At 60.2% G+C, this 56,225-nt stretch carries 56 protein-coding genes (2 of these 56 cut by a window edge); 31 read left to right on the plus strand and 25 right to left on the minus strand.

Translation table 11 applies throughout. The annotated features are described in order from the left end of the window. The 17 genes from JFT85_RS15330 to JFT85_RS15410 all read left to right on the plus strand — a co-directional run. Positions 1–959 carry the 3' portion of an NAD(P)(+) transhydrogenase (Re/Si-specific) subunit beta gene (locus JFT85_RS15330; protein WP_053253700.1) on the plus strand. Its footprint begins 478 nt before the window's first position, so the window shows 959 of its 1,437 coding nt (coding positions 479–1,437); its start codon lies off the left edge, out of view; the stop codon is at positions 957–959. Between the two features lie 179 nt (positions 960–1,138). After that, positions 1,139–2,632, plus strand: a complete 1,494-nt coding sequence (locus tag JFT85_RS15335; RefSeq protein WP_053253699.1) for an acetyl-CoA hydrolase/transferase family protein — start codon at positions 1,139–1,141, stop codon at positions 2,630–2,632. A gap of 318 nt (positions 2,633–2,950) precedes the next feature. Continuing rightward, entirely contained in the window at positions 2,951–3,166 is a 216-nt protein-coding gene (locus JFT85_RS15340) for a DUF1127 domain-containing protein (RefSeq protein ID WP_003214752.1), read from the plus strand. 305 nt (positions 3,167–3,471) lie between these two features. Next, a complete protein-coding gene (locus JFT85_RS15345; RefSeq protein WP_232005436.1) occupies positions 3,472–3,615 on the plus strand; it encodes a DUF1127 domain-containing protein in 144 nt (47 codons plus the stop codon). Between the two features lie 159 nt (positions 3,616–3,774). After that, the gene (locus JFT85_RS15350; protein WP_053253698.1) at positions 3,775–4,095 is read left to right on the plus strand and encodes a DUF2388 domain-containing protein; all 321 of its coding nucleotides are present in this window, start codon (positions 3,775–3,777) and stop codon (positions 4,093–4,095) included. Positions 4,096–4,201: 106 nt separating this feature from the next. After that, positions 4,202–4,510, plus strand: a complete 309-nt coding sequence (locus tag JFT85_RS15355) for a DUF2388 domain-containing protein (RefSeq protein ID WP_053253697.1) — start codon at positions 4,202–4,204, stop codon at positions 4,508–4,510. A gap of 40 nt (positions 4,511–4,550) precedes the next feature. Next, positions 4,551–4,871 carry a DUF2388 domain-containing protein gene (locus tag JFT85_RS15360; protein ID WP_053253696.1) on the plus strand — a complete coding sequence of 107 codons (321 nt, stop codon included), beginning with the start codon at positions 4,551–4,553 and terminating at the stop codon, positions 4,869–4,871. After that, positions 4,868–6,829 (plus strand): DUF7844 domain-containing protein, encoded by a 1,962-nt coding sequence (locus JFT85_RS15365; RefSeq protein ID WP_069551813.1) that lies wholly within the window; start codon positions 4,868–4,870, stop codon positions 6,827–6,829. Before JFT85_RS15360 ends, JFT85_RS15365 begins: the two co-directional genes overlap by 4 nt. A 254-nt stretch (positions 6,830–7,083) precedes the next feature. After that, on the plus strand, positions 7,084–8,391 hold the full coding sequence (locus JFT85_RS15370; protein WP_053253694.1) for a CitMHS family transporter: 1,308 nt from the start codon (positions 7,084–7,086) through the stop codon (positions 8,389–8,391). A 65-nt stretch (positions 8,392–8,456) separates the two neighbouring features. Then, positions 8,457–9,224, plus strand: coding sequence for a TerC family protein (locus JFT85_RS15375; protein ID WP_053253693.1), 768 nt, complete (start codon positions 8,457–8,459; stop codon positions 9,222–9,224). A 211-nt stretch (positions 9,225–9,435) separates the two neighbouring features. Continuing rightward, on the plus strand, positions 9,436–11,094 hold the full coding sequence (locus JFT85_RS15380) for a Na/Pi cotransporter family protein (RefSeq protein ID WP_201230083.1): 1,659 nt from the start codon (positions 9,436–9,438) through the stop codon (positions 11,092–11,094). A gap of 169 nt (positions 11,095–11,263) precedes the next feature. Next, on the plus strand, positions 11,264–12,646 hold the full coding sequence (locus JFT85_RS15385) for a M16 family metallopeptidase (RefSeq protein WP_053253691.1): 1,383 nt from the start codon (positions 11,264–11,266) through the stop codon (positions 12,644–12,646). A 70-nt stretch (positions 12,647–12,716) separates the two neighbouring features. Continuing rightward, entirely contained in the window at positions 12,717–13,748 is a 1,032-nt protein-coding gene (locus JFT85_RS15390) for a DUF5924 family protein (RefSeq protein WP_053253690.1), read from the plus strand. A gap of 54 nt (positions 13,749–13,802) precedes the next feature. After that, on the plus strand, positions 13,803–14,951 hold the full coding sequence (locus JFT85_RS15395) for an ABC transporter permease (protein WP_053253689.1): 1,149 nt from the start codon (positions 13,803–13,805) through the stop codon (positions 14,949–14,951). After that, complete coding sequence (locus JFT85_RS15400) at positions 14,948–15,751, plus strand: ABC transporter ATP-binding protein (protein WP_053253688.1); 804 nt, start codon at positions 14,948–14,950, stop codon at positions 15,749–15,751. Before JFT85_RS15395 ends, JFT85_RS15400 begins: the two co-directional genes overlap by 4 nt. 1 nt (position 15,752) lies before the next feature. Continuing rightward, positions 15,753–16,691 carry an MlaD family protein gene (locus JFT85_RS15405; RefSeq protein ID WP_053253687.1) on the plus strand — a complete coding sequence of 313 codons (939 nt, stop codon included), beginning with the start codon at positions 15,753–15,755 and terminating at the stop codon, positions 16,689–16,691. Continuing rightward, complete coding sequence (locus tag JFT85_RS15410; protein ID WP_201230085.1) at positions 16,688–17,299, plus strand: ABC-type transport auxiliary lipoprotein family protein; 612 nt, start codon at positions 16,688–16,690, stop codon at positions 17,297–17,299. The genes JFT85_RS15405 and JFT85_RS15410 overlap by 4 nt, the downstream gene beginning before the upstream one ends. Positions 17,300–17,391: 92 nt before the next feature. Here the strand turns inward: JFT85_RS15410 and JFT85_RS15415 are convergent, their stop codons facing one another. The 5 genes from JFT85_RS15415 to JFT85_RS15435 all read right to left on the minus strand — a co-directional run bounded on the left by JFT85_RS15415 (position 17,392) and on the right by JFT85_RS15435 (position 21,779). Next, positions 17,392–18,621 carry a nucleoside recognition domain-containing protein gene (locus JFT85_RS15415; RefSeq protein ID WP_053253685.1) on the minus strand — a complete coding sequence of 410 codons (1,230 nt, stop codon included), beginning with the start codon at positions 18,619–18,621 and terminating at the stop codon, positions 17,392–17,394. Between the two features lie 96 nt (positions 18,622–18,717). After that, positions 18,718–20,049: a glutamate/aspartate:proton symporter GltP gene (gltP, locus tag JFT85_RS15420; RefSeq protein WP_053253684.1), complete on the minus strand. Its 1,332-nt coding sequence runs from the start codon at positions 20,047–20,049 to the stop codon at positions 18,718–18,720. Positions 20,050–20,779: 730 nt separating this feature from the next. After that, entirely contained in the window at positions 20,780–21,247 is a 468-nt protein-coding gene (locus JFT85_RS15425) for an inhibitor of vertebrate lysozyme family protein (RefSeq protein ID WP_201230087.1), read from the minus strand. Between the two features lie 2 nt (positions 21,248–21,249). Further along, positions 21,250–21,414 carry a DUF1328 domain-containing protein gene (locus JFT85_RS15430; RefSeq protein WP_003170804.1) on the minus strand — a complete coding sequence of 55 codons (165 nt, stop codon included), beginning with the start codon at positions 21,412–21,414 and terminating at the stop codon, positions 21,250–21,252. A 77-nt stretch (positions 21,415–21,491) separates the two neighbouring features. Continuing rightward, positions 21,492–21,779: a hypothetical protein gene (locus tag JFT85_RS15435; RefSeq protein ID WP_201230089.1), complete on the minus strand. Its 288-nt coding sequence runs from the start codon at positions 21,777–21,779 to the stop codon at positions 21,492–21,494. 390 nt (positions 21,780–22,169) lie between these two features. Here JFT85_RS15435 and algB point away from each other — a divergent pair, with 390 nt between their 5' ends. Further along, positions 22,170–23,516: a sigma-54-dependent response regulator transcription factor AlgB gene (gene algB, locus JFT85_RS15440; protein WP_053253681.1), complete on the plus strand. Its 1,347-nt coding sequence runs from the start codon at positions 22,170–22,172 to the stop codon at positions 23,514–23,516. 10 nt (positions 23,517–23,526) lie between these two features. Next, the gene (locus JFT85_RS15445) at positions 23,527–25,314 is read left to right on the plus strand and encodes an ATP-binding protein (protein WP_073638251.1); all 1,788 of its coding nucleotides are present in this window, start codon (positions 23,527–23,529) and stop codon (positions 25,312–25,314) included. 173 nt (positions 25,315–25,487) lie between these two features. Here the strand turns inward: JFT85_RS15445 and JFT85_RS15450 are convergent, their stop codons facing one another. The 6 genes from JFT85_RS15450 to JFT85_RS15475 form a co-directional block, all read right to left on the minus strand. Continuing rightward, positions 25,488–26,264, minus strand: a complete 777-nt coding sequence (locus JFT85_RS15450; RefSeq protein ID WP_053253679.1) for an N-acetylmuramoyl-L-alanine amidase — start codon at positions 26,262–26,264, stop codon at positions 25,488–25,490. 98 nt (positions 26,265–26,362) lie between these two features. Continuing rightward, positions 26,363–28,429 carry a GGDEF domain-containing protein gene (locus tag JFT85_RS15455; RefSeq protein WP_169876348.1) on the minus strand — a complete coding sequence of 689 codons (2,067 nt, stop codon included), beginning with the start codon at positions 28,427–28,429 and terminating at the stop codon, positions 26,363–26,365. Further along, a complete protein-coding gene (locus JFT85_RS15460) occupies positions 28,426–29,304 on the minus strand; it encodes an endonuclease/exonuclease/phosphatase family protein (RefSeq protein WP_053253677.1) in 879 nt (292 codons plus the stop codon). The genes JFT85_RS15455 and JFT85_RS15460 overlap by 4 nt, the downstream gene beginning before the upstream one ends. A gap of 10 nt (positions 29,305–29,314) precedes the next feature. After that, positions 29,315–29,950 (minus strand): thiol:disulfide interchange protein DsbA/DsbL, encoded by a 636-nt coding sequence (locus JFT85_RS15465; protein ID WP_053253676.1) that lies wholly within the window; start codon positions 29,948–29,950, stop codon positions 29,315–29,317. A gap of 169 nt (positions 29,951–30,119) precedes the next feature. Further along, positions 30,120–30,725 carry a c-type cytochrome gene (locus JFT85_RS15470; protein ID WP_069551807.1) on the minus strand — a complete coding sequence of 202 codons (606 nt, stop codon included), beginning with the start codon at positions 30,723–30,725 and terminating at the stop codon, positions 30,120–30,122. A 33-nt stretch (positions 30,726–30,758) separates the two neighbouring features. Further along, the gene (locus JFT85_RS15475; RefSeq protein WP_053253674.1) at positions 30,759–31,061 is read right to left on the minus strand and encodes a c-type cytochrome; all 303 of its coding nucleotides are present in this window, start codon (positions 31,059–31,061) and stop codon (positions 30,759–30,761) included. A 192-nt stretch (positions 31,062–31,253) separates the two neighbouring features. On the opposite strand from JFT85_RS15475, the gene yihA reads away from it, so the two are divergent. Continuing rightward, the gene (gene yihA / locus JFT85_RS15480; RefSeq protein WP_053253673.1) at positions 31,254–31,895 is read left to right on the plus strand and encodes a ribosome biogenesis GTP-binding protein YihA/YsxC; all 642 of its coding nucleotides are present in this window, start codon (positions 31,254–31,256) and stop codon (positions 31,893–31,895) included. A 269-nt stretch (positions 31,896–32,164) separates the two neighbouring features. On the opposite strand, the gene polA is transcribed toward yihA, so the two are convergent. Then, on the minus strand, positions 32,165–34,960 hold the full coding sequence (polA, locus tag JFT85_RS15485; RefSeq protein ID WP_053253672.1) for a DNA polymerase I: 2,796 nt from the start codon (positions 34,958–34,960) through the stop codon (positions 32,165–32,167). 74 nt (positions 34,961–35,034) lie between these two features. Between polA and JFT85_RS15490 the strand changes: the two genes are divergently transcribed. Both JFT85_RS15490 and JFT85_RS15495 read left to right on the plus strand, forming a co-directional pair. Continuing rightward, positions 35,035–35,325, plus strand: a complete 291-nt coding sequence (locus tag JFT85_RS15490) for a DUF2782 domain-containing protein (RefSeq protein WP_053253671.1) — start codon at positions 35,035–35,037, stop codon at positions 35,323–35,325. 56 nt (positions 35,326–35,381) lie between these two features. Continuing rightward, the gene (locus tag JFT85_RS15495; RefSeq protein WP_053253670.1) at positions 35,382–36,335 is read left to right on the plus strand and encodes a homoserine kinase; all 954 of its coding nucleotides are present in this window, start codon (positions 35,382–35,384) and stop codon (positions 36,333–36,335) included. 108 nt (positions 36,336–36,443) lie between these two features. Here the strand turns inward: JFT85_RS15495 and JFT85_RS15500 are convergent, their stop codons facing one another. Then, on the minus strand, positions 36,444–37,373 hold the full coding sequence (locus JFT85_RS15500; RefSeq protein ID WP_053253669.1) for a zinc ABC transporter substrate-binding protein ZnuA: 930 nt from the start codon (positions 37,371–37,373) through the stop codon (positions 36,444–36,446). Between the two features lie 58 nt (positions 37,374–37,431). On the opposite strand from JFT85_RS15500, the gene zur reads away from it, so the two are divergent. Genes zur through JFT85_RS15520 form a run of 4 tightly spaced genes read left to right on the plus strand, consistent with a single transcriptional unit; the run spans position 37,432 to position 40,237 of the window. Next, positions 37,432–37,914 (plus strand): zinc uptake transcriptional repressor Zur, encoded by a 483-nt coding sequence (zur, locus tag JFT85_RS15505; RefSeq protein WP_053253668.1) that lies wholly within the window; start codon positions 37,432–37,434, stop codon positions 37,912–37,914. Further along, positions 37,914–38,699, plus strand: a complete 786-nt coding sequence (gene znuC, locus JFT85_RS15510; RefSeq protein ID WP_069551805.1) for a zinc ABC transporter ATP-binding protein ZnuC — start codon at positions 37,914–37,916, stop codon at positions 38,697–38,699. Before zur ends, znuC begins: the two co-directional genes overlap by 1 nt. Beyond that, complete coding sequence (gene znuB, locus JFT85_RS15515) at positions 38,692–39,480, plus strand: zinc ABC transporter permease subunit ZnuB (protein ID WP_017139100.1); 789 nt, start codon at positions 38,692–38,694, stop codon at positions 39,478–39,480. Before znuC ends, znuB begins: the two co-directional genes overlap by 8 nt. 37 nt (positions 39,481–39,517) lie before the next feature. Beyond that, complete coding sequence (locus JFT85_RS15520; RefSeq protein WP_069551804.1) at positions 39,518–40,237, plus strand: PA5502 family lipoprotein; 720 nt, start codon at positions 39,518–39,520, stop codon at positions 40,235–40,237. Positions 40,238–40,332: 95 nt separating this feature from the next. Here the strand turns inward: JFT85_RS15520 and katE are convergent, their stop codons facing one another. Then, positions 40,333–42,495, minus strand: coding sequence for a catalase HPII (gene katE, locus JFT85_RS15525; protein ID WP_255311522.1), 2,163 nt, complete (start codon positions 42,493–42,495; stop codon positions 40,333–40,335). Positions 42,496–42,741: 246 nt separating this feature from the next. On the opposite strand from katE, the gene JFT85_RS15530 reads away from it, so the two are divergent. The 3 genes from JFT85_RS15530 to JFT85_RS15540 are packed head-to-tail and all read left to right on the plus strand — an operon-like array spanning position 42,742 to position 45,249. Beyond that, positions 42,742–43,749 carry a methionine ABC transporter ATP-binding protein gene (locus JFT85_RS15530; protein WP_053253664.1) on the plus strand — a complete coding sequence of 336 codons (1,008 nt, stop codon included), beginning with the start codon at positions 42,742–42,744 and terminating at the stop codon, positions 43,747–43,749. Continuing rightward, positions 43,749–44,423: a methionine ABC transporter permease gene (locus JFT85_RS15535; RefSeq protein ID WP_053253663.1), complete on the plus strand. Its 675-nt coding sequence runs from the start codon at positions 43,749–43,751 to the stop codon at positions 44,421–44,423. The genes JFT85_RS15530 and JFT85_RS15535 overlap by 1 nt, the downstream gene beginning before the upstream one ends. Before the next feature lie 52 nt (positions 44,424–44,475). Continuing rightward, positions 44,476–45,249: a MetQ/NlpA family ABC transporter substrate-binding protein gene (locus JFT85_RS15540; RefSeq protein ID WP_053253662.1), complete on the plus strand. Its 774-nt coding sequence runs from the start codon at positions 44,476–44,478 to the stop codon at positions 45,247–45,249. 149 nt (positions 45,250–45,398) lie between these two features. Here JFT85_RS15540 and JFT85_RS15545 read toward each other — a convergent pair whose 3' ends face one another. The 6 genes from JFT85_RS15545 to JFT85_RS15570 all read right to left on the minus strand — a co-directional run bounded on the left by JFT85_RS15545 (position 45,399) and on the right by JFT85_RS15570 (position 50,292). Further along, positions 45,399–45,755, minus strand: coding sequence for a BRO-N domain-containing protein (locus tag JFT85_RS15545; protein ID WP_201230091.1), 357 nt, complete (start codon positions 45,753–45,755; stop codon positions 45,399–45,401). A 613-nt stretch (positions 45,756–46,368) separates the two neighbouring features. Further along, positions 46,369–47,004, minus strand: coding sequence for an SCO family protein (locus tag JFT85_RS15550; protein WP_053253660.1), 636 nt, complete (start codon positions 47,002–47,004; stop codon positions 46,369–46,371). Next, positions 47,001–47,900 (minus strand): heme o synthase, encoded by a 900-nt coding sequence (cyoE, locus tag JFT85_RS15555; RefSeq protein WP_053253659.1) that lies wholly within the window; start codon positions 47,898–47,900, stop codon positions 47,001–47,003. The genes JFT85_RS15550 and cyoE overlap by 4 nt, the downstream gene beginning before the upstream one ends. Next, positions 47,888–48,967: a COX15/CtaA family protein gene (locus tag JFT85_RS15560; protein ID WP_169876341.1), complete on the minus strand. Its 1,080-nt coding sequence runs from the start codon at positions 48,965–48,967 to the stop codon at positions 47,888–47,890. The genes cyoE and JFT85_RS15560 overlap by 13 nt, the downstream gene beginning before the upstream one ends. A 10-nt stretch (positions 48,968–48,977) precedes the next feature. Next, the gene (locus tag JFT85_RS15565) at positions 48,978–49,562 is read right to left on the minus strand and encodes a hypothetical protein (protein ID WP_053253706.1); all 585 of its coding nucleotides are present in this window, start codon (positions 49,560–49,562) and stop codon (positions 48,978–48,980) included. Next, positions 49,528–50,292 carry an SURF1 family protein gene (locus JFT85_RS15570; RefSeq protein ID WP_053253657.1) on the minus strand — a complete coding sequence of 255 codons (765 nt, stop codon included), beginning with the start codon at positions 50,290–50,292 and terminating at the stop codon, positions 49,528–49,530. Before JFT85_RS15570 ends, JFT85_RS15565 begins: the two co-directional genes overlap by 35 nt. Before the next feature lie 28 nt (positions 50,293–50,320). On the opposite strand from JFT85_RS15570, the gene JFT85_RS15575 reads away from it, so the two are divergent. Next, entirely contained in the window at positions 50,321–50,524 is a 204-nt protein-coding gene (locus tag JFT85_RS15575; protein ID WP_016969525.1) for a twin transmembrane helix small protein, read from the plus strand. Positions 50,525–50,530: 6 nt separating this feature from the next. On the opposite strand, the gene JFT85_RS15580 is transcribed toward JFT85_RS15575, so the two are convergent. The 4 genes from JFT85_RS15580 to coxB form a co-directional block, all read right to left on the minus strand. Next, positions 50,531–51,418, minus strand: coding sequence for a cytochrome c oxidase subunit 3 (locus JFT85_RS15580; RefSeq protein WP_201230093.1), 888 nt, complete (start codon positions 51,416–51,418; stop codon positions 50,531–50,533). Between the two features lie 35 nt (positions 51,419–51,453). Beyond that, positions 51,454–52,005, minus strand: coding sequence for a cytochrome c oxidase assembly protein (locus JFT85_RS15585; protein ID WP_069551799.1), 552 nt, complete (start codon positions 52,003–52,005; stop codon positions 51,454–51,456). Positions 52,006–52,152: 147 nt separating this feature from the next. After that, the gene (gene ctaD, locus JFT85_RS15590; protein WP_053253655.1) at positions 52,153–53,736 is read right to left on the minus strand and encodes a cytochrome c oxidase subunit I; all 1,584 of its coding nucleotides are present in this window, start codon (positions 53,734–53,736) and stop codon (positions 52,153–52,155) included. 58 nt (positions 53,737–53,794) lie between these two features. Then, positions 53,795–54,922 (minus strand): cytochrome c oxidase subunit II, encoded by a 1,128-nt coding sequence (coxB, locus tag JFT85_RS15595; protein ID WP_053253654.1) that lies wholly within the window; start codon positions 54,920–54,922, stop codon positions 53,795–53,797. Between the two features lie 369 nt (positions 54,923–55,291). Between coxB and JFT85_RS15600 the strand changes: the two genes are divergently transcribed. Further along, entirely contained in the window at positions 55,292–55,939 is a 648-nt protein-coding gene (locus JFT85_RS15600; protein WP_053253653.1) for a hypothetical protein, read from the plus strand. Between the two features lie 67 nt (positions 55,940–56,006). Here the strand turns inward: JFT85_RS15600 and JFT85_RS15605 are convergent, their stop codons facing one another. After that, a protein-coding gene (locus JFT85_RS15605; protein WP_053253652.1) for a SulP family inorganic anion transporter crosses the window boundary here: on the minus strand, positions 56,007–56,225 show its 3' portion. Its footprint extends 1,323 nt past the window's final position; the window shows 219 of its 1,542 coding nt (coding positions 1,324–1,542); its start codon lies off the right edge, out of view; its stop codon occupies positions 56,007–56,009.

A 56,225-nucleotide genomic window follows, 5' to 3' on the forward strand; every position in this document is an offset into this window, starting at 1 on the left:
GCAAGTACAAGTTCCGTCTGTTCCAGGGCGCACCGGTACAGTTCGGCGGCCAGCACAAGCTGAACCTGGTACTTGGCCTGGCCACGCTCGGTCTCGGCCTGGCGTTCATGTTCACCGGCAACCTCAGTGCCTTCGCATTGATGCTGGCCCTGGCGTTCGTGCTCGGCGTGCTGATCATCATCCCGATCGGCGGCGCCGACATGCCGGTTGTCGTCTCGATGCTTAACAGCTACTCCGGTTGGGCAGCAGCAGGCATCGGTTTCTCGCTGAACAACTCGATGCTGATCATCGCCGGCTCGCTGGTAGGCTCCAGCGGCGCGATCCTGTCGTACATCATGTGCAAGGCGATGAACCGCTCCTTCTTTAATGTACTGCTCGGTGGTTTCGGCAACACGGTGGATGCCGGCGCAGCGGCAGGTTCGAAAGAAGCGCGCCCGGTAAAATCCGGCTCCGCGGACGACGCCACCTTCCTGCTGACCAACGCCGACACCGTGATCATCGTTCCAGGCTATGGCCTGGCGGTCGCCCGCGCGCAGCATGCGCTCAAAGAGCTGACCGAAAAGCTGACTCATCGCGGCGTCACCGTGAAGTATGCGATCCACCCGGTAGCGGGCCGTATGCCTGGGCACATGAACGTACTGCTGGCCGAGGCCGAAGTGCCTTACGACCAGGTATTCGAGATGGAAGACATCAACTCCGAGTTCGGCCAAGCCGACGTGGTGCTGGTGCTGGGTGCGAACGACGTGGTCAACCCGGCCGCCAAGAACGATCCAAACTCACCGATCGCCGGTATGCCGATCCTGGAAGCGTTCAAGGCCAAGACCATCATCGTCAACAAACGCTCGATGGCCAGCGGCTATGCCGGCCTGGACAACGAGTTGTTCTACCTGGACAAAACCATGATGGTCTTCGGTGATGCCAAGAAGGTCATCGAAGACATGGTCAAAGCTGTCGAATAACACTGCGCCAGCGCAATACCCGAAACCCTGGCCTCCAGTAGGCTGGGGTTTTTTATTATCGGATGAAACCCGACCAAAGGCTCTAAATCGCTGCCCGGCATTCGACCATGGTAGCGGGCCGAATTTTTTTGAAATCACTACACTGCCCACCTTGCTTCCGTAGCCTGAGATAACAATTCATGTACCGTGATCGTATCCGCTTGCCTTCGCTGTTGAACAAGGTCATGAGCGCGGCAGACGCCGCCGCACTGATCGAGGACGGCATGACCGTCGGCATGAGCGGCTTCACCCGCGCCGGTGAAGCCAAGGCCGTTCCCCACGCCCTGGCCGAACGCGCCAAGACATCCCCGCTGAAAATCACCCTGATGACGGGCGCCAGCCTGGGCAATGACCTGGACAAGCAACTGACCGAAGCCGGTGTGCTGTCCCGACGCATGCCCTTTCAGGTCGACAGCACCCTGCGCAAAGCGATCAACGCAGGCGAGGTGATGTTTATCGACCAACATCTGTCGGAAACCGTCGAGCAACTGCGCAACAACCAGCTCAAGCTGCCGGACATCGCCGTCATCGAAGCCGTCGCGATCACCGAACAAGGGCATATCGTGCCCACCACCTCCGTGGGCAACTCAGCCAGCTTCGCGATTTTCGCCAAGCAGGTGATTGTTGAGATCAACCTTGCGCACAATCCGAACCTGGAAGGGCTGCACGACATCTATATCCCGACCTATCGGCCGACACGCACGCCAATTCCGCTGGTTAAGGTCGACGACCGCATCGGCAGCACCGCGATCCCGATCCCGCCCGAGAAGATTGTGGCCATCGTCATCACCAACAAGGCAGACTCCGCCTCTACAGTGACGCCGCCGGACGCTGACACCCAAGGTATCGCCAACCATCTGATCAACTTCCTCAAGCAGGAAGTGGACGCCGGGCGCATGACCAACAAGCTCGGCCCGCTGCAGGCCGGCATCGGCAATATCGCCAACGCGGTGATGTGCGGCTTGATCGAATCGCCGTTCGAAGACCTGACCATGTACTCGGAAGTGTTGCAGGACTCAACGTTCGACCTGATCGATGCGGGCAAGCTGAGCTTCGCCTCGGGCAGCTCGATCACCTTGTCGGAGCGACGCAACGCCGATGTGTTCGGCAACCTGGAACACTACAAGGACAAGTTGGTACTGCGCCCACAGGAAATCTCCAATCACCCCGAAGTGGTTCGGCGCCTGGGCATTATCGGCATCAACACCGCGCTGGAATTCGACATCTACGGCAACGTCAACTCCACCCACGTCTGCGGCACACGGATGATGAACGGCATTGGCGGCTCCGGAGACTTCGCACGCAACGCGCACCTGGCGATCTTCGTCACCAAGTCGATAGCCAAAGGCGGTGCGATTTCCAGCGTGGTGCCGATGGTCAGCCACGTGGACCACACCGAACATGACGTCGACATATTGGTGACCGAGATCGGCCTTGCCGACCTGCGCGGCCTGGCACCGCGTGAGCGGGCCCGGGTGATCATCGACAACTGCGTGCACCCGGCATACCGCGATGCGCTGAACACTTACTTCAATGCCGCCTGCGCGATCGGCGGGCATACACCGCATATCCTGCGTGAAGCACTGAGTTGGCACATTAACCTGGAAGAAACCGGGCATATGCTCAAGGCTTGATTGATACAGATCCAGCCTGATGCCATCACCGTTTCACCCGCTCGGGAATCTCAGCAGTACTTTTTACAAAAACTGTACTGCTGTACCGGTCATTTCCTACTGAATTCTCCTACGCCCCTCGCCTAAAATGCCTATTTCGCACTGTTTCAGTGCGGACAGGTACAGTTGCCACATTTATGTACCGTACAGCCGCTATAAACAGTTAACTGGCCCCTCACAATACAGGTGAACTGTATCTAGAGAGTCTTGCGTCGGAGGAGGATCATTGGCATCAGTTAAACCACTACCTAATCCCGCCACAAGCGGAAGGATGTCATCATGGAACGTACACTCAGTTCCGATCTGTTCTTCGAAGAAAAAGCTGTAAACACCCAGGCTTCCCTGCCTTTGCGCGTTCTCGCCAACCTGATGTTGTGGCAGCGCCGCATCTCCAGCCGCCACCAACTGGCTCGTCTGGATTCGCGTCTGCTGGCTGACGCCGGTATCAGCGAAGCTCAACGCTACGAAGAGCTGAGCAAGCCGTTCTGGCGCTAATTGGCGCCCGCTGGCCCTGACCCACCGGGTCCACCGCCAGCACTCTGATTTGTCAAAGCAAAGCCCGCCCCGGGTAACTGGAGGCGGGCTTTGCTGTTTCTGGCGTTCAACTTTTTCTAACGTTAAACAGATGCACTTCATGAGTACCAGTACAGTTTAAAAATAACTACAGTTAAGCGGTACAATTTAACTTCGGTGTATCTGTATCGGTGAACTCGCGCCAGCCAACATGGTGTCCCAAGACCTCATGAAAGGCTCCAGCCATGAAGACAGACACGTCATCTTATAAGCCGTTGATAGTGCGTATGGCCCGTGCGCTAGGCAGATGGGGGCGAAAGGCCCACGAGCGGCGCCAACTGGCACAACTTGACCCTCGCGAGCTGTCCGACGCTGGAATCAGTTGGGGAGACCGAACCGCCGAGCTGTCCAAGCCGTTCTGGCGTGACTGAACAGTGAAGAAGCTTCCCGAACGGATAAGCGGCAGCTTAAGATTCCATCACCACGTGGCGAACCTTGTAGAACGGGCGTCTGATCCTCGACAGCAACACTGTCCGTTTCACAGTGGCCGCTTTGCGCCGCTTTATTTGATCATCTACAGGAGTCATTCCATGTCCCGTCTTCGCCTGCTGAGTGCTGCCGCCCTGTTGGCCGTAGCTGCCAACGCCCACGCGAGCAGCCTTATCGTGACCACTGATTCGATCGTCGGCGCACTGAAAGCGACGTCCGATGCCAGCTCCGATGCCACCTCTTCCCTGCGCGACAACAAGGTCGTGCAAGCGGCCCGCGACGACGCCGCCAGCTTTGTCGCCAGTGAAGGCGCCATTCGTGGTGTGAAGCTGGAAAGCGCCCTGGCCCAGATCCGCCAGCAGGCTCCGCAGTTGAACACCGCAACGGACGCGCAGTTGGCACAGGCCATCCTGGCCATCTGACGCCAAGTCGACCCACGAGAGCGCCAGCTACCAGCAAATGTGTCAGCGCTGGCCCTCGCCCGGGCGTTGCGCTAGCCTTGGCGCTCGCTTTCAGTTGTCGAGTCCCATGGCTTTTTCATACCGCCTGTTGATCGTTCCCGTGTTGTTTTGCGCCTGCTGGTCACCCTTGGCGTCGGCCTTTGACGTGTCCACTCAGAGCACCGTCATCAGTGCGTATGCCACCAGCAAGGTGACGTCAGCGCCTTTTGACAGAAAATTGATACTGGCCGCCCAGGATGACGCTGCCGCATTTATCGCCACTGACGGCCAATGGCGGGGAGCTCGCCTGGAATCCGCGCTGGATTATCTGCGCCGGACCCAGCCAAAACTTCATGCCAGCGACCTTGAACTGGCGCAAGCAATTCTCGTCCAATAATCATCTTTGTATTTCCATCTTTGTATTTTGGAGTCATCCCATGCGTAGCCCGCTGATCGCCGCCGCTCTCGGCCTGCTGTTGTTGGCCGATGTTGCCCACGCGCAAACCCTCAAGGCCACCAGTAACATCGTCGTGCGTGCCTCGGCCCGCACCATTGATTTCACCTCGGACACCACCACCTCCATCCGCGACTCCAAAATCGTGCGCGAAGCCCACGATGACGCCGCCAGCTTCGTCGCCACCAATGGCGAGATCCGTGGCGCGCAGTTGGAAGCCGCCTTCAACACCCTGCGAACCCGTGTACCGGAAGCTCGCGACGCCAGTGACCAGACCCTCGCCGAAGCTATCCTCGCTCTGTGAGGCGGCTAGTCGCCTGGCTACTGGCCGGGACTGTGCTGCTCTGTGCCAGCGCAGCCCAGGCCAGCCTGCAACTGCGGCTCAAGACCGAAGGTTTGAGCCCGGCCGAACAGCAGGCCAGCCAGGCATTGCTCGATGAGGCGATGCGCGCTTTGCCGCCACGCTTTATCGAGCAGCTGGACCGGCGGATTGATGTCGGCTGGACCGACAAGATGCCTGAAAACGCGTACGGCCAAGCCTCTCTGGTGTCCGAACTGGACCTTAACCAAAACCTGCTTGCCAGCCTGACCGACGGCAGCGCGGCCACGCAGAAGACCCACCGCCCCCACGGCACCGTACGCCGCGAAATGCTCGCCACCGTCCTGCATGAACTGACCCACATTTATGACCGTGCGCGCCTGTGGACCAAAGACGAGCGCCGGCTGATCCAGCGCTGCAGCCGCCAGAACAACATCACCGGCCTGATCGGCCTTCCCGATCAATGCCGAGGCCAGAATGACCGCCGCTTTACCTTAAGTGACGACCCGCGCCTGCTGGACCTTGCCGGCTGGCCGCAATACGTGGGGCGTCGCGGCGAACGGGAGCAGCACAACCATCAGGTTGCCCGCAGCCCGGACATCTACGAAACCACCAGCCCGCTGGAGTTCGTGGCCGTCAACATGGAGTACTTTCTCCTCGACCCAAGCTACGCCTGCCGTCGCCCCGCGCTGTTTCGCTATTACAAGGAACACTTCGGCTGGGCGCCGCCAAAGCAAGACACCTGCGCCACCACCTACGCGTTCCTGAACGCGGGTAACGATTTCGCCAAGACGCCACTGGGTCAGATCGATCCGGAGCGGGTGTATGAAATCGATTACCTGCTGGCCGAAGCCAACCAAAACCTGGTCAGCCGCTGGGGCCACAGTATGTTGCGCCTGGTGATATGTGCGCCTGGTCGCCCACGTGGCCCGGATTGCCGGCTGGACCTGGACCAGCACCTGGTGCTGTCCTACCGCGCATTTGTCGGTGACGTACAGCTGTCGAGCTGGGATGGCCTGGTGGGCAAGTACCCTTCACGGCTGTTCGTGCTACCGCTGGCCCAAGTGATCGACGAATACACCAAGACCGAGTTGCGTGGCCTGGCGTCCGTACCGCTCAAGCTCACACGTCAGGAAATCAACGACACCGTCGAGCACGCCGCCGAAATGCACTGGAGCTATGACGGCAACTACTTCTTCATTTCCAATAACTGCGCAGTGGAAAGCCTGAAACTGTTACGCAGTGGCAGCGCCAACCCGCAATTGACCGGCCTGGACAACATCACCCCCAATGGTCTGCTGGAAGTGCTCAGCGCCCGTGGCCTGGCCGACACCCGTGTGCTCAATGACAAACGCGAGGCGTTGCGCCTGGGTTATCACTTCGACTCGTTCCGCGAGCGCTACCAGGCAATGTTCGACGTGCTGCGTAAACATCTGCCGATCAAACAGACCCAGGTGGAAGACTGGCTGGCTCTCAGCGCCGACGAACGCCGTCAGTGGTTCAGCCAGGCCGACCTGCGCACCAGCGCTGCACTGTTGTTGCTGGAGCAGGCAAGCTATCGCAGGCAACTGATGCTGGCCCAGGACGAAGTCAAACAACGCTACCTCGGTGCACGCGAACTGAAAAACGGCGGCATGGAAAAAGCCAACAATACGTTGCAACAGATCCTCGCCAACAGCGGCTTCCTCAGTCGCCCCGCAGAACTGCTGGGCACCAGCGGCTACGGCCTGCCACAACCTTCGGAAGCCAAACGTCTGGAATCGGAAAGCGCCGAACGCCAGAAGCAACTGCAATCCTTGACCGGCGACCTGGATAAAGAGGTGCGGATGCTGCTGGAGCCGTCCCGCGCTGCCGAGATCGCCGCCTGCGAGGCCAACCTCAAACAGGTAGGTGAACATCTGCGCGCCCTGCACAAAGCCGCAGGTGGTTTGGAACTGCCTTAACCCACCTTAAAGAAAAGTCCTACAAACCTCTGATCGTCTGAGTGCTCAGCGAAAGCTGGCTGAAAGCTTCCCCGTCTAGGATCGCCCCACTGCCGGCAACAGACCGGCTGTTAACAACAACAATGGTGATTCCTGATGTCTGTCCGTACCCGCCTGTTCGCTCCAACTCCCACCGTACGCTACGTGCCTTTCGTACTGCGCTAACCCCCAACCGGTTCGCCATTCCCTAGCCGCGCTACGCCTGGAGTATTCCTATGCTGACTTTCCTTGGCTTTGCCATGGTCATCACGTTCATGTTCCTGATCATGACCAAGCGCCTCTCTGCGCTGATTGCTTTGATCATTGTGCCGATCCTGTTCGCCCTGTTTGGTGGCTTTGCACCGGAAATCGGCCCGATGATGCTGGCGGGTATCACCAAGCTTGCGCCGACCGGCGTGATGCTGATGTTCGCCATCCTCTACTTTGCGCTGATGATCGACTCCGGCCTGTTCGACCCGGCCGTGCGCAAGATCCTCAAGATGGTCAAGGGCGACCCGCTGAAAGTGTCGGTCGGCACCGCGGTGCTGGCCCTGGTCGTCTCCCTTGACGGTGACGGTGCCACCACCTACATGATCTGCGTGGCTGCCATGCTGCCGCTGTACCAGCGTATCGGTATGAGCCCACGCATCATGGCCGGCCTGATCATCCTCGCCGGCGGCGTGATGAACATGACGCCTTGGGGTGGCCCGACTGCCCGTGCCGCCAGTGCACTGCATGTGGACCCGTCAGATATTTTCGTTCCGATGATCCCGGCCATGGCCGCCGGTGTAGTGGCGATCCTGGTGATTGCCTACATGTACGGCAAGCGCGAACGTGCCCGCCTGGGTGAGCTGCACCTGCAAGGCGATGAAATCGACCACAGCGAGATCAGCGTGTCGCAATTCCCGGACGCCCGCCGTCCAAAGCTGATCTGGTTCAACGGCGCCCTGACCTTCGCCCTGATGTGCACCCTGATCGCCGGCCTGTTGCCGCTGCCAGTGCTGTTCATGGTGGCGTTCAGTATCGCGATGATCGTCAACTACCCGTGCCTGCAACAGCAGAAAGACCGCGTCGCCGCCCACGCCGGCAGCGTGCTGGCAGTCGTCGGGCTCATCTTCGCCGCGGGCATCTTCACCGGCATTCTGTCCGGTACCGGCATGGTTGATGCCATGTCCAAGAGCTTGCTGGCGGTTATCCCGGAAGCGCTGGGCCCGTACCTCGCAGTGATCACCGCGCTGGTAAGCATGCCGTTTACGTTCTTCATGTCCAACGACGCGTTCTACTACGGCGTACTGCCAGTACTCGCCGAAGCGGCCAGCCATTACGGCATCACCGCCGTTGAAATGGCCCGCGCCTCGATCGTTGGCCAACCCGTGCACTTGCTCAGCCCGCTGGTACCTTCGACCTACCTGTTGGTGGCCCTGGCCGGCATCGAATTTGGCGACCACCAACGCTTTACCCTCAAGTGGGCAGTACTGGTGTGCCTGTGCATAATGTTCGCGGCTCTGCTGATGGGGATTTTTCCGCTATTCAGCACTCTATAATCTTACCGACCTAACCGCGCGGCGCTGCAGCTTGCGCGGTTTCACACTAGCTCAAAGGAATACACATGGAATGGCTGACCAATCCGGAAATCTGGATTGCCTTCTTCACCCTGACGGCCCTCGAGATCGTCCTGGGCATCGATAACATCATCATGATTTCGATCCTGGTCAGCCGCATGCCCAAGCATATGCAGGCGCGCACCCGGATCTTCGGCCTGGCCCTGGCCATGGTGACGCGAATCCTGTTGCTGCTGTCGATTACGTGGGTCATGCAATTGACCGCCGACCTGTTCGTGGTCTTCGGCCAAGGCATTTCCGGGCGCGACCTGATTCTGTTCTTCGGCGGCCTGTTCCTGCTGTGGAAAAGCTCCCAGGAGATGTATCACGCACTGGAAGGTGAAGACGAAACCCACGATGAGCCGAAGGGCGCCGGTGGCAAGTTCATCTACACCATCATCCAGATCGCGATCATCGACATCGTGTTTTCCCTGGACTCGGTCATCACCGCGGTGGGCATGGTTTCCCATGTACCCGTCATGGTCGCCGCGATCATCGTCGCCGTACTGGTGATGATGCTGGCTGCCGGCACCATCAGCGAATTCATCGACAAGCACCCGTCGCTGAAAATGCTCGCGCTGTCGTTCCTGCTCGTAGTGGGTACCGTGCTCATCGCCGAATCCTTCGGCGTACACGTGCCAAAAGGCTACGTCTACTTCGCCATGGCGTTCTCGCTGGCGGTGGAAGCGGTCAACATCAAGATGCGCACCTCGATTGCGAAGAAGAAGAAACAACAGGACCCGGTGAAACTGCGCAAGGACATTCCGGGTCAATAAACCCGAGCCAGACAAAAAGGGGCTTCTATAAGCCCCCTTTTTTTCATCCGCAAAAAGCTGATTTCATGACAGTTTTGTTTCAATACCTTCTTTAGCTATGCGATGCTGGCGCAGAGCGCATCCGCCAACTACAGCTTAAGTACAAGACGTAGAACGGCACGCGGCAACTTTCCTTCGCCCCAATTGGGCGCACCTACACGGGGGGCCGAGCATGCTGACCTTGCTCAATCTGCTTTCCGCCGTGACCCTGCTTATCTGGGGCACGCACATTGTCCGTACCGGCATCTTGCGGGTTTACGGTTCCAACTTGCGCCAAGTCATCGGGCAGAACATGTCCAAGCGCTGGCTGGCTTTCGTCGCCGGTATTCTGGTGACGGCCATGGTGCAGAGCAGCAACGCCACGGCAATGCTGGTGACCTCGTTTGTCGGCCAGGGCCTGATGGGCCTCACGCCCGCGCTTGCGACCATGCTTGGCGCCGACGTCGGTACGGCATTGATGGCGCGGGTGCTGACCTTCGACTTGTCCTGGCTGTCACCGCTGCTGATCTTTCTGGGGGTGATTTTCTTCCTGTCGCGCAAACAGACGCGAGCGGGCCAGATGGGACGGGTCGGGATCGGCCTGGGCCTGATCATTCTCGCCCTGCAACTGATCGTCGAAGCCGCCGGGCCGATTACCCATGCCCAAGGCGTCAAAGTCATCTTCGCCTCGCTGACTGGCGACATCTTGCTGGACGCCTTGGTCGGCGCGTTGTTCGCAATGATTTCCTACTCCAGCCTGGCCGCCGTATTGCTGACGGCAACGTTGGCCGGCGCCGGAGTGATCGGCCTGCACGTGGCCATCGGCCTGGTGATCGGCGCCAACATCGGCAGTGGCGTGCTGGCCTTCCTCAGCACCAGCATGCAAAACGCCGCCGGTCGCCAGGTCGCGCTGGGCAGCCTGCTGTACAAACTGATCGGCCTGCTGCTGATCATCCCCGTACTCGACCCGCTCGTGCGCTGGATGGACGGTCTGGACTTCAGCGCCCAAGGCATGGTCATCACCTTCCATGTGCTCTACAACACCATCCGCTGCCTGATCCTGCTGCCGAGCATCAGCCCGATGGCACGCCTGTGCGCCTGGTTACTGCCGGAACAAGCAGAGGTCAACGGCAAAGCCAAGCCGCGCCACCTGGACTTGGCCTCACTTGCCACGCCAAGCCTTGCGTTGGCCAACGCCGCCCGCGAAACCCTGCGTTTGGGCGACCTGATCGACAACATGCTCACCGCCATGCTCGAAGTGCTGCGCGGCAAGCAAACGGCTATTACCCAGGAAATGCGCAGCCTCAGCGATGACGTCGAGGCACTCTACAGCGCGATCAAGCTCTACCTCGCGCAAATGCCCCGCGAAGACCTCAGTGAACAAGACAGCCGCCGTTGGGCCGAGATCATCGAGCTATCAATCAACCTGAAACTGGCTGGCGACCTGATCGAGCGCATGCTGCGCAAGGTCCAGCAGCAGAAAACGTCACAGCGTCGCCAGTTTTCTGAAGTGGGCCTGGAAGAACTGGCCGGCCTGCATACACAGTTGATTGCCAACCTGCGCCTGGGCCTGTCGGTGTTCCTCAGCGCCGACCCCGAAAGCGCCCGCCAATTGCTGCGCGAGAAGCGCCGCTTTCGCGCCCAGGAACGCCGCCTGGCGCATGCTCACGTCAGCCGTCTGCAACGCAAAATCGTACAGAGCCTGGAGACCAGCTCCTTGCATCTGGAGCTGATTGCCGACATGAAACGTCTCAACTCACTGTTCTGCAGCAGCGCCTATGTGGTGCTCGAAACCTCCGATACCGGCGCACTCTCCGCTGAAGATATTGCTGACATCACCCATTCGCCCTGAACGTACGGGCGACTGCACAGTCAGTAAAAAATGGACTTAAAACCAAACCGGCAATGTGGGAGCGGGCTTACTCGCGAAAAAAGCCGTGTGTCAGTCTACGATTCAGCCGACTGAACCACCGCCTTCACGAGCAAGCCCGCTCCCACAGTCATTCGCCAGGAAGCTTGTTATGCGTCGCCTGTTATTCGCCTGCCTGCTGTGGGGCTCTGCACACGCCTTTGCCTTTGATCGTCTGCAAGTCGAGGGTTACACCCTGCCCAACGGCCTGCAATTACTGCTCAAACCGGGCACCGAGCGCGGGCACGTGGCTATCCGCCTGGTCGTAGGCGTAGGCCTGGATGACTTCCGTTGTGAAGAAAAGGAGTTGCCGCACCTGCTCGAACACCTGTTGTTCAGCGGCATCGACGGCGGCGGTGAAGGCGACCTGGAAGACCGCATGCAAGCCCTCGGCGGTGAGTGGAACGCCTACACCAGCAACGCCGACACGACCTTTGTGATCGAAGCGCCCGCGCAGAACCAACGCAAGGTACTCGACTTGCTGCTGGCAATCGTCACCCGCACTGAACTGACCGATGCCAACATCAACGCAGCCAAGCAGGTGGTCGAACGCGAAGATGGCGGCCACTACTCACACCTGCAACGCCTGCTCGACCGCCAGGACCTTGGCCACACCGCCAGCAACCAACTGGCCGTCGAACTGGGGCTCAAATGCGCCGAACGTGCGCAAGTCGACCACCTGACCCGCGATCAATTGGAGTCCCTGCGCAAGCATTGGTACGCGCCCAACAACATGACCCTGATTATCGTCGGCGACCTCGACAAACTGCTGCCGGCCTACCTGGAGCGCACCTATGGCCAACTCGACCCGGTCGAGCCGAGCGAGCATTTGCCGCTACCGGAAATCCAACATGCCGCCGCCAGCTACCGTGATCTCGTCCACGGCTGGGTCGGTGACAGCGCCAAGCTGCACTGGCTGTTCCCGGAACCGGTACTCGACGACCAACATGATGAAACCTACGACTTGCTCAAGGACTACCTGGACTGGGCGCTCTACCGTCAACTGCGCCTCAAGCACGGTTTGTCCTACGGCCCATGGAGCGAGCGTGAAGTGCTCGGCGGCGTTGGTTTCCTGAGCCTGAATGCCGACCTTGAGCGAGACAAGCTGCCTGAAGCCGAACAGGTGCTGCAAAACCTCAAGGCGCACCTGCTTAAAGACGGCCTCGACCCGGCGACATTCGCCCGCCTGCAGCAAGCTGCCATCGCCCGCCAAGCCTGGGCAGTGCAAGGCAACAGCGCCCTGGCCGACTATTACTGGAGTGCCTCCGGCGACTACAACGACGGCCATTTCAGTGACCCGGCGAAGCGGATCAAGGCCGTGACCCTGGCACAGACCAACCAGGCCATGCGCCAGGTGTTCGACCAACCGGGCTATTGGCGCGTGGAAAAACCGCTGCTCAGCTATGACACCCTGGCCTGGATCGGCGTCGGTGCGCTTGGGCTGATTGCCAGCGGGTTGATCGGCGTTCGTCTTTATCGCAAACGGATCGCGTAATGAAGCACCGAGCCCAGGACTAAGACGTTATTCTGTCGGGGTTTTTTCCTACATACACTGTGAACTGCCCATGCCAAACCTGCCGCCCCTCATCCAGCGCATCCTCGTACTGATCAAGCGCTACCCAGGGGTGATCGCACTCGGCGGTTTTATCTCGGGTGTGTCCAGCTTCATTCTGGTGGATCGCCAGCAAGGCATGGCCAGCTGGATCGCCGTGATTATGCTGGTGAGCTGGCTGTGGCTGATGCTGGAAAACAGCTTTACCCAGCTGTTCGCCAAAGTCTTCAAGCGGGAAATCCCGGAACCGCTGCTGCGCTATGCCACCCAGATGATCCACCAGGAAAGTCTGTTTTTTGTATTACCGTTTTTTTTCATCACAACCACCTGGAACAGTGGCCAATCGATTTTCACTGGCCTGCTCGGTGCGGCGGCGCTTGTGTCGATTACCGACCCGCTGTACTACAAATGGCTGGCTCCCAAGCGCTCATTGTTCCTGGCGCTGCACACCCTGACCCTGTTCGCAGCGCTGCTCACCGCGCTGCCGATTATCCTGCACCTGACCACCGCCGAAAGTTACAAGCTCGCGCTGGGCGTCGCCATGGCATTATCGATCCCGAGCCTGGCCACAAGCCTGCCGCTGCGCAGTATCAAAGGCTGGGCGATGCTGCTGGGAGTCACCGCCGCCATTGGTTGCGCCGGCTGGTTCCTGCGCAGCTGGGTACCGCCGGCCACGTTGTGGATGACCGAAGTCGCGATCAGCACCCAGTTGCAAGACCGCACGCCAGGCGACGACCTCAAGGAAGTCAGCGCCGCCCAACTGCGCAGCGGCGGGCTGTACGCCTATACCGCGATCAACGCCCCGCGCGGGCTGGATGAGCGGATTTACCATGTGTGGAAATTCAACGGCCAAGAGGTCGACCGCATCGCCCTGGATATCCACGGTGGGCGCAAGGAAGGCTACCGCGCCTGGACCCACAAACAGAATTTCCCGGCCGATGCGGTTGGGCGCTGGCAGGTGCGGGTGCTGACGGAAGACGGGCAGGTCATCGGCGTACTGCGCTTCAAAGTCACTGACACAGCACAAACGGACACGCCAAAGTAGGCCGGATCGTGCTATTACGTAGGGATTGTGGATAGCCAAACAAGCTCGGAGCTTATGACCACTCGTACGACGGCCGGCGCAGCCCACCTCGATTCGTCTACCGTTCCCCCGTTACTCAGGATTACAGGGGACTGGACGCTTGCCCACTATGCAAACCTGAAGAAGCTGTCGGACAAACTCGATGGCCAATACGACGCCGGTGCCCGCATTGACCTCAATGGCCTCGGCGCCCTGGACACTGCCGGCGCGTCGCTGTTGGTCGAGTTGCTGGGCCCCGACCGCATCGAGCAATCTGCCGAGCAAACCGACTGCAGCCTGTCCGCCCCCGACCGCGCGTTGCTCAAGACCGTCTACCGCTCCCTGAATGACTTTTGTGTGCCGGACAAGGCCCCCGAGGAAACCGCCGGCATCCAGGTGCTGACACGCATCGGCCGTGCGGTTGACACCGTCTGGCAGGACAGTAATCAGCTGCTGGGCTTTATCGGGGTGATCCTCGAAACCTTCGCCCGCAGCATTTTCCGCCCCAAGCGCTGGCGTATCACGCCCATGGTCGCGCATATCGAACAAACCGGCCTCGACGCCGCGCCCATCGTGGCACTGCTGACGTTTCTGGTTGGCGCGGTCGTCGCGTTTCTCGGCGCCACGGTGCTCAAGAGTTTCGGCGCGACCATTTTCACCGTGGACTTGGTGGCGTTCTCTTTCCTGCGTGAATTTGGTGTATTGCTCACCGCCATCCTGATCGCCGGGCGCACCGCCAGCGCCTTTACAGCGCAAATCGGCTCAATGAAAGCCAACGAAGAAATCGACGCCATCCGTACCCTGGGCCTGGACCCGATGGAGTTGCTGGTTCTGCCGCGCGTAATGGCGCTGCTGGTGTCGCTGCCGATGCTGACCTTCCTGGCAATGCTCTCGGGGATTATCGGCGGCGGCGTGGTGTGCGCCGTCACGCTGGATATTTCGCCGGCAATGTTTCTCTCGCTGTTGCAATCGGACATCGGCGTACAGCATTTCCTGGTCGGCATGGTGAAAGCCCCCTTCTTCGCCTTCCTGATCGCGGCGATCGGCTGCCTCGAAGGCTTCAAAGTCAGCGGCAGTGCCGAGTCGGTCGGCGCCCACACCACCTCCAGCGTGGTGCAATCGATCTTTGTGGTCATTGTGCTGGATGCGGTCGCCGCGCTGTTCTTCATGGAGATGGGCTGGTGAGTCGTCTACGCCGTGCGCCCTCCGAGGCGGTGATCGAAGTGCGCGGCCTGTGCAACCGCTTTGGCAGCCAGAGCGTGCACGAGAACCTCGATCTGGATTTGTATAAAGGCGAGATCCTCGCAGTGGTCGGCGGCTCCGGCAGCGGCAAGTCCGTGCTGTTGCGCAGCATCGTCGGCTTGCGCCGCCCCAGCGAAGGCGACGTGCGGGTGTTCGGCAAGAACCTGCCGAGCCTGCCGGAACATGAACGCTCGCTGGTGGAACGGCGCTTTGGCGTGCTGTTTCAGAAGGGCGCGCTGTTTTCTTCACTGACTGTGACCGAAAACGTCGCCCTGCCATTGATTGAGCACGCGGGCCTCAGCCGTGCCGACGCCGAGCACCTGGCCGCGGTCAAACTGGCGTTGGCCGGGCTGCCTCTTTCGGCTGCCGACAAGTACCCGGCGTCACTCTCCGGCGGCATGATCAAGCGCGCGGCATTGGCACGCGCCTTGGCGTTGGACCCGGACATCCTGTTCCTCGATGAACCCACCGCCGGCCTCGATCCGATTGGCGCGGCGCAGTTCGACCAACTGATCCTGACCCTGCGTGATGCGCTGGGCCTGAGCGTGTTCCTGGTCACCCACGACCTCGACACGCTGTACACCATCACCGACCGCGTCGCCGTGCTGGCGCAGAAGAAAGTGCTGGTGGCCGGCGCCATCGATGTTGTCTCGGAAACGGACGACGCGTGGATTCACGAGTATTTCCACGGCCCCCGAGGCCGCGCGGCATTGACTGCCGCTCAATCGTTCAACGAGGTATGACATGGAAACCCGAGCCCATCATGTGATGATCGGTCTGTTCAGCGTGATCGTAGTGGTTGGCGCCATGCTGTTCGGCCTGTGGCTGGCCAAGTCCAGCGTGGACAGCGCCTTCCAGGAATACGAGGTGGTGTTCAACGAGGCGGTCAGCGGCCTGTCCCAGGGCAGCTCGGTGCAATACAGCGGGATCAAGGTAGGCGATGTCACCAGCCTGCGCCTGGACCCGAAAGACCCGCGCCGTGTGCTCGCACGTATCCGCCTGGCCGGGCAAACGCCGATCAAGGAAGACACCCAGGCCAAACTGGCACTGACCGGTATTACCGGCACTTCGATCATCCAGCTCAGCGGCGGTACCCCGCAAAGTCCTGAACTCAAGGGCAAGGACGGCAACCTGCCGGAAATCATCGCGTCACCATCGCCGATCGCACGCCTGCTCAATAACAGCAACGACCTGATGACCAGCATCAACCTGCTGCTGCACAACGCCAACCACATGTTCTCCCGGGAGAACGTCGAGCGCCTGAGCAATACGCTGGACAACCTGCAGCAGACCACCGGCGCCATCGCCGAACAGCGCGGCGATATCAAGGTGGTGATGCAGCAGCTGATGCAAGTCAGCAAACAGGCGACTGCGGCACTGGAGCAAACCACTGTGCTGATGCGCAATGCCAACGGCCTGCTCAACGAGCAAGGCAAACAGGCCTTCGGCAGCGCCGAACAGGCAATGAAATCCCTGGAGCAAAGCACCGCGACCATCAACACCTTGCTGACCAACAACAAGGACTCGGTGAACAGCGGCATGCAGGGCCTCAACGAATTGGCGCCCGCCGTGCGCGAACTGCGCGAAACCTTGGGTTCGCTGCGCGCCATCTCCCGCCGCCTCGAAGCCAACCCCAGTGGTTACCTGCTGGGCAGCGACAAGAACAAGGAGTTCACGCCATGAAGCGTGCTTACCAAATGATCGCCCCTCTGGCCCTGGCCCTGATCAGCGCGTGCTCGATCTTGCCCAAGCCGGACCCGTCGGATGTCTACCGCCTGGCTTCAGCACACACCAGCACCCAAGGCACGCCGGTCAGTTGGTCACTGCGTGTGTCAAAGCCCCAGAGCAGCGAGTTTCTCGACAGCCCGCGCATTGCCGTGGTGCCCAACGGCGACCTGATCAGCAGCTACGCGAACTCACGCTGGAGCGACCCGAGCCCGGTGCTGCTGCGCAATCGGTTCATGGACGGTTTCCAGCGCGATGGGCGGGTAACGCTACTGAGCACCGACGAGACCAACCTGCAGGCCGACTATGAGCTGGGCGGCCAGTTGCAGGCTTTCCAGAGTGAATACCGGGGCAATCAGGTGGACGTGGTGATTCGACTTGACGCACGGTTGGTGCGCGCAAGTGATCAGCGGATTATTGCCAGCCGTCGGTTTGAGGTGAGGCAGGCTGCGGGCGATACCAAGGTGCCGGCGGTGGTCGCCGCGTTTGGGCAGGCCGGGGATCAGCTGAATAAGCAGGTGGTGGATTGGGTGGTGCAGCAGGGCAATGCCGTTGAGAAACGCTGACGGCCTCTTCGCGAGCAAGCCCGTTCCCACATTTTGAATGTATTCATCGTTCAAAATTGGAAGCGGGCTTGCTCGCGATAGCTATTCAAGCCTTAACCAAAGAACCAGTAGCACACCGCAATCGCCGCCACGACGCCGGCAAACTCCGCCAGCAACGCACACCCTACCGCATGCCGCGCCCGCTGTATTCCTACCGAACCGAAGTACACCGCCAACACATAAAAGGTGGTTTCCGTGCTGCCCTGAATGGTTGCTGCCACCAGCGCAGGGAAGCTGTCTACGCCCTTGGTTTGCATGGTCTCGATCAACAGCGCGCGTGCGGCACTGCCGGAAAACGGCTTGACCATCGCCGTCGGCAGCGCGTCGACAAAACGCGTGTCCATGCCGCTCCAGGCCACCACATGGCGAATGCCCTCCAGGCCGAAGTCCAACGCCCCGGAGGCGCGCAACACACCCACGGCACACAGCATCGCCACCAGGTACGGCAGCAGGTTCTTGGCAACGTCGAAGCCCTCTTTGGCACCTTCGACAAATGCCTCATAAACCTTCACCTTGCGCAGCGCGCCGATCACCAGGAACAGCATGATCAACCCAAACAGCGTGAGGTTACCGAGTATCGAAGAAAGGCCGGCCAGGGCCGTGGCGGACAGGGTCGCCAGCAGCGCCATAAAACCGCCCAACACCAGTGCACCGGGAATCAGGTAGGCCAGCACCACCGGGTCCCACAGGCGCAAGCGTTGCATCACGGCCACCGAGAGCAGGCCGACCAGGGTCGAGGCACTGGTCGCCAGCAGGATCGGCAGGAACACCAACGTCGGGTCCGCGGCACCTTGCTGGGCGCGGTACATGAAGATCGTCACCGGCAACAGCGTCAGCGAAGAGGCGTTAAGCACCAGGAACAGAATCTGCGCGTTGCTCGCAACGTTCGGGATGGGGTTGAGTTCCTGCAACGCCTTCATGGCTTTCAGGCCGATAGGCGTCGCGGCGTTGTCCAGGCCCAGACCGTTGGCGGCGAAGTTGAGGGTGATCAAGCCGATAGCGGGATGGCCGGCGGGCACTTCCGGCATCAGCCGGCGAAACAGCGGCCCGAGCGCCTTGGCCAGCCAATCGACGATCCCGGCCTTTTCGGCGATGCGTAAAAAGCCCAGCCATAAGGTCAGGGTGCCGAACAGCAGCACCATCACTTCCACTGACAATTTGGCCATGGCGAAAATACTTTCGACCATCGCCGCAAAAATCCCGGCATTACCGCCAACCAGCCACTGCACCAGTGCTGACACCATTGCCACGACAAAGAAGCCAAGCCACAGGCCATTGAGCATCAGTTGAATCCCCCGAAAGATGGAGCGAATGATAACGGGGCTGGCAGAAACGACAAACCCCGGATTTCCCGGGGTTTGTTTCACATCACTCGCGCATCAGCCGCGGCTGGCCTCGCCGGCCGGCAGCGCTTCTTTACTGCGCCAGTGCGGCAGGGAATTCCAGTAGCGCTCGCCCTTGGCGTCGTCGTACATGCCTTCCCAACGGGAGATGACGAGTACGGCCAAGGCATTGCCGATCACGTTCAGTGCGGTACGTGCCATGTCCATCACACGGTCGACACCGGCGATGAACGCCAAGCCTTCCAGCGGAATGCCCACGCTGCCCAATGTGGCCAGCAGCACCACGAAGGACACGCCCGGCACGCCGGCGATACCTTTGGAGGTGACCATCAGGGTCAGCACCAGCATCAGTTGCTGGCCGATCGACAGGTCGATGCCATACAGCTGGGCGATAAAGATTGCAGCAATGCTCTGGTACAGGGTCGAACCGTCGAGGTTAAACGAGTAGCCGGTCGGCACCACGAAGCTGCAGATGGCCTTTGGCGCACCGTACGCCTCCATCTTCTCGATCACCCGAGGCAGCACGGTTTCCGAGCTGGCGGTCGAGTAGGCCAGTACCAATTCGTCCTTGAAGATACGCATCAACTTGAGGATCGAGAAGCCAAACAGGCGTGCGATCAGGCCCAGTACCGCAAAGGCGAAGAACAGGATGGCCACGTAAACCAGGATCACCAGCTTGGCCAGCGGCAGCAAGGAAGCGAAGCCGAAATTGGCAACGGTCACCGCGATCAGGGCAAAGACACCGATAGGGGCGTACTTCATGATCATGTGGGTGACTTTGAACATGCTCTCCGACACGCCCTGGAACATGGTCACCAGCGGCTCGCGCAGCTCAGGCTTGAGGCTCGACAAGCCCAGGCCGAACAGCACCGAGAAGAAGATGATCGGCAACATATCGCCGCGTGCGACCGCCGCGAAAATGTTCGACGGGATCAGGTTGAGGATCGTCTCGATGAACGCATGCTCATGCTGCACTTCGGCGGCGGTGGCGGTGTATTTGGAGATGTCGACGGTACCCAGGGTACTCATATCGATGCCAGCGCCCGGGTGGAACAGGTTGGCAAGCAGCAGGCCGACCACAATGGCGATGGTGGTGACCACTTCGAAGTAAAGGATGGTTTTGACACCGATTCGGCCGAGCTTCTTCGCGTCCCCCACACCGGCGATGCCCACGATCAACGAGGAAATCACAATCGGGATCACGATCATCTTGATCAGACGGATAAAGATATCGCCCGCTGGCTGCAACACATTGCTGATCCACCAGGCTTTTTCAGCACTGAAATGGTTGAGCACTGCACCGATTGCGATCCCCAATACCAAACCGATGAGGATCTGCCAGGCGAGGCTTAGCTTTGCCTTCTTCATGTCATTACCCTTACTTCAAGTGGACTTAAGGCGGATGCGCCATCTGGAACGCTCGGAAGCGAAAAAGTGTGTGCATCTGCCTCCGTAGAAGGTCACCGCAGCGTGGCCGAAATGGCTTACTGGCAGGCGAAAAAAGGCGCAACTATTCCCATGCAAGGGAGCGACGTCTAATGCCGTAAACGCCTACCCTATGCCGAATCGGCATGGCTTTTTATGAAAATAACTGTCCGAACGGTCAGTTCAAATACGCCAATTCAGCAGGTGAATATGCCGTTAACCGGCCAATACAGGCTCGCTCAGAGATGTTGGACGACCTCAGGTCACTGGCAGAAATGCCTGGGATTTGATGAGCTTGGCGTCGGAGAAGTCCTATAGCGTGCGGAAAATTTTCTAGATAGAAGGTCGCTCCGACACACCAAGTAATGGTTGAGCGGAAGCACAAAAGAAAATAACGGCTATAGACGACATACAAGATGGGCAATGAGAGTCATAAGCCCGCCGCAAGTTCAGCAAGCTTGAGGACTTGTGAACTTGCGTCGCAGCTTTTCACCTGACCCGGCCCTTGCGCAGGCACTCCCTGTACCCGTAGGTCACGCCGATCTCGATTGATCAGAGCAACCCGGCCCCCTGGTCAAGCACCGCCTTTGGCGAGCGGTGCAAGTGGAAGGAAGCAAAGTGGCCTCTTTCCATGGACGCCGGCTCCGTAGACGGCAGATGCGTCAGACGGAACCTAGTACCAATTCGGATCTTTCTTGAGCTGCTCCATCAGCAGCTTCTGCATGCCTTCGTCCGGCTTACCGAGGAAACGGTAGTCAGCGTGCCGCGTCGGTGACTTGTCTGCCGGCAGACCTGCCGGGACCTGTACCAACATGGCGTAGGCATGTTTCTTGCTGTAGCTGAAGGCAACGACCAGACGCTTGTTCAGGCACGTGTCTGCTGTCTCGCAGAGCGGCCCGACCAAGTACTTGTCGCCATCTTCTTCCACGGCATTCATTTGTTCGGCCGTACCGGAGAGGTTCATCACCCATTCCGGCAGCCGCTCTTCTTTCTTCACAACGCCTTGCCAGGTCTCACGAAACTGTGGATCGGAGCTGAGCAGTTCGTTGGCCCGGGTCTGACCGTCATTGGCGGCCATTACCAGGCCGCTACCGCCCAAGAGCAGGGCGGCAGCTAGCGCTTTGAGAGACAAAGTGGTCATTTTCAGCCTCGGCCGCGACGACCAAAGAAGAACGAAGCGATGAACATCACCAGGAAGACCACAAACAGAATTTTTGCGATACCCGTGGCAGTGCCCGCGATGCCGCCGAAGCCCAGGACTGCAGCCACAATGGCGATGATCAGAAATGTGATTGCCCAACTCAACATGGTGATTCTCCTTACGCTTTTATAGGGGTAACAGCGGTAGTGCGGTGCAGCCGCTCAACTCAGCGACGTTTTGTTGCCTAGAACACCCAACGCTCCTGAGTTGGCAATTCACCCAGGGTGGAATCCTGGTCAGCCACTCTCAATTGCGGGGCGGTTACGTCGGCGGGAGCGCTGCCAACGGAACGGAAATGGGTCTGGGTCATGAGCGGGCGTTCAAACTGCGGGGTTTGTTGCTGACTCTGTTGCCAATGCTGCAACTGCTGGCCGGCGATCAACGTGACCATCAAGGCCAGGCTGGCGAACAGACCTTGCTGCAAACGCACTGGCGATACACGCAATTGGCTGCTGAGGCTTTGGCGAGTCATGCTGCATTTCTCCCGCATTCTGGTTATTCGTTCATGACGCTGTCAGGAGAGGTATTGCAGGGTGCATGCCAGATTTTTTACAAAATAAATCCCAATAAAATCAGCATGTTATGAATGCGCGACGGTTATAGAGGCCAGCATCCTGCACGATGCCTCTGTCCAGGCCGTGCGAAATGCACGACGGCCAATGGTCGGATCAACGGATCGAAAGCAGCAGTTGAGTTGCCGAAGTGGCAAGAAGGGATGAAAACGCTATCAAACGGCGTGTTTGTAGGAGAGCGTGAAGATACCTGCGCGCGGACGCCGTTTATCAATCAGAATAAACCATGCAACTTGCCCGATTATTCCGGGACTAATCAGCATCATTTATCGTTAAGGAGCGCGGGACAGATGGAATCAGCCAAGGAACTTCAAGGCCGCATTCTTTTAGTGGATGACGAATCCGCGATCCTTCGCACCTTCCGCTACTGCCTGGAAGATGAAGGCTACAACGTAGCGACCGCCAACAGCGCCGCCCAAGCCGATGCCCTGATGCAACGCCAGGTGTTTGACCTGTGCTTCCTGGATTTGCGCCTGGGCGAAGATAACGGCCTGGATGTATTGGCGCAGATGCGTATCCAGGCGCCGTGGATGCGCGTGGTCATTGTTACCGCGCATTCCGCCGTAGACACCGCAGTCGATGCGATCCAGGCCGGCGCCGCCGACTACCTGGTCAAACCGTGCAGCCCTGACCAATTACGGCTGGCCACCGCCAAGCAGTTGGAAGTGCGCCAACTGTCCGCCCGCCTGGAAGCGCTGGAAGGCGAAGTACGCCAGCCCAAGGACGGGCTCGACTCCCACAGCCCGGCGATGATGGTGGTACTGGAAACCGCACGCCAAGTTGCCGGGACTGACGCCAATATCCTGATTCTGGGCGAGTCCGGCACCGGTAAAGGCGAGTTGGCGCGGGCCATTCACGGCTGGAGCAAACGTTCGAAAAAATCCTGCGTGACCATCAACTGCCCGTCACTGACCGCGGAACTGATGGAAAGCGAATTGTTCGGCCACAGCCGCGGCGCGTTTACCGGTGCCAGTGAGAGCACATTGGGCCGCGTCAACCAGGCCGACGGTGGCACGCTGTTTCTCGACGAAATCGGCGACTTCCCCCTCACTTTGCAACCCAAATTGCTGCGTTTTATCCAAGACAAGGAATATGAGCGCGTAGGCGACCCGGTCACCCGGCGCGCCGATGTGCGCATCCTGGCGGCCACCAACCTGAACTTGGAAGACATGGTGCGCGACGGCCGCTTCCGGGAAGACTTGCTCTACCGCCTCAATGTCATCACCTTGCACCTGCCGCCGCTGCGTGAACGCAGTGAGGACATCCTGACCCTTGCCGACCGCTTCCTGGCACGCTTCGTCAAGGAATACGCCCGACCGGCACGCGGTTTCAGCGACAGCGCGCGTGAAGCGCTGCTCAACTACCGATGGCCAGGCAATATCCGCGAACTGCGGAACGTGGTGGAACGCGCCAGCATCATCTGCCCACAGGAAAAGGTTGAAATCAGCCACCTCGGGATGGCCGAACAACCGACCAACAATGCCCCGCGCATCGGCGCAGCACTGAGCCTGGATGAGCTGGAGAAAGCGCATATCGGTGCAGTACTCGCCACCAGCGACACGTTGGATCAAGCGGCACGCACCCTCGGCATCGACGCATCGACCCTTTATCGCAAACGCAAACAGTACAATTTATGAGCTGTACTTTATGAAGCTTGCGATGAAACTGCGCACTCGGTTATTCCTGAGTATCTCAGCGCTGATTACCGTCGCCCTGCTGGGACTGATTCTGGGACTGGTCAGCGTCATGCAAATGGCCAAGAGCCAGGAGTCGCTGATTCGCAGCAACTTCATCACCCTGGACCTGGGCCTCAAGCTGCGCCAGAGCTTGGGCGATCAGTTGATCCTGATGCTGGAGGATCGACCGGACCCCGCAGCCCTGCAAACCTCCAAAGAGCAATATTTCGCCCTGCTGGATCAAGGTATCGCCCACGAACAGCAAGACGGCAGACTCAGCGGCTTCGCCCAGGCACGTGCCGACTACCTGAACTTCCTCAAGGCGTTTGACGAGGCCCAGCAAAGCTCGCTGGCGAACAATAAAAACCAGAAACTGACCGAAACCTTCAATGCATTGCGCAATGGCCTGATCGCCGAACACAAACAAGCGCTGGAGAATATCAACACCAGCGAATACAAATCGCGAGACCGAGCATTGCTGATTGCCGGCCTTTTAGGGTTGGTTGGCCTCGCGGTACTGATCATCGGCTTCGTCACTGCACACGGCATCGCACGGCGGTTTGGCGGGCCGATCGAAGCCTTGGCCAAAGCCGCTGACAAGATCGGGCAGGGTGATTTCGAAGTGACGCTGCCCCTCTCGTCGGCAGCGGAAATGAATCAACTGACGCGTCGCTTTGGCATCATGGCCGAAGCGCTGCGCCAGCATCAGGCGACCAATGTCGACGAATTGCTGGCCGGCCAGCAGCGCCTGCAAGCGGTGCTCGACAGCATCGACGATGGCTTGCTGATGATCGACCGCCAGGGCCGCCTGGAACACCTCAACCCAGTGGCGCAGCGCCAACTGGGCTGGGACGAGGCGCGTTTAGGCCAGGGCCTGGGCGAAGCACTGGGCCGCCCGGAAATGGATGAACAACTTCAGTTGGTACTGCGTGGCGGCAACCTGGAGCGCGCGCCGGAAGACCTGGAAGTGGAAGTCGAAGGCGAATTACGCCTGCTGACCTACAGCCTGACGCCCGTCAGCCATACCCAAGGGCATATTCTGGGCGCGGTGATGGTGCTGCATGACGTCACAGAACAACGCGCTTTCGAACGGGTGCGTAGCGAATTTGTGTTGCGCGCTTCCCACGAGTTACGCACACCGGTGACCGGCATGCACATGGCCTTCGGGCTGTTCCGTGAGCGGGCAAAGTTCCCTGCGGACTCGCGTGAAGCGGACCTGCTGGATACGGTCAATGAAGAAATGCAGCGCTTGATGCAGCTGATCAATGACCTGCTCAACTTTTCACGCTACCAGAATGGCCTGCAAAAGCTCACGCTCGGGCCGTGTAATGTCACCGACCTGCTGGAGCACGCACGGGCCCGATTCACTGAGCCAGCGAATGCACAGAACATCGAGTTATTGGTGGAGGCCCAAGCAGAGTTGCCCAGGCTGTATGCCGACCAGGCGCAGTTGGAGCGCGTGCTCGATAACCTATTAGGCAACGCGTTGCGGCACACCGCGCAAGGCGGCCAGATTCGTCTCCAGGCACGCCGTCATGGCGAGCGGGTAATTATCAGCGTCGAAGATAACGGCGAAGGTATTGCTTACGGCCAACAAGGGCGGATCTTCGAACCCTTCGTCCAGGTGGGCCGCAAGAAAGGCGGCGCCGGCCTGGGGTTGGCTCTTTGCAAAGAGATCGTGCAATTGCACGGCGGCCGCATGGGCGTGTATTCGCGGCCGGGGCAAGGCACGCAGTTCTACATGGCGCTGCCGCTGTAATCTGACTGCTCGGGTTGCCTTGTCACAGCGACAAGGACCTGAAAGCCCCCCCATCAAACTACCGACGCACAGGTGAAAACCCGAGAGCGGGTTTGCTCGCGAAGGCGCTTTCAAAGCCAACATTGCTGCCGCCGGACATTCCGCTTTCGCAAGCCAACCCTTGCGATACACGCTTAGCTGCGGTTCAACGCGCGCAGGATCGCAGCACTTTCGGCATCCGGCGTGCCATCGAACAGTGATGGACGGAAGTGCATCTGGAAGGCCGCGATCACATGCCGTGTGGCTACATCCAGCTCACCCGTCTGCGGCGTTTGGTAGCCGAGTCGTGCCAGCTCTTCCTGGAACCAGGTAATACTCGGCAGGGCAGCGCTGTATTGCTGCTGGAATCGGGCGACTGCCTGTGCATCCGGCCACATCCCCAAACCTTCAGCGGCTAAACGCTTCCACGGGAACAGGGGGCCCGGATCGAGCTTGCGCAGCGGCGCGATGTCGCTGTGACCGATGATATTCCGGGGGTTGATGCCATTGCGCTTGCTGATGTCCTTGAGCAACACCACCAGCGACTGCACCTGTGCTTCGGAGTATGGGTACCACACACGGCCCGTTGGCGTGTCGCGATACCCTGGGTTGACGATCTCGATGCCAATGGAGCTGGAGTTGAGCCAGGTGCGGCCCATCCACTCGCTTTCCCCGGCGTGCCAGGCACGCTGGCTCTCATCCACCAGTTTGAAGATGGTGCCTGAAGCGTCGTCGCCGATCAGGTAATGGCTGCTGACCTGGCCGTGCGTCAACAGCGCCAGGGAGCGTTCAAGGCCGGTAGAGGTGTAATGAACAATGACGAACTGCACGCGGTTATCGTGGTTCATCGAAGGGTGATTGGTGTCCAGGCGCGGGCCGCTGGCGCAGCCGGCGAGGAGCAAAAACACAAAAGCGACGTACAAGGATTTCATGGCAAAGGCATTACACTGAAGACGATAATGCAATAGTGTAACGTAACGTTTGAGGCTCGGCGGTCAAATCCGGGCTTTTAAACAAAATGGAACATTTTTCAGGCCGCCTGTACCCGGTTACGCCCGGCAGCCTTGGCCCGGTATAACGCCTCATCGGCGCGCTTGAGCGCCAAGTCACTGCGCTCACCTGGCTGAAACTGCGCCAGGCCCATGGACATCGTGATCGTCACCGGCTCGCCCTTGAAGTGGAACGGGCACGCTTCAATCGCTGCACGCAGCCCTTCACCCACGGCCAAGGCCTCCTCCAAGGCGGAGTCAGGCATCAGCAACACAAACTCCTCACCGCCAAAGCGCGCGATAAAGTCGTTGGGGCGCAGGTATTTGCGCAACACGTTGGCGATGATTTTCAGCACCTTGTCACCGGCCAGGTGACCGTAGCCATCGTTGATCCGCTTGAAGTGGTCCAGATCCAGCATGGCCAGGGACAAGCTATTGCCGCGCTGGTGCCAGGTATTCACTTCATGATCCAGACGCTCACTCCACGCCGCACGATTGGGCAGGCCGGTGAGCGGGTCGATCAAGGCCTTCTGGCGTTGTACCTCCAAATGCTCGCGGTAACCCTGGGCTTCCTTTTCCATGTTTGCGACACGTTCAGCCAAGCCCTTCAGCCGCGCCGCTACCTCCTGCTCGCGCTGGTCACGCTGCTGCTGGTGTTCATCCATAGTGCCGAGCAGGCCTTCAAGATGGCTTTCCAGCACCTGCTTGAGGCTGTCCAGGTCAGCCGCTTCCTGCACACTGCTTTGCAGGCCGTCGACCTGCTCACGGATCTGTGTATCCAGTTCCCGCGCGGCCGAACGGCTGTCGGCGTGGCCGTCACTGGCCACCTGCAGATGACCCTGGAATGCCTCGAGGCGCTCGTTGAGCTGCTTGAGGTAGGCTTCGAACTCGTGCTGGCCGCTGTCGGTGATCGCCAGCATCAGCACTGCAAGGTCATCAAGGATCGGCAGCAATTCGTACCAGTTCAAGCCGTGGGCCAGGCGTTCGCGCATGGCTTCGGCTTGGGGCCGGTGGCGCTCGGGCAGCGACAGATCATCCAGCAAGCCGAGCAAGGTGCCTTCGATATGGCTGGCGACCGAACTATAAGACGGCTCGGGCGAATCGGGCAGCGCGTAAACGCCGTCCGATTGCAGCATATCCGGGTCGGGCTCGGGGCTTTCCATCACAGGAGGTAGCGACAGGCTGCCGATGGCGGTTTCATCCGGCGTAGCCACCTCAGCCTGCGGGACCTCGATAAACGCAGCGAGGGCGCTCTCGGGAACGGTTTCCTCTGCCTCGGGTTCAGACGTCGCGGCAGGCGCAGTGGTGGGCGTAGCGATCGGCGCCGCTGGCGCCGGGGCCTCAAAGACAAACGTTTCGGCGGCGACCTCTGTAGCTTGCACCGGCGTGATCGGCTCAGGCTGTGCCTCGACCGGGGTCTGCGGCAACGGCGCAAAGGCGCGCAAGGCGTGTGTCAGCTCTTCGGATTGCGCGGGCTCCTGAGGCTCGGGCTTGGGCGCGGCGGGGACGGGTTTCGGCGCAGCCAGCGCCGGTACAGGCAGTGGCGTCGATTGGGCCACCGGCACTTCATTCGAAACCTCTTTCGCGCCAAACAGACGTTGCAGCAGGCCCGGCCCAGTGCGCGTGGTTTCGCCATCCGGCTCCAGGTTACTCAACGCCTGCTCTTGCAGGCTGCTCAGCTCACTGAGCAACAGCGGGATCTCACGCGCCTGCCCGACCCGGCCGTCCAGCTGCTTGGCGAAGGTTTTCAACGGGCGGGCCACCTCACGCGGCAGTGGCAACTTCTGCAATTGCACGACCAGCGCGGTGAGCGCAGTGCTGATCTGGTCGACCCGGGTTTCGCGGCGCTGCTCCGAGTCGAGCACGGCTTTTTCCAGGCGAGGCAACAAGGCGGCGAGAGCGGCGTCCATGTCGTCCGTACGCACCACGTCGCGCATCTCTTTCATGCATTGATCAACCGCGCGGTCGGTCCCTTCAGCCGCCAGCGTGCTACGCACCAGCCCTCGCCGTAACAGGTCAAGGCGGGCGGCCCAGCGACGTTCGAGCTTGTCTTGCTGCTCGACACTTTTCAGGTATTTCTCTTTCCAGCGCTGGGCGTCGTCGCTCATGCAAGGGGTCCGCGAGGGCCGGGGCTCAACGCGGGTAATGCATCAGCCGTGAGCGAACCCGGCAGACGAATCTCTACCGCGACCGGCAGGTGATCGGAGATGGGCTGCGCCAACACCTGCACGCTTTCGAGCGTAAGGGTCGGGCTAAGCAGGATATGGTCCAGGCAGCGCTGCGGGCGCCAACTGGGAAACGTGGCTTCGACTTGCGGCGCCAGTAACCCGAGGTCGCGCAACGGGGAATTCTGCAACAGGTCGTTGGCATGGGTATTCATGTCACCCATCAGTACCTGGTGCTTATAGTTGCTAATCATTTCACGCACATAGGCAAGCTGCAGGTTGCGCGCACGCCCCCCGAGCGCCAGGTGCATCATGACCACCACCAAGGCTTCCGGGCCTTCGCCGAATCGCACGAGGATCGCCCCACGCCCCTTGGGACCTGGCAAGGGGTGATCTTCGATGGCGGTGGGTTTCAAGCGACTGAGCACGCCATTGCTGTGCTGCGCCAGACGCCCCAGGTTGCGGTTGAGTTGCTGATACCAGTAGGGGAACGCGCCGAGTTGAGCCAGGTGTTCCACTTGGTTGATGTAGCCAGAGCGCATGCTGCCGCCATCAGCTTCCTGCAGGGCGACCAAATCGAAGTCGTTCAGCAGGTTGCCGATTTTTTGCAGGTTAACGGCCCGCCCGGTGTGCGGCAGCAGGTGCTGCCAGCCCCGGGTGAGGTAGTGCCGGTACTTCTCGGTGCTGATGCCCACCTGGATATTGAAGCTGAGCAGGCGCAAGCGGCTGTCTGCCGGCAGGCCCGTGGACTCCAGATGATGTTCGTTGACCTGCGGATCATGCAGGCCAACCACACGTTCAGTACCCCAGCGGCGCATGGTAGGCCCCTTACTTGGCTGCGCGCTCTTTGGCGATCAGTTGGTCGGCAACATTGAGAGTCTGCTCAGGACCACCGGTCGTGCCCAGGTCGAAACGGTATTTACCGTTGACGATCATGGTCGGTACGCCTTGCACGCCATACTTCTGGGCCAGCTCTTTGTATTGAGCCATTTTGCCCTTGACGGCGAACGAGTTGAAGGTTTCGAGGAACTTGGCTTTGTCGACGCCTTGGGTAGCAACGAAATCAGCCATGTCTTCCGGCTTGGTCAGACGCTTGCCTTCTTTTTGGATAGCGTTGAAGACGGCGTTATGAACCTTGTGCTCAACGCCCATGGTGTCCAGGGTGATGAAGAGCTGACCATGGGCATCCCATGGGCCACCGAACAGCGCAGGGATACGCTTGAAGTTCACGTCGGCCGGGAGTTTCTCAGCCCACGGATTGATGGTCGGCTCAAAGGCGTAGCAATGCGGGCAGCCATACCAGAACAGCTCCACCACTTCGATCTTGCCAGGCTCCGAAACGGGGACCGGGTTGGCCAGTTCTACGTAGGTTTTACCGGCTTCAAGCGGCACGTCGGCAGCTTGTGCGGTCATGCCGAAAAGACTGGCAGTGACGAGAGCGGCGCTGAGGATCAGATTACGCATGCTTTACTCCTGGACAAATAAAGTCGCCTCACGCGACCTTTAGGTGTGACAGGTCTGCGCGGGCATGAGTTCGTTAGTGTAACGGCACCGGCCACAAAAAAGGGCGGCCTAAGCCACCCTTTTTATGCTTGCATCGACGGATTAATCGAGCGTTAACGTACCGCCTGAATCAGTGCAGGCCCTGGATATACTGGGAAACCGCTTCGATATCCTTGTTGCTCAACTTGCCGGCAATACTTTGCATAATTTTGGTATCGCCATCGTTGGTGCGATTACCCTCACGGAAGTCCGTCAGTTGCTTGGTGATGTACTGGGCATGCTGGCCGCTCAGGTGCGGGAAACCGGCAGCAGCAAGGCCGGCGCCGTTAGGCGAATGGCAACCGAGGCAGGAAGGCATGCCTTTTTCCAGGTTTCCACCCCGGAACAGTTCTTCGCCGTGAGCCACCAGCTTTGGATCGGCAGCTCCCACACTGCCTCTCTGGCTGGCAAAATACGCAGCGATGTCTGCCAGGTCCTGATCGCTGAGATTAGTCAGCAAGCCGGTCATTTCGAGCACCGTGCGCTTGCCGTCCTTGATGTCGTGCATCTGCTTGGTCAGGTAACGTTCACCCTGGCCTGCCAGTTTAGGGAAGTTTGGCGCCGGGCTATTGCCGTCCGGTCCGTGGCAAGCACCACACACGGCGGCTTTCGCCTGGCCCGCTGTAGCGTCGCCTGCAGCATGGGCAACACCGGTGATGCCCAAGGTCAACAGCAGACTCACGATCAGTTTGTTCATCAGCTAATCCAACTACGGCTAAGGGTTTAAGAGTTATCTACCGGGTTTACTCACCATCAACTCAATGATGGCCTGGTAATCCTCAGTACTGCAGTCCATGCACAAACCACGCGGCGGCATTGCCTTGAAACCCTGGGTCACGTGTTGCACCAGCGTGTCCATACCTTGCGCCAGTCTGGGCGCCCAAGCTACCTGATCACCCCGTTTGGGGGCGTTGGGCAGTTGGCCGGCATGGCAAGCCACGCAAACTCGGTTGTACACCGCCTCCGGATCCTGTGTAGCCTGAGCGCCGTAAAGCGGAACCAGGACACCAAAAGCGAGCAACCATCGGGTCATACATCGACCTTTTCAGGGTTTGAGAGCGTTTTGCGTTCTAATGCGCAATGAAGGTCTTTCGCTCCCGTGAACTTCATCCTTCGCTGGGACAAAGCACACACAAAATCTGCGGCATTATATACTGGCGCTACTGAAACGGAAACGACACCGCTTGCCGCACCCTTTTTCGGCACCGCCCACATCGGAAATCTCATGCAACTCAAGAATCCCATCCTCGGTCTGTGCCAACAGTCCACATTCATGCTCAGCGCCGCCAAAGTTGACCAATGCCCCGATGACGAAGGCTTTGAAGTCGCCTTTGCCGGTCGTTCCAACGCTGGCAAATCCAGCGCACTGAACACCCTGACTCACGCCAGCCTGGCGCGCACCTCGAAAACCCCGGGCCGCACGCAACTTCTCAATTTCTTCAAGCTAGACGATGATCGGCGTCTGGTCGACCTGCCGGGCTACGGATATGCAAAAGTACCTATCCCGCTGAAGCTGCACTGGCAGCGTCACCTGGAGGCTTACCTGGGTGGCCGGGAGAGTTTGAAAGGGTTGATTCTGATGATGGACATCCGTCATCCAATGACCGACTTCGACCTGCTGATGCTTGATTGGGCTGTCGCCAGCGGCATGCCGATGCACATCCTGCTGACCAAGGCCGACAAGCTGACCTACGGTGCCGCCAAGAACACCCTGCTCAAAGTGCAGTCCGACATTCGCAAAGGCTGGGGTGATGCGATCACCATCCAGCTGTTCTCTGCACCGAAGCGGATGGGCCTGGAAGACGCCTACACCGTGCTGGCAGGCTGGATGGAATTGGCCGACAAGGGCACTGAAATCGCGGAATAACTTTTCTGCGGGCAAAAAAAACCCCGGACTTCGTATGGGGAGGGGAAGTTCGGGGTTCAAGTTCCGGACCGCTAGGGCGGGGTCCAGATATCTGCCAACACTTAACACAACATAGGAGCATTGAAGGGCTTCACCACCCATTCAGTAACTCTGAGTAGCAATTCACGGGTTAAGTTCCGGCAGGTTCAAAAAACTATTGGAAATAGCCGGCGGCGATTTTTGATCTAAAGCACTCTGCCACCGCCCTCGCAAGTGGCAGAGCCGCAAAATCAGTGCGCCTCGTCCCAGTTATCGCCCACACCCACATCCACCACCAGTGGCACGTCCAACTGAGCCGCCGCGCTCATGTGCTCGCGGATCTTCTCGCTGACTTGCGCCACCAGGTCCTCACGCACCTCGAGCACCAGTTCATCGTGCACCTGCAGGATGACCTTGGCATCCAGGCCCGATTCAGTCAGCCAGTTATCCACCAACACCATGGCTTTCTTGATGATGTCTGCCGCCGTGCCCTGCATGGGCGCGTTGATTGCCGTGCGCTCGGCCGCCGCTCGTTCCTGAGGCTTATTGGAATTGATATCCGGCAAATACAGCCGACGCCCGAAGAAGGTTTCTACATAGCCTTGATCAGCCGCCTGGGCACGCGTGCGCTCCATGTACTCGCGAACACCTGGGTAGCGCGCGAAGTACACATCGATGTACGCCTTGGCAGTCTTGGTATCGACGCCAATATCTTTGCCCAACTTCTGCGCGCCCATGCCGTAGATCAGGCCAAAGTTAATCGCCTTGGCACTGCGGCGCTGATTGGACGTGACCTCAGACAATTCAACCTTGAACACCTCGGCCGCCGTAGCGGTGTGCACGTCCAAGTCATTGCGAAACGCATTCATCAAGCCCTCGTCCTTGGACAAGTGCGCCATGATCCGCAGCTCGATCTGCGAATAGTCCGCCGCCAGCAGCTTGTAGCCCTTGGGCGCGATAAACGCCTGGCGGATCCGCCGCCCTTCGGCGGTGCGCACCGGGATGTTCTGCAGGTTCGGGTCGCTGGACGACAAGCGCCCGGTAGCTGCCACAGCCTGATGATAGGACGTGTGAATGCGCCCGGTGCGCGGGTTGATCTGCTCCGGCAGGCGGTCGGTGTAGGTGCTTTTCAATTTGCTCATGCTGCGGTACTGCATCAGCACCTTGGGCAACAGGAAGTCATCTTCGGCCAACTTGGCCAGCACTTCTTCGGCCGTGGACGCCTGCCCCTTGCCGGTCTTTTTCAGGACCGGCAGGCCCAGCTTCTCGTAGAGAATGGCTCCGAGCTGCTTGGGCGAGCCCAGGTTGAACGCCTCACCGGCGATCTCGAACGCCTGGCGTTCCAGCTCCACCATCTTGTTGCCCAGCTCGATGCTCTGGATACCCAACAGGTCCTTATCCACCAGCGCACCCTGGCGCTCAATACGCGCCAACACCGGCACCAAAGGTATTTCGATATCGGTCAGCACACTGGCCAGGCTCGGGATGGCCGCGAGTTGTGCGTGCAGTGCCTGATGCAGACGCAGCGTCACGTCGGCATCTTCGGCCGCGTAAGGGCCGGCTTGCTCAAGCGGGATCTGGTCGAACGTCAGCTGCTTGGCGCCCTTGCCGGCGATGTCCTGGAAGCTGACGGTGTCGTAGTCCAGATACTTCTTCGCCAGGCTGTCCATGTCGTGCCGGGTGGCGGTGGAGTTCAGCACATAGGATTCGAGCATGGTGTCGAAGGCGATACCGCGCACGGTAATGCCCTGTTCAAAGTCACCACCGATGGCACAGTTGGCCAGGATGTTCATGTCGAACTTGGCGTGCTGGCCAACCTTGAGCTTGGTCGGGTCTTCCAGCAATGGCTTGAGGGCCAGCAACACGGTGTCACGATCCAGCTGCTGCGGCGCACCGATATAAGAGTGGGTCAGCGGTATGTAGGCCGCTTCGTGAGGCTGCACGGCAAAGGAAACCCCGACCAACTGCGCCTGTTGGGCGTCAATCCCAGTGGTTTCCGTGTCAAACGCGAACAACTTCGCGTCATTGAGCTTCTTCAGCCAACGGTCGAATGTCGCTTGGTCGAGGACAGTGGTGTAGGACGTCTCCACGGGCGCGGAGGCAATCACCTCAACCGCTTCTTCGGTGGCCGGAGCAGCTTGCGCCGAGGCCTTCAACTCGACACGCTTGGCGTCGCGCTGAATCTCATCGAACCAGCTCTTGAACTCCAGCAGCGTGTACAGCTCCAGCAGCTTTTCGCGATCCGGTTCGATCAGGTGCAAATCATCCAGGCCCACGTCCAGCGGCACGTCAATCTTGATCGTCGCCAGCTGATAGGACAGGAACGCCATTTCCTTATGCTCTTCCAGCTTGGCCGGCAGGTTCTTGGCGCCCCGAATCGGCAGGGTCGGCACAATATCCAACTGCTCATAAAGCTCTTTGAGGCCGCCGTTCACGCCCACCAACAGGCCGGAAGCAGTCTTCGGACCAATGCCCGGAACGCCCGGGATGTTGTCGGAGGAATCGCCCATCAACGCCAGGTAATCGATGATCTGCTCGGGAGCGACACCGAATTTCTCCTTCACGCCCTCGATGTCCATCGCGCTACCGGTCATGGTGTTGACCAAGGTAATGTGCCCGTCGACCAGTTGCGCCATGTCCTTGTCGCCCGTGGAAATCACCACCGGCCGGTCGGCGGCCGCACTGCTGCGGGCCAGGGTGCCGATCACGTCATCGGCCTCGACGCCTTCAACGCACAGCAGCGGGAAGCCCAGCGCGATCACGCTTTGGTGCAGCGGCTCGATCTGCAGGCGCATGTCATCAGGCATGCTGGGGCGGTTAGCCTTGTATTCAGCGTACATGTCATCGCGAAAGGTCCCACCCTTGGCGTCGAAAACGACCGCGAACGGGCTGTCCGGGTACTGCTTGCGCAGGCTTTTGAGCATGTTCAACACGCCCTTGACCGCACCGGTCGGCAGGCCTTTGGACGTAGTCAGCGGTGGCAGCGCGTGAAAGGCGCGGTACAGGTAAGACGAACCGTCCACCAGGACGAGGGGGGCTTGGCTCATGAGCAGGATCAACCTTTTCGGCGGGTCAGGCGCTAGAATAGCCGGACCAATGACGACAAAGGGACAAGGTTATCATGCGTACAGTAAATCGCTTGTTGTTGACCGGCTTGATTGCACTCACTCCGATGGTGGCCATGGCGGCAGACAGTGCGCCTTCAGGCGACCCGGAAGTCACCATTCGCACGGAAGGCGACAAGACCATTCAGGAATACCGCCAAAATGGCTTCCTGTACGCGATCAAGGTGACCCAGAAAGGCTTTCCGCCGTATTTCCTGGTGCGCGCGGACGGAACCGATGCGAATTTCATCCGTTCTGACCAACCGGATATGCTGATCCCGTCATGGAAGATCTTCGAATGGAAATGATTTCTTAACTTAAATTGGCGCCGCGCACTGCGGCGCCCGTACTGGCAGTTTTAACCATGTCTGTGTTTACCCCCCTGGCTCGGCCCGAGCTGGAAACTTTTCTCGCCCCTTACGGGCTCGGCCGCCTGCTTGATTTCCAGGGGATTGCCGCCGGTAGCGAAAACACCAATTTCTTCATCAGCCTGGAACAGGGCGAGTTCGTCCTGACCCTGGTTGAGCGCGGCCCCGTTGCAGAAATGCCGTTCTTCATCGAACTGCTCGACGTGCTCCACGACGCCGACCTGCCGGTGCCTTACGCCCTGCGGACTACCGATGGCGTGGCCCTGCGCGAACTTGCCGGCAAACCCGCGCTGCTACAACCGCGCCTGGCCGGCAAGCACATCAAGGACGCCAATGCGCAGCATTGCGCCCAGGTCGGCGACCTGCTCGGCCACCTTCACCTGGCGACTCAAGGCGAGAAGGTGCTGGAACGCAAGACTGATCGCGGGCTGGATTGGATGCTCCGCGAAGGGGCGCAGCTGATTTCGCACCTGAACGACGCACAGCAGCGCCTGCTGCAAGATGCACTGGCCGAAATAGACGCTCACAAAGCCGAGATCCTCGCCCTGCCGCGCGCCAACGTTCACGCTGATTTGTTCCGCGACAACGCGATGTTCGAAGGCACCCACCTGACTGGGTTGATCGACTTCTACAACGCCTGCTCAGGCCCGATGCTGTACGACGTGGCGATCGCGCTGAATGACTGGTGCTCGGACGCCGATGGCGTGATCGATGGCCAACGCGCCCGCGCGCTGCTGGGCGCCTACGCAGGGCTGCGCCCGTTCACCGCCAAGGAAGCGCAATGGTGGCCGACAATGTTGCGCGTAGCGTGCGTGCGCTTCTGGCTGTCACGCCTGATCGCCGCGGAGTCGTTTGCCGGGCAGGACGTGTTGATCCATGACCCGGCAGAGTTCGAGCACCGGCTCGCGCAGCGTCAACAGGTTAACGTGCACTTGCCGTTCGCACTCTAAAGACCTGCTCGGTAAATATGTGGGAGCGGGCTTGCCTGAGATAGCGGTGTCGACTGACACATCGCCATCGCGGGCAAGCTCGCTCCCACATGGGTTACGCGGCGGCGGTTAAAGTGATTCCAGGCACCCGGCCAGGTCATTCCCCAACTTCTCCAGCACCTGCTCATAACCCTGCGCCGTAGCCGGCGTGTAACCGCCCAACGCATCCAGCTCCGCCAATTTCACCGGCAAACCGGCGACCAGCGTCTCGGCTAGGCGCGGGCGCAAGGGCGGCTCGCTGAACACGCAGGTCTTGCCCACTTCCTGCAACCGCGTGCGCATCGCCGCCACATGCTGGGCGCCTGGCTGTACTTCGGCGGCGACGCTGAACACGCCAGTGTGCTTGAGCCCGTAAGCGTCTTCGAAGTAATCAAAGGCCTCGTGAAAGACGAAGTAAGGCTTGTCCCCCACACTCGCCAACCGAGCCTTCAAGCGCGCATCCAACGCATCCAGACGCTCATCGAACGCCTTCACGTTGCTCTGATAGCGCGCGGCATTGGCCGGGTCGGCCGTGCTGAGGTCAGCCGCCATGCGCGCCGCGATGACGCGAGCGTTCACGGTCGACAGCCACAAATGCGCGTCCAGGCTGCCTGGGCGGTGATCGTGATCATGTTCGTCGGCATCCTCGGCATGCGAGTGGCTATCTTCGGCGAAACGGCGCAGCTTCATGCCCGCAAGGTCCTGTACCGCCACGGTCGGCAGGCTACGCCCCTTGAGCACGCGCGGCAGGAAGCTCTCCATGTCCGGGCCGATCCAATACAACAGGTCCACCGACTGCACACGCCGTACGTCGGATGGGCGCAAGGCATAGTTGTGCGGCGAAGCGCCGGGCGGCAATAACACCTCCGGAATGGCCACACCGTCCTGCACCGCCGCGGCGATCAACTGCAACGGCTTGATGCTGGTCAGCACCTTGACCTCGGCTTGAGCAGCCCCGGCGATGAACAAACTGGTGACAAATACGACAAAAACGGGAAAAAGTCGGGACACGATGACCACTCAATGGCGTAGGAACGGGTAACATAATAACGTCTCTATCAAATGTCTGTCGCCGCTCATGCCTATTACACCGCTTGCCAGCCGTCCCCACGACCACTCTCACTGCGTGCATACCGCGCTGTCGGAGGCCGATACCCTGTGCGCACGCCAAGGCCTGCGCCTGACTGCGCTGCGTCGCCGCGTGCTGGAGTTGGTGTGGCAGAGCCACAAGCCGCTGGGCGCCTATGACATTCTTGGCGTGCTCAGCGAGCAGGATGGCCGCCGCGCCGCGCCGCCGACGGTGTACCGCGCGCTGGATTTCCTGCTGGAAAACGGCCTGGTGCACCGCATCGCCTCACTCAACGCCTTTGTCGGCTGCAACCACCCGGAACACGCGCATCAGGGCCAGTTCCTGATCTGCCGCGAGTGCCACGCGGCCATCGAGCTTGAACAAAAAAGCATCAGCGACGCCATCATCAAGAGCTCTGCCGAGGTTGGCTTCAAAGTTGAAGGGCAAACGGTCGAAGTGGTCGGGCTTTGCTCGGGCTGCCAGGGGGCTTGATGAGCAACGCGTTAATCCGCCTGGAACAGGTCGGGGTCACGTTCGCCGGCCAAGCCGTGCTCGATAACATCGCACTGAGCGTGGAACCGGGGCAGATCGTCACCCTGATCGGCCCCAACGGCGCCGGCAAGACCACGCTGGTTCGCGCCGTGCTCGGCCTGCTCAAGCCCGACACCGGCAGCGTGTGGCGCAAGCCCAAGCTACGCGTCGGCTACATGCCGCAAAAACTGCACGTCGACCCAACACTGCCATTGTCGGTGCTGCGCTTCCTGCGCCTGGTGCCAGGCGTAGACCGCGCCCGCGCGCAGGAAGCGCTCAAAGAAGTCGGCGCCGAACAGGTCATCGACAGCCCGGTGCAAAGCATCTCGGGCGGCGAAATGCAGCGCGTCCTGCTGGCCCGCGCCTTGTTGCGCGAGCCGCAATTACTGGTGCTCGATGAGCCCGTGCAAGGCGTCGACGTGGCCGGCCAGGCCGAGCTGTACAGCCTGATCACCCGCCTGCGCGACCGGCATGGCTGCGGCGTGCTGATGGTCTCCCACGACCTGCACCTGGTCATGAGCACCACTGACCAAGTGGTGTGCCTCAACCGCCACGTCTGCTGCTCCGGCCACCCGGAACAGGTCAGTGGCGACCCGGCGTTCGTCGAGCTGTTCGGCAAAAACGCCCAAAGCCTGGCGATCTATCACCACCATCACGACCACGCCCACGATCTGCACGGCGCTGTCGTCGACGACCCCGCTACATCCCACACCCACGTTCATGGAGATAGCTGCAAGCATGGCTGATTTTCTGCTCTACGCCCTGCTGGCAGGCTTGGCTTTGGCACTGGTGGCGGGCCCATTGGGCTCGTTCGTGGTTTGGCGGCGCATGGCCTATTTTGGCGACACGTTGTCGCACGCCGCGCTGCTGGGCGTGGCCATGGGCTTTTTGCTGGATGTGAGCCCGACCATCGCCGTGACGGTGGGCTGCCTGCTGCTGGCGGTGCTGCTGGTGACCCTGCAACAGCGCCAGCCGCTGGCCTCCGACACCCTGCTCGGCATCCTCGCGCCGAGCACCTTGTCCCTGGGCCTGGTGGTGCTGAGCTTCATGCATGAAGTGCGCATCGACCTGATGGCCTACCTGTTCGGCGACCTGCTGGCGATCAGCCCGACTGACCTTGCCTGGATCCTCGGCGGCAGCGCCGCCGTGCTGGTGTTGCTGGTAGCGCTGTGGCGCCCATTGCTGGCGATCACCGTGCATGAAGAGCTGGCCACCGTGGAAGGTTTGCCCGTACCGGCCCTGCGCATGACCCTGATGCTATTGATCGCAGTGGTGATCGCTGTCGCGATGAAGATTGTCGGCGTATTGTTGATCACGTCGCTGCTGATCATTCCCGCAGCCGCTGCCCAGCGCCACGCTCGCTCACCCGAGCAGATGGCGATCGGCGCCAGCCTGCTGGGGATGCTTGCGGTGTGCGGGGGCCTGGCGCTGTCCTGGTTCAAGGACACGCCGGCCGGGCCGTCGATTGTAGTCACGGCGGCCGCCCTCTTTCTGCTGAGTTTTGTCCTGCCCCGTCGAGGGGTGTAGACTTGCTCGCTTTTTGCGCAAATAGAGAGTCGCAGGAATGAAGCCGTTCAACGTCCGTTATCTGCTCCTTGCCGCATTTTCCCTGCTGCTGGGCGCCTGTCAAAGCACACCGCCCGCTGCCACCGAGGTACCGGACACACGCGCTGCGGCAATCGCGCAGCTGGAGCAAAACCTGGCCAGCAGCGAACTGGCGACCGCCGAAGACGAGCTTGCCGCCTTGCAGGCCCAATCGCCTAACGACCCGACCCTGGAGCCTTACCAGCGCCAATTGGCCGAAGCCTACCTGCAGCGCAGCCAGATCGTGCTGCAAAAAGGTGACGTCAACGCTGCCGCGACCGCCCTGAGCCGTGCCCGCGCGCTGATGCCCAAGGCCCCGGCGCTCACCGGCGGCGTGAACAGTGCCATCAGCCACGCCCGCAAAGTCGAGCTGGATAAAGCCGAAGCCGCCCTGAAAGCGGCCGAAGCCAAGCCAGCGGCCAAGGTCATCGACCCTGCCGCGCAAAGCACCACCGTGGCGCTGAACCTCACTGACATCGAAGAACTTCGCCATCAGTTGGATGCGATCGCCACCGACGTGGTGAATTACCAGTGCGACGTGAGCATCCAGGCCCCGCGCACGCAGGATTACCCATGGTTGGCCACGTTGCTGACCAAACGGGTGAAGAGAATTGATTCGGGGTATGACCTGAAGATTCACCGGCAAATCTTGAAACGGATTCCGGCGCAGATTGTGCTGATACCGCGCAAGGCGCAATAAAGCTATCGGGAGCAAGCCCCCTCCCACATTTGAAATGCATTCCAAATGTGGGAGGGGGCTTGCTCCCGATAGAGGTCTAACAAACAACCAAAAGCTTAAGCCGGAATCGCCTTGGCCTTAGGCTCACGGTCCCAGACCCGGTGCTGCGCAATCGCCGCAAAGAATGCCTTGAACGCTTTGGCATCCGACCCCACGATCAACCCCGCATCCGCCTCAAGCTTGAGCTGATCCAGCAGCGGCTTGGCATCGCTGGCAACCGTGATCGCCTTCAGATGCTTGTACGCCTCCAACAGGAAGTGCAACGCCACGCCATCGCCGCTCAACGCCTTGATCGACTCCTTGCCACCCGGTACGAACACCGCGTCAAACGCAATCGACGGCATGCCTTCCATCGACGCATCCACCGCCAGGCTCTTGCCATCTGCGGTCTTCACCGGTGCCGACGTCGGCCCCAGCAGTTTGGCGTGCGCCCCTTCGGCTTCCAGCGCCTTCTTGATTGCATCAATCGCCGCACCGTCCACGCCATTCGCCGCAAGGATCGCGACTTTGCGTGTCTTGATATCGCCCGACAGCAAGTTCACCTGGCTCAACGCCGGCGACGCTTTCAGCGAGGTCTTACGCGGCGGTACGGTGCCTTTGGTCGGCGCCGGCAAGCCGAGGTTTTGCGCAACGCGCTTGGCCAGCTCCAGGTCGATATTGGCCAGGATCTCGTTGACCTGACGGGCGCGGATAAACTCGCGTTCCACCTTGCCCAACTCGAAGCTGTAGGCCGCGATGATGTGCTCTTTCTCGTGGTGGCTCATGCTGTGGAAAAACAGCGTGGCCTGGGAGAAGTGGTCCCCGAACGACTCACTGCGTTCACGCACCTTATTGGCATCGACACGCTCGTAGTAGGTCTCGAACCCGCCATCCTGAGCAGCCGGTGGCGTCTCTTTCGGCCAACCGCCGTCAATCGAGTTCGGCTCGTAGGCCGCACGGCCCTTGTCGATCACCGTGCGGTGCTGGGCGTCGCGCTGGCCGTTATGGAACGGCGTGACCGGCCGGTTGATCGGCAACTCATGAAAGTTAGGGCCACCGAGACGGCTGATCTGGGTATCGGTGTAGGAAAACAGGCGGCCTTGCAGCAAGGGGTCGTTGGTGAAATCGATACCCGGCACGATGTGGCCTGGGCAAAACGCGACCTGCTCGACTTCGGCGAAGAAGTTGTCCGGGTTACGGTTAAGCACCATCTTGCCCAACGGGGTAATCGGCACCAGTTCCTCGGGGATGATTTTGGTCGGGTCGAGCAGGTCGAAGTCGAACTTGTGCTCGTCTTCTTCGGCCACGATTTGCACACCCAATTCCCACTCAGGGTAGTCGCCGCTCTCAATCGCTTCCCACAGGTCACGACGGTGGTAATCGGTATCTTTACCGGCAAGCTTCTGCGCCTCGTCCCACACCAGGGAGCAGGTGCCGACTTTTGGGTGCCAGTGGAATTTGACGAAGCTCGACTTACCTTCGGTATTGATCAGGCGGAAGGTGTGGATGCCAAAGCCCTGCATGGCGCGCAGGCTTTTTGGGATGGCACGGTCGGACATCGCCCACAGCACCATGTGCGCCGATTCCGGCTGCAGCGAGACGAAATCCCAGAACGTGTCATGGGCCGAGCCGCCGGTAGGAATCTCGTTATGTGGCTCTGGTTTTACCGCGTGCACGAAGTCCGGAAACTTGATCGCGTCCTGAATGAAAAACACTGGCATGTTGTTGCCCACCAAGTCGAAGTTGCCTTCGTCGGTGAAAAACTTCACGGCAAAACCGCGCACGTCACGCACGGTATCGCCCGACCCACGCGGGCCCTGCACCGTAGAGAAGCGCACGAACACCGGGGTTTTATGCTCGGGGTTACGCAGGAAACCGGCCTTGCTCAGCGCCGAATGGTTCTCGTAAGTCTGGAAATAACCATGGGCGCCCGTACCACGGGCATGCACGATGCGCTCCGGAATACGCTCATGGTCAAAGTGCGTGATTTTTTCACGCATGATGAAGTCTTCCAGCAGCGAAGGGCCACGGGCACCGACTTTCAGGGTGTTCTGGTTATCGGCAATCTTGACGCCTTGGTTGGTGCGCAGCGCCTGGCCGGTTGCATCTGAGCGGAATTCCTCCAGGGCCTGCAACTTGGCGTTGGTGTTGCCACGGTCCAGGGTATCGGTGCCCGCGAGCTCACTCTTCGGCGGGGTAGCTGGCTTCTTGGTACTCATCAGACAAAACTCCTTATTCAAAGTAGCCAGAGCGGTCCCCGGCGCGTTTGAGCAAAAAACCCCAGGCACGGCACCTGGGAAATCGAGTTGCTTAAGTAGTGACTGACGCGGTTTTGCACCGTTCCTTTTTTATGACCTTTGATCGCGTTATTGCCAAATCGCTGGTTGAATGCGAAATAAATGCTAAGAAACGCTATACGGACAGGCTAAAATGCGCGCCCGGCTAACCGCTGATCCCTTTTCCATGCGCCCCACAAGGTTCGCTACGTGATCGAGTTTCATAACGTCCATAAAACCTACCGCGTCGCCGGTAAGGAAATCCCCGCGCTGCATCCCACCAGCCTGCGTGTCGAAAACGGCCAGGTGTTCGGCCTGATTGGCCACTCCGGCGCGGGAAAAAGTACCCTGCTGCGTCTAATCAACCGCCTGGAGCAACCCAGCGGTGGCCAGATCAACGTCGACGGCGAAGAAGTCACTGCCCTGGACGCCAATGGCCTGCGCCGTTTCCGCCAGCAAGTCGGGATGATCTTCCAGCACTTCAACCTGCTCGCGTCCAAGACCGTTGCCGACAACGTCGCGCTGCCACTGACCCTGGCCGGCGAATTGTCGCGCAAGGAAATCGACGTACGCGTGGCTGAATTGCTCGCCCGTGTCGGCCTGTCGGACCACGCCAAGAAGTACCCGGCGCAGTTGTCCGGCGGCCAGAAGCAGCGCGTCGGCATCGCCCGCGCCCTGGCGACCAAGCCGAAGATCCTGCTGTGCGACGAAGCCACCAGCGCCCTCGACCCGCAGACCACCGCCTCGGTGTTGCAACTGTTGGCCGAGATCAACCGCGAGCTGAAGCTGACCATCGTGTTGATCACCCATGAGATGGACGTGATCCGCCGCGTCTGCGACCAAGTGGCCGTGATGGACGCCGGCGTGATTGTCGAGCAAGGCTCGGTGGCCGATGTGTTCCTGCACCCCAAGCACCCGACCACCAAGCGCTTCGTGCAAGAAGCCGATCAGATCGACGAAAGCGAGCAGCGCGATGACTTCGCGCATGTGCCGGGCCGCATCGTGCGCCTGACTTTCCAGGGCGAAGCGACCTACGCGCCGCTGCTGGGCACCGTCGCCCGCGAAACGGGTGTGGACTACAGCATCCTCGCCGGTCGTATCGACCGCATTAAAGATATTCCTTACGGCCAACTGACCCTCGCCGTGACCGGTGGGGACATGGAAGCCGCCTTCGCCCGCTTTACCGCGGCAGACGTCCACATGGAGGTTCTGCGCTAATGGAAGTCCTGTTGAGTTTCTTCGCCAATATCGACTGGTCGGAAATCTGGCTCGCCACCGGCGACACCATGACCATGCTGTTCGGCTCGCTGTTCTTTACCGTACTGCTCGGCCTGCCGCTGGGCGTGCTGCTGTTCCTGTGCAGCCCGCGCCAACTGTTCGAACAAAAAGGCCTGTACGCGCTGCTGTCGCTGATCGTGAACATCCTGCGCTCGCTGCCGTTTATCATCCTGCTGATCGTGATGATTCCGTTCACCGTACTGATCACCGGCACCTCGCTGGGTGTCGCCGGTGCGATTCCGCCGCTGGTCGTGGGCGCAACACCGTTCTTCGCGCGCCTGGTGGAAACCGCCTTGCGTGAAGTGGACCGCGGCATCATCGAAGCCACGCAGTCCATGGGCGCGAGCACACGCCAGATCATCGTCAATGCATTGCTGCCCGAAGCGCGCCCAGGCATTTTCGCGGCGATTACGGTTACGGCGATTACACTGGTTTCCTACACGGCAATGGCCGGTGTCGTAGGCGCCGGTGGCCTGGGCGACCTGGCGATCCGTTTCGGTTACCAGCGCTTCCAGACCGATGTGATGGTGGTCACCGTGGTGATGCTGTTGATCCTGGTGCAAATTCTGCAAACCGTCGGCGACAAGCTGGTGGTGCACTTTTCTCGAAAATAACGGCCATTGCCGGCCAAAAAGCCGGCAAATGCCCGAACAAGGAGCTTGTTGGATGAAAAAACTACTGGTTGCTTTCGCCGCCGTTGCCGCGTTTTCCGCTCACGCCGCCGAGACCCTCAAGGTTGCCGCGTCGCCGGTGCCCCACGCCGAAATCCTGGAGTTCGTGAAGCCTGCACTCGCCAAAGAGGGCGTAGATCTGCAGGTTAAAGTCTTCACCGACTACGTACAGCCGAACGTACAGGTCGCCGAAAAGCGCCTGGACGCCAACTTCTTCCAGCACCAGCCGTACCTGGACGAGTTCAATAAAGCCAAGGGCACTCACCTGGTGAGCGTCGGCGCTGTGCACCTGGAGCCGCTGGGCGCCTACTCCAGCAAATACAAAAAACTTGAAGATCTGCCTGACGGCGCCAACGTGGTGATTCCAAACGACGCCACCAATGGCGGCCGCGCCCTGTTGCTGCTGGCCAAGCACAACCTGATCACCCTGAAGGACCCGACCAACATCCTGTCGACCATCAAGGACATCACCGGCAACCCTAAAAGCCTGAAATTCCGCGAACTGGAAGCCGCCACCCTGCCGCGCGTGCTGACCCAGGTCGACCTGGCACTGATCAACACCAACTACGCTCTGGAAGCCAAGCTGGACCCTTCCAAGGATGCCCTGGTGATCGAAGGCAACGACTCGCCTTACGTGAACATCCTGGTGACACGCGACGACAACAAGGATTCGGACGCGGTGAAGAAGCTGGTTGCAGCCCTGCACACCCCGGAAGTGAAGAAATTCATCCAAGAGAAGTACAAAGGCGCGATTCTGCCGGCGTTCTGATCAAACCCGATCTTCACAACACCGAAGATCAAAAAATGTGGGAGCGGGCTTGCTCGCGAAAGCGGAGTGTCAGTCACCGAATCTGTCGACTGAACCACCGTCTTCGCGAGCAAGCCCGCTCCCACATTTGTTTTGTGTTGTTGGCTGGATCAGGCCAACACACCTGTCGGCTGTTTACCGCGCAAGGCCGGTACCACCGCATGGGTCAGCCACTGGCGCAGGCAGCGGTTCTCCGGGTAGTAGTGATAGATGAGCAGCGCGTAGACGCCGGACTCGCTGACCATCAAGGTCGGCGCGCACTGGCGGTGGGTGATCAGGGGCACGGTGTGCTGTTGATCGGGGTCGAGTTTGCGCAGTAACGCCGGATTGAGGTGCAGGCCCATCAAGTGGCCGATGTCAGCGGCGCTGAACCAGGGTTGGCTGTCGATCAGCACGGCGTGCAGTTGGTGATGGTGGCGGGTGAAGACTTCGGGGGTGACGGGTGGGTCGGGGGTAAGTGTTTGCATAGTCTGGCTCCTAACGTATCAAGGGACCGCCAAGCACTACTTCCACGTAATGGGTGGCGGCTGTACGCAGGTGTGGAAGACCGGGACGTTAGGCACCCGGCGCACTCGAAAGCGCCCCGCGCACAGCCACCATAAAACACAGACAAGAAAAAGCGCCTGACACATGGTGGCGCTTTGTGCGCCTAACGATATAAGGGCTTCCACACCCTGTCACTGAATTTGCAGCGACAGCACAAAGACTAGCCACCCCAACCGCACCCAACAAGTTCACGCACAGCGCCACAACGTGCAGGAAATGTCCGACGACTCGCTATTCACCCTTGCTCAAAACCCAATGTGGGAGCGGGCTTGCTCGCGAAAGCGGAGTGTCAGTCACCGAATCTGTCGACTGAACCACCGTCTTCGCGAGCCAGCCCGCTCCCACATTTGTTTTGTGTTGCCTGAAAGATCAGTGCAACACACTTGCGTTCAACCCTTGCACAACACCACTGTGGGAGCTGGCTTGCCTGCGATGGCGGTGGGTCAGCAAGTGGGATGCAAGCAGGCCCATCGCTATCGCAGGCAAGCCAGCTCCCACAGGTGATTTGTGTTGTTGGCTGGGTCGGTGACCGGCTTATTTACGCTGCAACAACCCCGGCAACTGTGCCACCAGCTTCTGGTTGTTCAACGGCGCACGGATAAACCCGCGCTGCGTACCATCCGGGCCGATCAGCGCCAGGTTGCCGCTGTGGTCGACGGTGTAGTTGGGCTTGCTGGTGTCCGCTGGAATAAACGGAATGCTCACCGCATTCGACACCTTCTGCACATCCTCCACATTCGCGCCGGTCAGGCCTTCGAATTGCGGGTCGAAGTAGCCCAGGTATTGCTTGAGCTGAGTCGGCGTGTCGCGGTTCGGGTCAACGCTGACCAGGATCACCTGCAACTTATCCACCGCCTCTTTAGGCAGCTCGCTCTTGATCTGGCGCAGTTGGGCGAGCGTGGTCGGGCAGATGTCCGGGCAGAAGGTGTAGCCGAAGAACAGCAGGCTCCACTTGCCTTTCAACGCGTTGACCACCACCGGTTGGCCGTCTTGGTTGGTCATGGTCACCGGCGGCAACTGGCGGCTTTGCGGCAGCAGGATGATACCGGCGTCGATCAGCGCGGTAGGGTCGCCCTGGCCTTTGCCGCTGAGTACTTTGTTGACGGTCAGGCCCATGATCAACGCGACGATGGCCACCAGGATGAAGACGGTTTTTTGAGTTCGAGTCATAGGTTCAACAATAGGTAGTGGTCGACGAGCAGCGCGATAAACAGCAGCAGCAAGTACCAGATAGAGTACTTGAACGTGTTGATCGCCGCGTGCGGCTTGCTGCCACGGTACAGCACCCAGGCCCATTGCAGAAAGCGCCCGCCCAAGACCAGCGCACACGCCAGGTACAGCAGGCCGCTCATGTGGATCACATAGGGCATGAAGCTCACCGCCAGTAGGGCGAAGGTGTAAAGCAGGATATGCACCTTGGTGTAGTGCTCGCCGTGGGTAACCGGCAGCATCGGAATGTCGGCCTTGGCGTATTCCTCTTTGCGGTGAATGGCCAGGGCCCAGAAATGCGGCGGGGTCCAGGCGAAGATGATCAACACCAGCAGCAGCGGCTCGGCGCTGACATGCCCGGTGACGGCAACCCACCCCAGCAGCGGCGGCGCGGCGCCCGCGAGGCCACCGATGACAATGTTTTGCGGGGTCGCTCGCTTGAGAAAGCCGGTGTAGATCACCGCATAGCCGAGCAACGAGGCCAGCGTGAGCCAGGCCGCCAGAGGGTTGGTGAACGCCAGTAACAAGGCCAACCCCGCAACGGCTAGAAACAACGCAAAGGCCAATGCCGCAATCGGCGATACCCGCCCTTCTGCCATCGGCCGTTTATGCGTGCGCGCCATCACCGCATCGATCCGCCGGTCCACCACATGGTTGACCGCCGCCGCGCCACCGGCACACAGGGCGATGCCCAGGTTGCCGAACACCAGCACCGTCCACGGCACCCCGGCGCGGGTCGCGAGGAACATGCCCACCAAGGACGTGATGAGCATCAGCACCACGACTTTCGGCTTGGTCAGCTCCAGGTAATCGCGCCAGATCGCCTGATCGCGACGTGCGCCGATCAAGGTCGCCATGGCATCTCTCCTTTAAGGGTGATAAGGCCCGATACGTGTTTGCGTGGGATAAAACGCCAGCCGAACGGCAGCTGATTACGCACCCGGACCAGGCTGGTGCGCGCGTGATAATTGACCAGCACCAGCGTCAGCAACAACGCCGCGCCACCGGCGTTATGGCCGACCGCAACCGGCAGCGGCAGATGGAAGTACACGTTGCTCAGGCCCAAGCCGATTTGCGCCGCCAGGGCGATCAGCAACAGGCCCGCAAGCCGGGTCATGCCGACTGCGCGTAACTGCCAGGCCAGGCCCAACAGCACCAGCGTGACCAGCATCGCACCCGCTCGATGGGTGAGGTGAATGGCCGTGCGCGCCTCGCTATCAAGCTGGCCACCGAGGTAATTGGGGCCGATGTGCTGGGTGAGGTGAAAACCATTGGCAAAGTCGGCTGCCGGCCACCACTCGCCATGGCAGGTGGGCAGGTCGATACAGGCCACCGCCGCGTAGTTGGAACTGACCCAGCCGCCCAGCGCAATTTGCCCGATCACCAGCACCAAACCGGCGGTCGCCCAATATTGCAGGCGCTTGGGCACGATCAACGCCGGCAGCACGCCGGACAGGCGCAACGCCAGCAAAAACAGCAGGCTCAAGGTGGCAAACCCACCGAGCAGATGGCCGGTCACCACTTGCGGCCACAGTTTCAACGTCACCGTCCACATGCCAAACGCCGCCTGGGCGAACACCACCGCCAACAGGAACAGCGGCAGCTTCACCGGCTGGCCAGGGTCACGCCGATGGCTCCACGAGCGCGCCGCCAGCAGCACGATCAACACGCCCAAGGTGCCGGCAAAATACCGATGCGTCATCTCGGCCCACCCTTTGTCGGCCTCCACTGGCGTGTCGGGAAAATGCAGCTCGGCATGGGCCAGTTGGGCTGCGCTTTGCGGCACGCTGATAAAGCCGTAGCAGCCCGGCCAGTCCGGGCAACCGAGGCCGGCATGGGTCAGCCGGGTGTAGGCGCCGAGCAGCACGACGATCAGCGCCAATAACGTGGCAAACAACGCGAGGCGAAATCCAGGTTTGGCCATGACGATGCCCTTATCCGATGTTCGACAGTTTCAGCAGCAGGCGCAGGTCGTTGAGCAGGTCCTTGCCCTTGACCTTGGCGTCGTAGCGCAGCACCAGGTTGCCGTGGGGGTCGACGATCCACAGTTGCGCATCACCGGGCACGGCGGCGTCCTTGGTGAAGGTCGACAGGTCCAACGGATAGCGTTGCAGTTGCGGGTACTCGGCGTTGAGCTTGGCGTCATACTCGGTGCTCACCGGCTGTGCGCTGGCCAGCGCATGGCTGGCGCGGGAGGCATCGCGGCCCAGGCTGATTTGCAGCTGGCGCGCCAGGTACACCAGTTGCTGGCACTCGGCAGCGCAGGCGGTGGGTGCGGTGACCAACAGTTGCCAACGATCCTCGTCGGCCTGTACGCCAATGTCGGCGCGGGTCTGGCCGTTGCCGATCATCTCGCCGTGGTAGCTGCGGCTGTCGGGCACCCAGAACTGCAACTTGTACATGAAGGTGGCCAGCGCCATCGGGCCGATCACCATCATCAGGATCAGGATCAGCTGCCAGCGGCCTTTGCGTCGGTCGGGCGCCTCAGACGTGCTGGGTGGATTCATGGCCGCTCCCATGGGGTTTCTCCTTTTTGTTGTGCCATCCGAGGTAGAGGTAAAGCGCCAGCAGCGCCAACGACATGGCGAACCACTGCACGGCGTAGCCCAAGTGTTTTTCCGGGCCCATGGCGACGACCGGCCAGGTGGTGTCGTAGGTGCCGGGGCCGGGTTCGGCGCGCAACTCAAAGGCAAAACCGCTGCGACCCAACTCAGCCCAGAGCGCGGCGGGATGCAGCGCAGTCAGCAAGCGCGGCCATTGCGTGGTGGCTGGGTCGGCGTGCAGCTGGAAGGTTTCGCCGGGCGCGACGTACACCCAGGCATCCAGATTCAATGGCTGTTCAGGCGTGGTGAACACGGGCGGTGTGCGCCGGTCCGGCCAGGGCAGCCAGCCGCGATTGAGCAACAGCCATTCGCCGCTGGCCTGGTCGTGAAAGGGCTGCAACAGTTCAACACCCGGCTTGCCTTCGCGCATGCGGTTGTCGAGCAGCACGCTGTGCTCGGCATCGAACTGGCCGCGCAGACGCACACGGCGGAAGGCCGGGTCCGCCATGCCCTGCAGCTGCACGCTGCTGATCGGCTCAGCCACGCGCCGTTCGGCATAGCTGTCCACCAGCAACTGTTTTTCATGCCCGCGAGCCAGTTGCCAGAACCCCAGGCCCACCATCAACGGCAGTAGCACCAGCACCACCAGCGTGGGTGCGAACCCTGGGCGAAAGTCTTTTATGGCGCTGGCTATACTTGTTTTCATTGCCCGCCCATCCGAATGGAACCTGACCATGCTCAAAGCAGCCATTGCCCTGATGCTGATCGCGACTGTCGTGAGCCTGTTCAGTGGCTTGTTCTTTCTGGTCAAGGACGAGGGCAACTCCAACCGCCTCGTCACTGCCTTGACCGTGCGTGTCGTACTGGCCGCGATCACCGTGGGGTTAATCGCCTGGGGCTTTTTCAGCGGCCAGCTGGTTTCTCATGCACCGTGGTAAGGCGCCTCACAGCACATAAACGAAGAAAAACAGGCCGATCCACACCACATCCACAAAGTGCCAGTACCAACTGGCCGCCTCGAAACCGAACTGGTGCTCGGCGTTGAAGTGCCCCTTGAGGATGCGCATCAGCATCACAAACAAAATGATGGTGCCGATGGTCACGTGGGCGCCGTGAAAGCCGGTGAGCATGAAGAAGGTCGCGCCGTACACGCCCGAGCCGAGGGTCAGGCCGAGCTCTTTGTAAGCGTGCATGTACTCCTCGGCCTGAAAGCCCAAAAAGGCCCAACCCAGCAGCACCGTCAGCGCCAACCAGATTTTCAGCGCGCCGCGATGGCCCTTGCGCAAGGCATGGTGAGCAAGGGTGATGGTCACGCTGGAGCTGACCAGCAAGATCGTATTGACCAGCGGCAAGCCCCACGGGCTGATGGTGCCTTCGGGCGGCGGGTACATTTTCGGGTCAGGGTTGTTGAGCAACGGCCAGGCAAATTCGAAGTTCGGCCACAGCATGTGCGCGACGCCCTTGGAGCCCTCACCCGCCAGCCACGGCGCGGACATATGCCGCACATAAAACAGCGCGCCGAAGAACGCGATAAAGAACATCACCTCGGAAAAGATGAACCAGGTCATGCCCCAGCGAAACGAGCGGTCCATCTGCGGGCTGTACAAACCCGCGCGGCTTTCCTTGATCACCGCACCGAACCAACCGAACAGCATGTAGGCCAGCAACAGGCCGCCGACAAAAAAGATCCACGGCCCGTGGGATTCCGGGCGCGCCGCCTTGAGGTCGTTGAACCACACGCCCAGGCCGTACACGGTGATCAACATGCCAAACGTGGCAATTATGGGCCATTTGCTTTGCGCTGGTACGTAGTACGTAACATGAGACGACATGTATTCGCTCTCCTGATTGAGGGGGCAAACAGTAGCTAGCCGCCGGTATGGACGGCCACCGGCGGTTGGCGCGCAGTGATGTCAAACAGCGTGTATGCCAGGGTCAAATGCTTCACATCCTTGGGCATGGCGCGATCGACGATAAAGCGCACCGGCATTTCAATGCGCTGACCTGGCTGCAGCACTTGCTGGGTGAAGCAAAAACATTCGGTCTTGTGGAAATACATCGCCGCTTCGGCCGGGGAAATACTCGGTACGGCCTGGGCGGTCATGGGTTTATCAGTGGGGTTGTAGGCCACGAACAGCATCTCGGTGACCGCACCGGGGTTGACCACCACCTCGTCAGCCTTGGAGTGGAATTCCCAGACCATGTCGATGGCATTGGTGGACATAAACTGCACGCGCACTTGGCGCGTGGGGTCGACCATCTGCTCACCCTCGTACTGCCCGGCGGTCTTGCCATTGATGCCGAACGCCTTGCACATCACGTCGTAGATCGGCACCAGGGCGAAGCCGAAGGCGAACATCGCCACCACCAGGATCAGCAGGCGGGTGACCAGGCGTTTGATGGGCACGGATTCAAGCATGGCGCTCACCCAAGGCGAATGCGGTCAATGTGGGAGCGGGCTTGCTCGCGAAGGCGCTAGGCCAGACAACTTTTGCGGCGACTGACAAACCGCTTTCGCGAGCAAGCCCGCTCCCACACTGACGGTGTTCACCGCGCGACAAAGCGTTCACTTGACCTCCGGCGGCGTCGTAAACGTGTGATACGGCGCGGGCGAAGGAACGCTCCATTCCAGGCCTTCGGCGCCATCCCACGGCTTGGCCGGCGCCGGCGGGCCGCCACGGATGCACTTGATCACGATGAACAGGAAAAAGATCTGTGTAGCGCCGAACATGAACGCGCCAATCGAGGAGACCATGTTGAAGTCGGCGAACTGCAGGTTGTAGTCCGGCACCCGGCGCGGCATGCCGGCCAACCCCACGAAGTGCATCGGGAAGAACGCCATGTTCATGCCCACGAAAGACAGCCAGAAGTGCAGCTTGCCGAGGGTTTCGTCGTACATGTGGCCGGTCCATTTCGGCAGCCAGTAGTAGGCCGAGGCGAAGATGCCGAAGATCGCGCCGGGCACCAGTACGTAATGGAAGTGCGCCACCACAAAGTAGGTGTCGTGGTACTGGAAGTCCGCCGGGGCGATCGCCAGCATCAGCCCGGAGAAGCCGCCGATGGTGAACAGAATCACGAAGGCCACGGCAAACAGCATCGGCGTCTCGAAGGTCAGCGAGCCTTGCCACATCGTGCTGACCCAGTTGAATACCTTCACACCGGTCGGCACCGCGATCAGCAGCGTGGCGTACATGAAGAACAACTCGCCCACCAGCGGAATGCCGACCACAAACATGTGGTGTGCCCAGACGATGAACGACAGGAACGCGATGCTCGCGGTCGCGTAGACCATTGAGGTGTAGCCGAACAGCGGCTTGCGCGAGAAGGTCGGGATGATCGAGCTGACGGCGCCGAAGGCCGGCAGGATCATTATGTACACCTCGGGGTGTCCGAAAAACCAGAATACGTGCTGGAACAGCACCGGGTCACCGCCGCCGGCCGCACTGAAGAAGCTGGTGCCGAAGTGAATGTCCATCAGCATCATGGTCACGCACCCGGCCAGTACCGGCATCACTGCAATCAGCAGGAACGCGGTGATCAGCCAGGTCCAGACGAACAGCGGCATTTTCATCAGGGTCATGCCGGGTGCGCGCAGGTTGAGGATGGTAGCGACCACGTTGATCGCGCCCATGATCGAACTGATGCCCATCAGGTGAATGGCAAAGATGAAGAACGTCACGCTTTCCGGCGCGTAGGTGGTGGAAAGCGGGGCATAGAAGGTCCAGCCGAAATTCGGCCCGCCGCCCGGCGTGAACAGGGTCGAGACCAGCAGCAGGAACGCCGCCGGCAGCAGCCAGAAGCTGAAGTTGTTCATGCGCGGCAGGGCCATGTCCGGCGCGCCGATCATCAGTGGGATCATCCAGTTGGCCAGGCCGACGAAGGCCGGCATGACCGCACCGAACACCATGATCAGGCCGTGCATGGTGGTCATCTGGTTGAAGAACGCCGGTTGCACGATTTGCAGGCCGGGCTGGAACAGTTCGGCGCGGATCACCATGGCGAACGAGCCACCGAGCAGGAACATGGTGAAGGCGAACCACAGATACAGGGTGCCGATGTCTTTGTGGTTGGTGGTCAGCACCCAGCGCATCAGGCCTTTGGCGGGGCCGTGGGCATGGTCGGCATGACCATGGTCGATCACAGTGCTCATGGCCGTTCTCCTGCAAAGGAATGGGCTGTGCGGTTCAGGGCATACGCAGTTGAGGCCGTCATTTGCTTTCCGCCTGTTTCAGAGCCAGCACGTCTTTGGGCGTGACCATGTCGCCTTTGTTGTTGCCCCAGGCGTTGCGCTCGTAGGTGACCACCGCGGCGATATCGACTTCCGACAGCTGTTTGCCGAATGCCGCCATGGCGGTGCCGGGCTTGCCGAAGTACACGCGGTGCAGGTGGTCTTCTTTGGCGCCGGTGGCAATTGGCGAGCCTTTGAGTGCCGGGAACATCGGCGGCAGGCCCTGGCCCTCGGCCTGGTGACAGGCCACGCAGGTGGTGTGGTAGACCTTGTCGCCACGGGCCACCAGCTCTTCGAGCGTCCACTCTTTGGAAGTCAATTCCTTGAGCTTGGCGGCGTCTGCCTTGCGCTCGCCGAGCCAGGTGTCGTAGTCGGCCTTGGATTTGACCTCGACCACGATGGGCATGAACCCATGGTCCTTACCGCACAGCTCAGCGCACTGGCCACGGTAGATGCCAGGCTTCTCGACCCGGGTCCAGGCCTCGTTGACGAAACCAGGGATGGCGTCGCGTTTGACTGCAAAGGCCGGCACCCACCAGGAGTGGATCACATCAGCGGCCGTCACCAGGAAACGCACCTTGGCGCCCACCGGAAGCACCAGTGGCTGGTCGACTTCGAGCAAATAGTGCTCGCCCTTGGTGGCCTGGTTATGGATTTGCTCGGCGGGCGTGGCCAGGTTGCTGAAGAACTCCACGTCCTGACCCAGGTACTTGTAATGCCACTTCCACTGGTAGCCGGTGACCTGGATATCGATATCCGACTCAGTGCTGTCGTAGATATTGATCAGGGTCTTGGTCGCCGGAATGGCCATCGCCACCAGAATCAGCAGGGGCACCACGGTCCAGAGGATTTCCACGGTCGTGCTCTCGTGGAACTTGGCCGCCACCTGGCCCGTGGACCGGCGGTGCAGGATCATCGACCAGAACATCGCGCCAAACACGACAATGCCGATCACCACACAAATCCAGAAAATGGTCATGTGCAGGTCAAACACGGCGTGACTGACTTCAGTAGCCCCTGGCGCCATATTCGTTGTCCAGGCGGCTTGCGCCTGGCCGAATACTGACCACAACAGTAGGCCCATCCAAACATGTGGATGTCGCGTCATTGCGGGTTCCCCTTTATGTTTCTTGTTATCCCGCCGGTTTGCACCTGCGGCGAAGGGAGCGGCTTCCATACTGCTTACAACCGCCAAGCCTTGCCTGCTTCATGCAGTTGGGCGTCATCAGCTAATTGCGTACAAAACCGAGTATAGACAGCCGCACCAACCCCGCAATGTGTAGGGGCAAATGAGCAAAAACAGACGGGCGGGGCTAATAAAATCGGGGGCGGAAACGTTTATCCGACGAGCGATGGCAATTCAATATAACGCCTGCGCATAACCATGAAATAATTATGACAAATGCGTCTTAGGTGCTCGTATAAACGAGCTACCTTATCTTCTCCCTTTTCCTACGCCTGCTTCACTGGAGCTTTCATGAACACCGCCGCATTGCGCGAGCAGATTTCCCGTGCCCATCAACACGAAGCCAGCACTGGCCAGCTTGCCCAGCAACTGGAAAAACAATTGCCGCACCTGCATTCGGCCATCTCCCTGGCTGACGGTGATCGCAACATTGTCATGACCCGTTTTGTCACCGCCTACATCGAGCTCGTCCCGGACTTGCTGGAAGCTGCCAACGACGTGGCCCGCGAAGCCGGGATCGAAAGCCAGATCAAGCCGGTACTGAAGATCGCCGAGCATTTCTTCCTGCAACCGCCGGCGATTCTGGCCGGCCATGAAGGCCTCGACGGTCTGCTGGACGAGGCCTACCTGGCCCATCGTTTGGTGGAAGAGGTCAACGACCTGTATATCAAGCATTTCGGCCAACCGCTGATTCCGGCGGATACCACCGTGGCCAATTTGATCGCCCACCAACTGATCGGCGAGCAGTTTGCCAATCAGCTGGATGAAGCGGTGCATTTGGCGGTGGATGAAATGCTCAACGAAGAAAGCTTTGCGCTGGAGTCGGTCGAGGCGTATCGCGACCAGCTGAAAAGCCCGGAAACGGAAGCCGCGTGGAAGCGCTGGCCGTGCCTTTCGCGGCAGTTGGGCGTTGAGTTGGCGCTGGATCAGCCGGCTTAAACTGCCGACCTGATAACGATCCAATGTGGGAGCGGGCTTGCCCGGCTCCCACAATGTTTTGTGGGGTTCAGGCAGGTGCCGAACCGATTCCCACCGTCGTGCGCACCCGGCCTTCCAACCGGCGCTTCAACCCGCGCGCCTCAATCACCAGCGTCGAGCCCTTGGCCGCATTCGCCCGGCCCCATTCCTCAAGCAACTCCAGGCACGAATGGTCGATGTAACTCAGGTTACTCAGCGGCACGTGCAAGGTGGTCCCCGCAGGCACCGTCGACAGCACCTGAGTCAG

The organism is Pseudomonas sp. TH04 (genome assembly GCF_016651355.1).
In the GTDB taxonomy this organism is placed as follows: domain Bacteria; phylum Pseudomonadota; class Gammaproteobacteria; order Pseudomonadales; family Pseudomonadaceae; genus Aquipseudomonas; species Aquipseudomonas fluorescens.

What these genes read in the sequence shown, in the direction of transcription:
- JFT85_RS15570 (WP_053253657.1), bottom strand. Translation starts at nt 50,292, where the DNA reads ATGAAAACAAGTATAGCCAGCGCCATAAAAGACTTTCGCCCAGGGTTC.
- JFT85_RS15600 (WP_053253653.1), top strand. Translation starts at nt 55,292, where the DNA reads ATGAACACCGCCGCATTGCGCGAGCAGATTTCCCGTGCCCATCAACAC.
- JFT85_RS15425 (WP_201230087.1), bottom strand. Translation starts at nt 21,247, where the DNA reads ATGACCACTTTGTCTCTCAAAGCGCTAGCTGCCGCCCTGCTCTTGGGC.
- JFT85_RS15470 (WP_069551807.1), bottom strand. Translation starts at nt 30,725, where the DNA reads ATGAACAAACTGATCGTGAGTCTGCTGTTGACCTTGGGCATCACCGGT.
- JFT85_RS15360 (WP_053253696.1), top strand. Translation starts at nt 4,551, where the DNA reads ATGCGTAGCCCGCTGATCGCCGCCGCTCTCGGCCTGCTGTTGTTGGCC.
- JFT85_RS15335 (WP_053253699.1), top strand. Translation starts at nt 1,139, where the DNA reads ATGTACCGTGATCGTATCCGCTTGCCTTCGCTGTTGAACAAGGTCATG.
- JFT85_RS15585 (WP_069551799.1), bottom strand. Translation starts at nt 52,005, where the DNA reads ATGCTTGAATCCGTGCCCATCAAACGCCTGGTCACCCGCCTGCTGATC.
- coxB (WP_053253654.1), bottom strand. Translation starts at nt 54,922, where the DNA reads ATGACGCGACATCCACATGTTTGGATGGGCCTACTGTTGTGGTCAGTA.
- cyoE (WP_053253659.1), bottom strand. Translation starts at nt 47,900, where the DNA reads ATGGCGACCTTGATCGGCGCACGTCGCGATCAGGCGATCTGGCGCGAT.
- JFT85_RS15495 (WP_053253670.1), top strand. Translation starts at nt 35,382, where the DNA reads ATGTCTGTGTTTACCCCCCTGGCTCGGCCCGAGCTGGAAACTTTTCTC.
- JFT85_RS15475 (WP_053253674.1), bottom strand. Translation starts at nt 31,061, where the DNA reads ATGACCCGATGGTTGCTCGCTTTTGGTGTCCTGGTTCCGCTTTACGGC.
- znuB (WP_017139100.1), top strand. Translation starts at nt 38,692, where the DNA reads ATGGCTGATTTTCTGCTCTACGCCCTGCTGGCAGGCTTGGCTTTGGCA.
- JFT85_RS15350 (WP_053253698.1), top strand. Translation starts at nt 3,775, where the DNA reads ATGTCCCGTCTTCGCCTGCTGAGTGCTGCCGCCCTGTTGGCCGTAGCT.
- JFT85_RS15370 (WP_053253694.1), top strand. Translation starts at nt 7,084, where the DNA reads ATGCTGACTTTCCTTGGCTTTGCCATGGTCATCACGTTCATGTTCCTG.
- algB (WP_053253681.1), top strand. Translation starts at nt 22,170, where the DNA reads ATGGAATCAGCCAAGGAACTTCAAGGCCGCATTCTTTTAGTGGATGAC.
- JFT85_RS15535 (WP_053253663.1), top strand. Translation starts at nt 43,749, where the DNA reads ATGGAAGTCCTGTTGAGTTTCTTCGCCAATATCGACTGGTCGGAAATC.
- JFT85_RS15435 (WP_201230089.1), bottom strand. Translation starts at nt 21,779, where the DNA reads ATGACTCGCCAAAGCCTCAGCAGCCAATTGCGTGTATCGCCAGTGCGT.
- JFT85_RS15455 (WP_169876348.1), bottom strand. Translation starts at nt 28,429, where the DNA reads ATGAGCGACGACGCCCAGCGCTGGAAAGAGAAATACCTGAAAAGTGTC.
- JFT85_RS15550 (WP_053253660.1), bottom strand. Translation starts at nt 47,004, where the DNA reads ATGACTCGAACTCAAAAAACCGTCTTCATCCTGGTGGCCATCGTCGCG.
- gltP (WP_053253684.1), bottom strand. Translation starts at nt 20,049, where the DNA reads ATGAAGAAGGCAAAGCTAAGCCTCGCCTGGCAGATCCTCATCGGTTTG.
- JFT85_RS15545 (WP_201230091.1), bottom strand. Translation starts at nt 45,755, where the DNA reads ATGCAAACACTTACCCCCGACCCACCCGTCACCCCCGAAGTCTTCACC.
- zur (WP_053253668.1), top strand. Translation starts at nt 37,432, where the DNA reads ATGCCTATTACACCGCTTGCCAGCCGTCCCCACGACCACTCTCACTGC.
- JFT85_RS15465 (WP_053253676.1), bottom strand. Translation starts at nt 29,950, where the DNA reads ATGCGTAATCTGATCCTCAGCGCCGCTCTCGTCACTGCCAGTCTTTTC.
- JFT85_RS15450 (WP_053253679.1), bottom strand. Translation starts at nt 26,264, where the DNA reads ATGAAATCCTTGTACGTCGCTTTTGTGTTTTTGCTCCTCGCCGGCTGC.
- JFT85_RS15565 (WP_053253706.1), bottom strand. Translation starts at nt 49,562, where the DNA reads ATGGGAGCGGCCATGAATCCACCCAGCACGTCTGAGGCGCCCGACCGA.
- JFT85_RS15345 (WP_232005436.1), top strand. Translation starts at nt 3,472, where the DNA reads ATGGCCCGTGCGCTAGGCAGATGGGGGCGAAAGGCCCACGAGCGGCGC.
- JFT85_RS15430 (WP_003170804.1), bottom strand. Translation starts at nt 21,414, where the DNA reads ATGTTGAGTTGGGCAATCACATTTCTGATCATCGCCATTGTGGCTGCA.
- znuC (WP_069551805.1), top strand. Translation starts at nt 37,914, where the DNA reads ATGAGCAACGCGTTAATCCGCCTGGAACAGGTCGGGGTCACGTTCGCC.
- JFT85_RS15340 (WP_003214752.1), top strand. Translation starts at nt 2,951, where the DNA reads ATGGAACGTACACTCAGTTCCGATCTGTTCTTCGAAGAAAAAGCTGTA.
- JFT85_RS15380 (WP_201230083.1), top strand. Translation starts at nt 9,436, where the DNA reads ATGCTGACCTTGCTCAATCTGCTTTCCGCCGTGACCCTGCTTATCTGG.
- polA (WP_053253672.1), bottom strand. Translation starts at nt 34,960, where the DNA reads ATGAGCCAAGCCCCCCTCGTCCTGGTGGACGGTTCGTCTTACCTGTAC.
- JFT85_RS15540 (WP_053253662.1), top strand. Translation starts at nt 44,476, where the DNA reads ATGAAAAAACTACTGGTTGCTTTCGCCGCCGTTGCCGCGTTTTCCGCT.
- JFT85_RS15460 (WP_053253677.1), bottom strand. Translation starts at nt 29,304, where the DNA reads ATGCGCCGCTGGGGTACTGAACGTGTGGTTGGCCTGCATGATCCGCAG.
- ctaD (WP_053253655.1), bottom strand. Translation starts at nt 53,736, where the DNA reads ATGAGCACTGTGATCGACCATGGTCATGCCGACCATGCCCACGGCCCC.
- JFT85_RS15575 (WP_016969525.1), top strand. Translation starts at nt 50,321, where the DNA reads ATGCTCAAAGCAGCCATTGCCCTGATGCTGATCGCGACTGTCGTGAGC.
- yihA (WP_053253673.1), top strand. Translation starts at nt 31,254, where the DNA reads ATGCAACTCAAGAATCCCATCCTCGGTCTGTGCCAACAGTCCACATTC.
- JFT85_RS15355 (WP_053253697.1), top strand. Translation starts at nt 4,202, where the DNA reads ATGGCTTTTTCATACCGCCTGTTGATCGTTCCCGTGTTGTTTTGCGCC.
- JFT85_RS15395 (WP_053253689.1), top strand. Translation starts at nt 13,803, where the DNA reads ATGACCACTCGTACGACGGCCGGCGCAGCCCACCTCGATTCGTCTACC.
- JFT85_RS15560 (WP_169876341.1), bottom strand. Translation starts at nt 48,967, where the DNA reads ATGGCCAAACCTGGATTTCGCCTCGCGTTGTTTGCCACGTTATTGGCG.
- JFT85_RS15445 (WP_073638251.1), top strand. Translation starts at nt 23,527, where the DNA reads ATGAAGCTTGCGATGAAACTGCGCACTCGGTTATTCCTGAGTATCTCA.
- JFT85_RS15405 (WP_053253687.1), top strand. Translation starts at nt 15,753, where the DNA reads ATGGAAACCCGAGCCCATCATGTGATGATCGGTCTGTTCAGCGTGATC.
- JFT85_RS15385 (WP_053253691.1), top strand. Translation starts at nt 11,264, where the DNA reads ATGCGTCGCCTGTTATTCGCCTGCCTGCTGTGGGGCTCTGCACACGCC.
- JFT85_RS15520 (WP_069551804.1), top strand. Translation starts at nt 39,518, where the DNA reads ATGAAGCCGTTCAACGTCCGTTATCTGCTCCTTGCCGCATTTTCCCTG.
- JFT85_RS15580 (WP_201230093.1), bottom strand. Translation starts at nt 51,418, where the DNA reads ATGTCGTCTCATGTTACGTACTACGTACCAGCGCAAAGCAAATGGCCC.
- JFT85_RS15415 (WP_053253685.1), bottom strand. Translation starts at nt 18,621, where the DNA reads ATGCTCAATGGCCTGTGGCTTGGCTTCTTTGTCGTGGCAATGGTGTCA.
- JFT85_RS15410 (WP_201230085.1), top strand. Translation starts at nt 16,688, where the DNA reads ATGAAGCGTGCTTACCAAATGATCGCCCCTCTGGCCCTGGCCCTGATC.
- JFT85_RS15490 (WP_053253671.1), top strand. Translation starts at nt 35,035, where the DNA reads ATGCGTACAGTAAATCGCTTGTTGTTGACCGGCTTGATTGCACTCACT.
- JFT85_RS15390 (WP_053253690.1), top strand. Translation starts at nt 12,717, where the DNA reads ATGCCAAACCTGCCGCCCCTCATCCAGCGCATCCTCGTACTGATCAAG.
- JFT85_RS15375 (WP_053253693.1), top strand. Translation starts at nt 8,457, where the DNA reads ATGGAATGGCTGACCAATCCGGAAATCTGGATTGCCTTCTTCACCCTG.